The following is a 54,655-nucleotide window of genomic DNA, read 5'->3' as shown; positions in this document are numbered from 1 at the left end:
CTGATGCGGCGCGACGACCCCGCGCCGATCCGCCAGGCCGTGGCCGACATGCAGCTCGGTCGCGCGCAAGACTCGCTCTCGCTGCACCAGGCCGAACGTTGGCGCGCCGAATTGATCGCCGAAGACGACGCCGCCACGCGCTGGGCCGCCGAGCACCCGCAGACCGACCTGCAGCAGCTTCGCAGCCTGATCCGCGCGGCCCGAAAAGACGCCTCGCTCGTGCCTGAAAAACGCAGCGGTCGGGCCTATCGCGAGCTGTTCCAGTTCATCAAACAACACCTGGGCGCCGAACCGGCGGCAGCAGCATGAGCAGCTTCGACACCATTCGCATCGGCCTCGTTTCGGTGAGCGACCGCGCCTCGCAGGGTGTGTACGAAGACCTCGGCATTCCGGCGCTGCAAACGTGGCTGTCGTCGGCGCTGCGCAACCCGATCGAATGGGAAACGCGCCTGATCCCCGACGAGCAGGCAGCGATCAGCGCGGCCCTGATCGAGCTCGTCGACGGCGTGGCTTGCGACCTGGTGCTCACCACCGGCGGCACCGGCCCGGCGCTGCGCGACGTGACACCCGAAGCCACGCTCGCCGTGGCGCACAAGCTCATGCCCGGCTTCGGCGAGCAGATGCGCCAGATCAGCCTGAACTTCGTGGCCACGGCCATCCTGTCGCGCCAGGTCGCGGTGACGCGCGGCAAGGCGCTCATCATCAATCTGCCCGGCCAACCGAAGTCGATCGCCGAAACGCTCGCCGGCCTGCCCGCACGCGACCCGCCGGTGCACGGCATCTTCGCGGCCGTGCCTTATTGCATCGACCTGATGGGCGGGCCCTACATCGAAACCGATGCCGCGGTCTGCAAGGCCTTTCGCCCTAAGTCGGCCCAGCGGCCGCTGCCATCCGCGTGAGCCAGCCGCTCGCTCGCGCCGTGGGTCGCGTCGCGGCCGGGTGGGCTGTGGTGGCGCTGCTGTCGCTTGCGCACGCCCAGGAGGCGATGGTCGAATTCACCGTCACGCGCGCCGACACCATGATCGGCCTGTCGCGCCAGGTGCTCGTGAGCCCGCAGGCCTGGCGAGAAGTGGCCACGCTGAACAAGTTGCGCGACCCCAACCGCATCAACCCCGGCCAGGTGTTGCGCATTCCGCAGCGGCTGATGCGCTCTTCGGCCACGCCCACGCAGGTCACGAGTGTCGTCGGCGACGTGCGCATCGACGGTGCCGCGGCAGCCTTGGGCAGCACGCTCGGCGAAGGCCAGAAGGTTCAGACTGCCGACGGCGCGTCGGCGGTGCTCACCATGGCCGACGGCTCGCGCCTGCGCGTGCCGCCTTCGAGCCTGGCCGAGGTGGCCACCAGCAGAACCTACGGCGGCCGAAGCACCGACGCAGGCACGAGCGACGGCTGGTTCGCCGGCGCGCTGCGGGTTCTGCGTGGTTCGGTCGAGGTGTTCGCCACCAAGGTGCTGCGCGCCAAGCCGCTCGAAGTGAGCACACCGACCGCCGTGGTCGGCGTGCGTGGCACGCAGTTCCGCGTGAGCTTCGACGAATCGGCGAACGCGAGCACACGGTCTGAAGTGGTCGAAGGTGTCGTGCGCCTCGAGGCCGGCCCGCAGAACGCCGGTGTCGACCTGCGTGCGGGCTTCGGCGCCGTGAGCGACGCCACCGGCGCGGCGCCGCGCGTCGCACCGCTGCTGCCCGCCCCCGACCTCGGCAGCGTGCCCGAGTTGTTCGAACGCCCGCTGGTTCGATTCAAGTCGATCGCGCCCACCGAGGTGCTGCGCGTGCAGGTGGCCGAAGACAGCGCCTTCGACCGCATCGTCAGCGACCAGCGTGTGCCGGCCGGCACCGACGTACGCATCGCCGGCCTCGACGATGCACGCTGGTTTCTGCGCGCGCGCCGCGTCGACACGCAAGGCATCGAAGGTTTCGACGCGACACGGGTCTTCGTGCTCGCCGCCCGCCCCGAGCCGCCCGCCTACCGCGCGCCACGGGCCGACGCCAAACAGTCGGTCGGTGCGGTCGATTTCGCCTGGGCTTCGAACGTGGCCGCGCCACGGGCGCGCCTGCAGGTGGCGCGTGATGCGTCGTTCGGCACCGTGCTGCTGGAGCGGGACAACCTGGCCGATGCGAAACTGAGCGCATCCTTCGACGCGGCGGGTGTGTACCACTGGCGGCTGGCGAGCCTCAAGCCCAACGGCGAACGCGGGCCTTATGGCGACGCCCAGCGTTTCGAGTTGCGGCCGCTGCCCGAGCCACCGAAAGGCGGCCCGGCCGCCGATGGCAAGAGCCTCGTCTTCAACTGGAGCGGCCGGCCCGAAGACCGCCAGCAGGTGCAACTCTCACGCGACGAGAATTTCACAGAGATCGTGGCTCAGGACGAGCTGAAGTCGGCCGAGTGGGTGCTGCCCACGCCGGGCCGCGGCGGAAAGTACTTCTTCCGCTACCGCAGCGTCGAGCCTGATGGTTTCACGAGCCCGTACAGCAGCACGCTGAGCATCGAGGTGCCGCGTGACTGGACGCCCTTCATGCTGCTGTTGCCACTGCTGTTCGCGCTGTAGCGCGAGCCGCGCGCAGCCTTACTTGACGAGCCGGCTGAGTCGTTCGCCGTCGAAGCTCTCGGTCGTCTGCGCGTCTTGAGGCACGCAGTCGGTCGACGGCAATTCGCGCGAACGGGCCGAGAGCTTTTCGATCGCCTGCCACAACAACGCGATCTGATGTTCGTGCCCTGAGGCGTTGTCGATCAGGCCTTTCATCGCGTGCGACAACGGGTCGTCGCCCTGCGTGATGCCGTAGGCCGAGAAGCCCATCTTCGCGGCGGCTTCCTCGCGCGCGCCATCGGCTTTCTTGAGCAGCACGCGCGCCGGGTTGCCGACCGCTGTTGCGCCAGCAGGCACTTCTTTCAGCACCACGGCGCTGGCACCGATGCGCGCGCCGTCACCGATCGTGAAGCCGCCCACCACCTGGGCATTGGCACTCACGATCACGCCGCGGCCCAGCGTCGGGTGGCGTTTCGCCCCCTTGGTGAGCGACGTGCCGCCCAGCGTCACGCCCTGGTAGATCGTGCACTCGTCGCCGATCACCGCGGTTTCGCCCACGACCACGCCCATGCCGTGATCGATGAAGACACGCCGGCCGATCGTGGCGCCGGGGTGGATCTCGATGCCGGTCAGGAAGCGGCCGACATGCGAAGTGAATCGCGCCAGCCAGTGCAGCCCATGGGCACGAAACCAGGCCGCGCGCCGGTGCAGCACCAGGGCGTGCAGGCCCGGGTAACACGTCAGCACCTCCCAGGTGCTGCGGGCAGCAGGGTCACGCTCGAGGATGCAGGCGATGTCTTCGCGGAGGCGCTGGAACATGGGAATCACGGAAGTGACGTGATTTTCAGTTTAGCCGTTGCGACCCGTTTGCGCTGGCGGCGGCGCTGGCGGGGTCAGCGTCTCGCCTTGTCGACCGCGCGTGCCACGCCGCGCAGGATGTGCACCTCTTCGGTGGTGAGCTGAGCGCGGTTGAGCAGTTGCTGCAGGCGGGGCATCAGCTTGCGGGGCACCTCGGGGTCGAGAAAGTCGATGTCGACCAGCGTCTGCTGCCAGTGATCGAGCACGCCCTGCACCGCCACGCCGTCGGCACGCGTGGCGTCGACCGTGCGCGCCTGCACCGGGAACCCGCCAAGGGCCTGGCGCCAGTCGTAGGCCAGCAGTTGCACCGCCTGGGCGAGATTGAGCGAACCGTAGTCGGGCGCGGTCGGGATGCTCACGCACACGTGGCAGCGGTACACGTCGTCGTTGCTCAGGCCGAAACGTTCCGAGCCGAACACGAAAGCGACCCGCTGCGTGCCGCCGGCCAACTCGGCGAAGAGCTCGCGCGGCGCGCGCGTGGGCGGGCCGAAGTCGCGCGGCGTCATCGCGGTGGCACAGGCGAAGCTGATGCCGGCCAGCGCTTCCACCAGCGTGGGCACGATGCGCGCATTGGCCAGCACGTCGGTCGCGCTGCTCGCCATGGCGAGCGCCTCGGGTTGCTGCAGCACGTCGGGCAGGCGCGGCGCCACCAGCACCAGGTCGGTGAAGCCCATGACCTTCATCGCGCGAGCCGCCGCCCCCACGTTGCCGGGGTGGCTGGTGCCGATCAGGATGAAGCGGGTCGTGTCGGGGCCAAGCATGGGGCAGCAGGTAAAATGCCGATTATCCGCACCGGGCGCCACGCGCCTGTCTTCAAGGTGCACCGCTCTTTCTTCCTGCCAGCCCCTTTGCCCTCGCCCAGATCGGTCGCACCATGTCCCAAGCGCTTCACCCCATGCTCAACACCGCCATCAAGGCGGCCCGCAGCGCCGGGGGCATCATCAACCGGGCTTCTCTCGACCTCGACCTGCTGAAGGTCAACACCAAGTCGCCGAACGACTTCGTGACCGAGGTCGACCACAAGGCCGAAGCCATCATCATCGAGACGCTGCTCGGGGCCTATCCCGGCCACGGCATCCTGGCCGAAGAATCGGGGCGCACGCACGGGGCCAAAGACAGCGAGTTCGTGTGGATCATCGACCCGCTCGACGGCACCACCAACTTCATCCACGGCTTTCCGGTCTATTCGGTCTCGATCGCGCTCGCGTTCCGCGGCCAGGTGCAACAGGCGGTCGTGTACGACCCGACGCGAAACGACTTGTTCTACGCATCGAAGGGGCGCGGCGCGTTCCTGAACGACAAGCGGCTGCGCGTTTCCAAACGCATTCGGCTGGCCGATTGCCTGGTCAGCACCGGCTTTCCGTTCCGCAAGGGTGACAACTTCAAGCGCTACATGCAGATGCTCGAAGCGGTGATGCCTGCGTGCGCGGGGCTGCGCCGCCCGGGCTCGGCCGCACTCGACCTGTGCTACGTGGCGGCCGGCTACACCGACGGCTTCTTCGAGACCGGCCTGAGCCCCTGGGACATCGCCGCCGGCTCGCTGATGGTCACCGAAGCCGGCGGGCTGATCGGCAACTTCACCGGCGAAGCCGATTACCTGTACCAGCGTGAAGTGCTGGCCGGCAACCCGAAGGTGTATGCACAGTTGGTGCCCTTGCTCGCACCCTTCAGCCACGTCATCACCGATGGCCCGTCGGAAGCGGCAGCCGCCGTGCCGGCCCCCGCCACGGCCGACGCGACAGATGCATTCGTGGCCAGCGCCGCCGCGGCACCCGTGGCCGCACCGCGCAAGGCCGCGGTGCGCATCCGAAAGCAGGACATCGCGCGCTGATTCTTCCGAGCCGCGCATGACCGAGCTCGCCGCTCACACTCCGATGATGCAGCAGTACCTGCGCATCAAGGCCGACTTTCCCGACACGCTCGTGCTCTACCGCATGGGCGACTTCTACGAGCTGTTCTTCGACGACGCGCGCAAGGCGAATCGCCTGCTCGACATCACGCTCACACGGCGCGGCCAGAGCGCTGGCGAGCCGGTCGTGATGGCCGGCGTGCCGGTGCACTCGATCGAGAGCTACCTGGCCAAGCTGATCAAGCTGGGCGAGGCGGTCGCGCTGTGCGAACAGGTCGGCGACGTGGCCACGGCCAAGGGGCCGGTCGAACGCAAGGTGGTGCGCGTGGTCACGCCAGGCACCGTGACCGACACCGAACTGCTGGCCGACAAGAGCGACGCGCTGCTGCTCGCGGTCGCCAAACAGGGCAAGCAGTTCGGGCTGGCCTGGCTGGCGCTGACGAGCGGCGAACTGGGCCTGACCGAATGTGGCGAAGCCGAGCTCGACGCCTGGCTGGCACGCCTCGCGCCGGCCGAAGTGCTGGTGGATCGTGATCACGTTCCGCCGGCCTTGCAGCGCGCCGCGGTCACGCTGACGAACCGGCCGGTCTGGCAATTCGACACCACGCTCGGCGTGCGCAAGCTCTGCGAACAACTCAAGGTCGCCAGCCTCGCCGGTTTCAACGCACAGGATCTGCGCTCTGCGCAGGCCGCCGCGGCCGCGCTGCTCGCGTATGCAGAGCACACCCAAGGCCAGGCGCTGGCCCACGTGCGCACGCTGCTCGTTCAACGCGCGAGCGACCTGCTCGACCTGCCACCGGCCACGCACCGCAACCTCGAGCTCACGCAGACGCTTCGTGGCGAAGACGCGCCCACGTTGCTGTCGCTGATCGACACCTGCCGCACCGGCATGGGCAGCCGCGCCTTGCGCCACTGGCTCACGCACCCTTGGCGCGAACGCCGGGTTGCCGCGCAGCGGCACGATGCCATCGACGCGCTGCAAACAGCCGGCATCGACGGGCTGCGCGACAGCTTGCGGGGCATCAGCGACGTCGAGCGCATCACCGCCCGCCTGGCCTTGCGCCAGGTGCGGCCGCGCGAATTGACCGGCCTGCGCGCCACGCTGCAGTCGCTTCCGCAGCTGCGCCAGCACGTGCCCGTGGGCGAGGCCGCCTTGCTCGACATGCTCGGTGACACGCTCACACCACCGAACGAGATCCACCGCTTGCTCGCCGCCGCCATCGCCGACGAACCGGCCGTTCTTCTGCGCGACGGCGGCGTGATCGCCACCGGCTTCGACGCCACGCTCGACGAGTTGCGCGGCATCAGCGAAAACTGCGACGCCTTCCTGCTCGCGCTCGAAGCCCGCGAGCGCGAGCGCACCGCCATCCCCAACCTGCGGGTGCAGTTCAACAAGGTGCACGGCTTCTACATCGAGGTCACGCAGGGCCAGGCGAGCAAGGTGCCGGCCGACTACCAGCGCCGCCAGACGCTGAAGAACGCCGAACGTTTCATCACACCCGAGCTGAAGGCTTTCGAAGACAAGGCGCTGTCGGCCCAAGATCGTGCGCTGGCACGCGAGAAGCTGCTGTTCGATCAGCTTCTCGACCAGTTGCAGGCGTTCATCGAACCGCTCTCGGCACTGGCCCGCGCGCTGGCCAGCCTCGACGCGCTGGCCGCGCTGGCCGAACGAGCCAACACGCTGAACTGGTGCCGCCCCGAGTTCGTGCGCGAGCCCTGCATCCAGATCGAAGCCGGACGCCACCCGGTCGTCGAAGCGCGTCTGCTCGAAACCGGCCACGGCAGCTTCATGGCCAACGACTGCCGGCTCGACGCGGCGCAGAAGATGCTCGTGATCACCGGCCCGAACATGGGCGGCAAGAGCACCTTCATGCGCCAGGTGGCTTTGATCACGCTGCTGGCGGCGATGGGTTCGTACGTGCCCGCCCGCGCCTGCCGGCTCGGGCCGATGGACGCGATCCACACCCGCATCGGTGCGGCCGACGACCTGGCGAACGCGCAGTCGACCTTCATGCTCGAGATGACCGAAGCGGCGGCCATACTGCACAGCGCCACCGACCAGTCCTTGGTGCTGATGGACGAGATCGGCCGCGGCACGTCCACCTTCGACGGGCTGGCCCTGGCCGGTGCGATCGCCAGCCACCTGGTCGAGCGCACACGCGCTTTCACGCTCTTCGCCACGCACTACTTCGAGTTGACCGAGTTGCCGGTGAAGCACGAGCGCGCGGCCAACCTGCACGTGTCGGCGGTCGAAAGCGGCGACGACATCGTGTTCCTGCACGAGTTGCAGCCGGGCCCGGCGAGCCGCAGCTACGGCGTGCAGGTCGCACGCCTGGCCGGCATGCCCGCCAGCCTGCTGCGCCATGCGCGCGCCTCGCTCGAAGCGCTGGAAGCGCAGAAACACGCGGCCGACGCGCAGATCGACCTGTTCGCCGCGCCGCCCGCGGCGCCCGTGGCCGAACCGTCGCCAGTCGACGCGGCCGTGGCCAGACTCGACCCCGATATGCTGTCACCCAAAGAAGCGCTCGCCGCGCTCTACGAACTCAAAGCCCTTCAAGGAAAACCACAATGACCTACTGCGTAGGCATCAAGCTCGACGCCGGCCTGGTGTTCATGTCGGACTCGCGCACCAACGCCGGGCTCGACCAGATCAGCACCTACCGCAAGATGATCGTCTACGAAAAGCCGGGCGACCGCTTCATGGTGATGCTCTCGGCCGGCAACCTGTCGATCAGCCAGTCGGTGCGCGAGATATTGCAGGTCGAAAAGCTCGACAACGGCGACCAACCGCCGATCACGATCTGGAACGCGAAGAGCATGTTCGACGCCGTGCGCGTGCTCGGCGCCGCCGTGCGCCGCGTGCACGACCAGGACGGCGCGGCGCTCGCTGCGTCGGGCATCGACTTCAACGCCACCATGATCTTCGGTGGCCAGATCGGCAACGAGGCGATGCGCCTCTTTCTCGTCTATTCGGCCGGCAACTTCATCGAAGCGACACGCGAGACCTGCTACTTCCAGGTCGGCGAATCGAAGTACGGCAAACCGGTGCTCGACCGCATGATCACACCCGGCACGCCGCTCGACGAAGCCGCCAAGTGCGCGCTGGTCTCGATGGACTCGACACTGAAGTCGAACCTTTCGGTTGGCCTGCCACTCGACCTGCTGGTGTATGAGGCGGGCAAGCTGCAGACGCAGCAGATCGTCTGCGTCGACGAGCACAACCCGTACTTCCAGATGATTCGCGGCAGCTGGGGCCAGAAGCTGCGCCAGGTGTTCGAGTCGATCGAAGATCCGCAGTGGACCGGCGGCGCCACCAGCGTGCCGCTGTGTGTCACATCGCAGCGCTACGAGCCGATGAAGAAGATCACCCACCCGGGCGAGAAGATCGTCTGATGGGCACGGGAACAGATTCGCCGACCATCGTCTTCTCGCACGCCAACGGGTTCCCTTCGGGGACCTACCGCATCCTGTTCGAACAGTGGCGTGCCGCCGGCTTTGCGGTGCACGCGATCGAGAAGTTCGGCCACGACCCGCGCTTTCCGGTCACGAGCAACTGGCCGCACTTGCGCGAGCAACTGGTCGAATTCATCCGCAACGAAGCCGGGGGCCCGGTGTACCTGGTCGGGCACTCGCTGGGTGGCTACCTGAGCCTGATGGCCGCCTCGCGCCGGCCCGACCTGGTGCTGGGCCTCGTGTTGCTCGACTCACCGCTCATCTCGGGCTGGAAGGCGCGCGCCTTGCAGGTCGTGAAAGTGGCGGGCCTGGGCGACCGCGTCACGCCCGCCAAGGTGTCGGTGCGCCGGCGCGAGCACTGGCCCAGCAGCAGCGAGGCCTTCGAGCACTTTGCTTCCAAACCGGCGTTCGCGCGCTGGGCGCCGGGCGTGCTGGCCGACTACATCAAGAGCGGCACCGAGCCGCAGGGCAAGGGACGTGGCCTGGCCTTCGACCGGGCGATCGAAACCGCGATCTACACGAGCCTGCCGCACCACCTGGCGCGTGTGCTGCGCACCCACCCGCTGCAGTGCCCGCTGGCCTTCGTGCGCGGCACCGAATCGGAAGAAGTCAAACGGGTCGGCATGGCCGCCACCACCCGCCTGGCGCACGGCCGGGTGTCGAGCATCGCGGGCAGCCACCTCTACCCGTTCGAGCACCCCCACGAAACGGCCGCAGAAGTGCTGCGCTGGATCGGAGAGATGCAGACCCCACGCCTATAATCGCGCTTTACCACCCCAGCATTTGCGTCAAGCAGGTGCTGCACACAATGACCAAGTTTGTCTTTGTCACCGGCGGTGTGGTGTCCTCGCTGGGCAAGGGCATCGCTTCTGCATCGTTGGGCGCGATCCTCGAGTCGCGCGGCCTCAAGGTCACCCTCATCAAGCTCGACCCGTACCTGAACGTCGACCCGGGCACGATGTCGCCGTTCCAGCACGGCGAGGTCTTCGTCACCGACGACGGCGCCGAGACCGACCTCGACCTCGGCCACTACGAGCGTTTCATCAGCACGCGCATGAAGCGCAGCAACAATTTCACCACCGGCCAGATCTACAAGTCGGTGCTCGAGAAAGAACGCCGGGGCGACTACCTCGGCAAGACGGTCCAGGTGATCCCGCACGTCACCAACGAGATCCAGGACTTCGTCAAGCGCGGCGCGGCCGATGTCGACGTGGCCATTGTCGAGATCGGTGGCACGGTCGGCGACATCGAGTCGCTGCCCTTCCTCGAGGCGGTGCGCCAGATGGCCTTGCGCGCCGGCCCGAACAACGCGGCCTTCGTGCACCTGACCTACGTGCCCTGGATCGCCGCCGCGGGCGAACTCAAGACCAAGCCCACCCAGCACACGGTGCAGAAGATGCGCGAGATCGGCATCCAGCCCGACGCGCTGCTGTGCCGCGCCGACCGCGAGATCCCCGACGACGAGCGCGACAAGATCTCGCTGTTCACCAACGTCGGCCTGCAAGGCGTCATCTCGATGTGGGACGTCGACACCATCTACAAGGTGCCGCGCATGCTGCACGAGCAGCGGCTCGACGAGCTCATCTGCATGAAGCTGCAGCTGCTCACCAAGTCGGCCGACCTGCGCCGCTGGGACAAGCTGGTGCAGGAGGTCACGCACCCGAAGTTCGAGGTGAAGATCGCCATGTGCGGCAAGTACACCGACCTGTCGGACTCCTACAAGTCGCTGAACGAAGCGCTGCGCCATGCCGGCATCCACAACCACGCGCGCGTGGTGATCGACTATGTCGACTCCGAAACGCTGAGCGCCGAGAACGTCGGCCAGCTCGCGCAGTTCGACGCGATCCTTGTGCCGGGCGGCTTCGGCAAGCGCGGCGTCGAAGGCAAGATCCTCGCGGCGCGTTATGCGCGCGAACACAAGATCCCCTACCTCGGCATCTGCCTGGGCATGCAGGTCGCCACCATCGAGGTCGCGCGGCATCTCGCCGGGCTCGAGGGGGCCAACAGCACCGAGTTCGACCCCGCCACGCCGCACCCGGTGATCGCCTTGATCGACGAATGGCAAGACGCCGACGGCTCGATCCAGAAGCGCGACGCCCACTCCGACCTCGGCGGCACCATGCGCCTGGGCGCGCAGAGCTCCGACGTGACGGCGGGCACGCTGGCTCATCAGATCTACGGCAAGGTCGTGACCGAGCGCCACCGCCACCGCTATGAGGCCAACGAACATTACCTCGACCGGCTGCGCGCCGCCGGCCTCGTGATCTCGGCGATCACGCAGCGCGAGAAGCTGACCGAGATCGTCGAGTTGCCGCAGGCGCAGCACCCGTGGTTCGTGGGCGTGCAGTTCCACCCCGAATTCAAGAGCACGCCCTGGGACGGGCACCCGCTGTTCATCAGCTACGTGAAAGCGGCGCTCGATCATCAATCGCGCCGCCTCGCCGCGCCGGCCGAGAAGGTCGCAGCATGAAGCTCTGCGGTTTCGACGTCGGCATCGACAAGCCCTTCTTCCTGATCGCCGGCCCGTGCGTGATCGAATCGGAACAGTTGCAGATGGACGTGGCGGGCAAGCTGAAGGAGATCACTTCGGCGCTCGGCATCCACTTCATCTTCAAGTCGAGTTACGACAAGGCCAATCGCTCCAGCGGCAGCACCTTTCGTGGCCCCGGCATGGACAAGGGCCTGGAGATCCTGGCCAAGGTGCGGCGTGAGCTGAAGGTGCCCGTCATCACCGACGTGCACAGCGAAGACCAGATCGAACAGGTGGCATCGATGGTCGACGTGCTGCAGACGCCCGCCTTCCTGTGCCGCCAGACGGACTTCATCCGCGCCGTGGCGCAGTGTGGCAAGCCGGTGAACATCAAGAAGGGCCAGTTCCTCGCGCCGCACGACATGAAAAACGTGATCGACAAGGCCCGTGCCGCCGCGCGCGAGAAGGGCCTGCCCGAAGACAACTTCATGGCCTGCGAACGTGGCGCCAGCTTCGGCTACAACAACCTCGTCTCCGACATGCGCAGCCTCGCGATCATGCGCGAGACCGGCGCGCCGGTCGTGTTCGACGCCACCCACTCGGTGCAGTTGCCCGGTGGCCAGGGCACGAGCAGCGGCGGCCAGCGCGAGTTCGTGCCGGTGCTGGCGCGCGCCGCCATCGCCGTCGGCGTGGCGGGCGTGTTCATGGAAACCCACCCCGATCCGGCCAACGCCATGAGCGACGGCCCGAACGCGGTGCCGCTCAAGCACATGAAAGCGCTGCTCGAACAACTCGTCGCACTCGACCGCGTGATCAAGACGCAGCCGCTGCTCGAGAACGACTTTTCCTGCTGAAGAACAAAACCTGAACTCCCGGAGAGAACCTGCATGAGCGCCATTGTTGACATCGTCGGCCGCGAAATTCTCGACAGCCGCGGCAACCCCACCGTCGAGTGCGACGTGCTGCTGGAATCGGGCACCATGGGTCGCGCTGCCGTTCCTTCGGGCGCGTCCACCGGCTCGCGCGAGGCGATCGAGCTGCGCGACGGCGACAAGGCCCGCTACCTCGGCAAGGGCGTGCTCAAGGCCGTGGAACACGTCAACACCGAGATCAGCGAAGCGGTGCTCGGCCTCGACGCGAGCGAGCAGGCCTTTCTCGACCGCACGCTGGTCGACCTCGACGGCACCGAGAACAAGAGCCGCCTCGGCGCGAACGCGACCCTCGCCGTGAGCATGGCGGTGGCACGCGCAGCGGCCGAAGAATCGGGCCTGCCGCTCTACCGCTACTTCGGTGGCTCGGGCGCGATGCAGATGCCGGTGCCGATGATGAACGTCATCAACGGCGGCGCGCACGCCAACAACAACCTCGACCTGCAAGAGCTGATGATCATTCCGGTCGGCGCACCGAGCTTCCGCGAAGCCGTGCGTTACGGCGCCGAGGTGTTCCACGCGCTGAAGAAAATCCTGCACGACAAGGGCATCAGCACGGCGGTGGGCGACGAAGGCGGTTTCGCCCCCAGCGTGGCGAGCCACGAAGCGGCGATTCAGATGATCCTCGAAGCGATCGACAAGGCCGGCTACACGGCAGGCTCGCAGATCGCGATCGGCCTCGACTGCGCCGCCAGCGAGTTCTACAAGGACGGCAAGTACCACCTCGAGGGCGAAGGCCTCACCCTCACCGCGCCCGAGTGGACCGACATCCTCGCCACCTGGGTCGACAAGTACCCGATCATCAGCATCGAAGACGGCATGCACGAAGGCGACTGGGACGGCTGGAAGCACCTGAACGAACGCCTCGGCTCGAAAGTGCAGCTGGTGGGCGACGACCTGTTCGTCACGAACACCAAGATCCTGAAAGAGGGCATCGACAAACGCGTCGCCAATTCGATCCTGATCAAGATCAACCAGATCGGCACGCTGACCGAGACCTTCGCCGCCATCGAGATGGCCAAGCGCGCCGGCTGGACGGCCGTGATCAGCCACCGCTCGGGCGAGACCGAAGACTCGACCATCGCCGACATCGCCGTCGGCACCAACGCCGGCCAGATCAAGACCGGCTCGATGAGCCGCAGCGACCGCATCGCCAAGTACAACCAGCTGCTGCGCATCGAAGAAGACCTCGGTGACGTGGCCAGCTACCCCGGCCGCGGCGCGTTCTACAACCTGCGCTGACCCGAGCAGAGGCCGAGCCGCCCATGCGCTACATCACCCTCGCACTCGCCGCCTTGCTGCTGCTGGTGCACGCCGAACTCTGGTTCGGCAAGGGTGGTGTGCCGCGCACGCTCGACCTGAACACGAAGCTGCAGTTGCAGAAGGCCGCGAACGACGCAGCTCGCGCGCGCAACACGCAGATGGACGCCGAAGTGCGCGACCTGAAAGAAGGCCTCGAGATGGTCGAAGAGAAGGCGCGCTTCGAGCTCGGCATGATCCGGCCCGACGAGATCTACGTGCAGGTCTCCACGCCGAAGCGTTAGCCGTTCCGCGCAGGCCCTGTCGTGACCGCCTTGCTGCACTGGCTGCAGCCTCTGTTCGATCCTGCCTTCACGCTGTGGGCAGCGACCTTCACCTGGCTCGAGCTTGTGGCCTTCGTGCTGGCGATCGTGATGGTCGTGTTCAACATGCGCGTCAACCCGCTCGGCTGGCCGCTGGCGATCGTGAGTTCGCTGCTCTACTTTCTGCTGTTCTGGAACAGCAGGTTGTACGGCGACGCGAGCCTGCAGATCTTCTTCGTGGTGATCGCGTTCTGGGGCTGGTGGCAATGGCTGCGCGGCACCACCGGCGACGGCGTTGCGTTGCAGGTGCGCCAGCTCGGTGCCGCGGCACGCTGGAAGCTGCTGGCCGCACTGGCTCTGGCCTGGCCCGCGACCGGCCTGTTCCTGAAAACCTTCACCGACACCGACGTGCCCTGGTGGGACGCCTTCCCCACCGCCGCCAGCGTGATCGGCCAGTGGCTGCTCGGCCGCAAGTACGTCGAGAACTGGCTGGCCTGGGTCGTCGTCAACATCGTCAGCGTCGCGCTGTTCGCCTACAAGGGGCTGTGGCTCACGGTGGTCCTGTACGCCGTCTTCGTCGTGATGTCGGTGTTCGGCTGGCGCGCCTGGCGGCGCCTGCAGCGAGGCGCCTGAGGCGATGAGCCGCGCCTTCGTGATCGCCCTGCTCGGTGCCGAAAGCACCGGCAAGACCATGCTCGCCGGCGCGCTCGCCAGCGCCCTGGCCACGCCGGAACGGCGCGTGGCCGTGGTGCCCGAATACCTGCGCGAGTTCTGCGACCAGCACGCCCGCACGCCGCGCACCGACGAGCAGGCCCGCATCGCGGCCGAGCAGACGCGCCGCATCGAAGCCGCGGCGCAAGGCCACGACATCGTCGTCGCCGACACCAGCGCGCTGATGATCGCCGTGTACAGCGAGCACGTGTTCGGTGACACCGGCCTGTACGCGAGCGCCCTCGCCGATCACGCGCGTTGTGACCTCACCCTGCTGACCGCCCTCGACCTGCCCTGGCAAGCCGACGGCCTGCAACGCGACGGCCCGCACGTGCGCGAACCGGTGGACGCGGCCGTGCGCAGCGCGCTGATGCGCGCGAACATGGCCTATTCGGTCGTTTCGGGCAGCGGCAGCGCACGGCTCGAATCGGCCCTGGCCTGTGTGCGGCGTGCGCTGGCACCACCCGCAGAAGACGGGTCACGCACGCGCTGGCAGTGGCACTGCGAGCGCTGCGGCGACACCGCCTGCGAACGCCACGCGCTGCTGCCCAAAGCCTGAGCCTTCGGGCCGCAGCCCTACTTCTTCGCGGCCGATCGTTTGTTGCGCCGCGCGAGCAGCCATTCGCCCTCGGCGCGCTTGGCCTTGGTGGCTGCGCGCTGGTAGGCGGCTTCGGCCTTCTCGCGCATCAGGATCGCCTTGGCAAGCGCGGCCTGGTACTTCTCGACCGTGTAGGTGTTCTCGGTGCCGATGTAGACACTGCTGCGCTTGGGCGTTTGCCCGAAGCGCGGCAACGAGACCGAGAGGCTGCAGTCATGCACCTTGGCGCCGGCGCGCAAACGCACGATCGGACCTGAGATGCCCACCGGCAGGTCGCTGGTCTTGTTCTCGTTCGGCCCGCGCTGCAGTTTCGAAGGTGCCGGCAGCTTGGCGATGCGCGCCAGCAGTTCCTTCGTGGCCTCGACCAGCGCCGGCCCGGCGCCCTTTCCATCGCTGGTGTGGTCGGAAAAGAGCTTGGTGCCGCCGTAGCGGAGTTGCCAGCCGTGCGTGGCCTTGTGATCGATGCGCTGGATGCACTGCGGCACCTCGAATCGTTTGCCCGTGAAGATGACGACGTCTCTGACTTTCATGAAATACCCCGGTACCGCGCAATGACGCTCCCTGTGCCTGTTATGTTTTGAGTCCGCTGCACAGCGTGTTGCAGGCGCCACTGTACCGCGCTGCGTTTGCGGTCTTCGGCAATCGCGGTTATCGTGATTTTTTGTGTCTGCCGCACCAGCGCCAGCGCATCACCCAGAGGAGAACGAGCCGATGTCCAAGGGCTGCTCGAAGTGCGGAACCCAGAACGATGACGCGGCCGTGTTCTGCCGCGCTTGTGGCACCCCTTTTTCGGCCCCTGCGCCCGAGCCGAGCCCCGGGATCGACTGCTCGGTCTGCGGCCACGGCAACCGCATCAGCGCCACGTTCTGCGCCAAGTGTGGCAACGACCTGTCGGAACAGACCATCATCCGGCCGCGGCAGAAGCCGCCTGCACCCGCCGCGGCGCCGCCGATGGCCGCGACACCCGGTGTCGTGCCACCGCCGCCACCACCACCACCGGCGCCACCACCTCGCGCTCAAGACACGAGCGACACCACGCTGCCCGGCCCGCTGGCCGAGGTGGCGCCCGCTGCAGCTGCGGCGCCCAAACGAAGCATGGTGCTCATTGCGGCCGCGGCCGTCACGGCGACCGTGCTGGCCGGTGGCGCGTGGTGGATGAGTTCACGCGGCAGCCCACCTCCGCCGCCTCCGCCGCCGCCGGCGCAGGTGGCGCCCGCGCCGCCACCGTCAGCAGCGCCCGTGGTGGCGCCACCGGTGCCCGAGCCGCCGGTGGTGGCTGCACCGCCGGTCGTCACGGCGCCGGTCGAGGCGCCGCCGCCGGCCAGCGCGCCGCCAGCCGCCGCCGTGCCACCACCGGTCGACGCGGCCGAGGCGCAGCGGCTTGCCGACGAAAAAGCGGCGCGCGACGCCGCACGCGAAGCACGTGCCAAAGCGCAGCGCGAGCAGCGTGAAGCGAACGCGCTGGCCCAGCGGCAGCGTGCCGAAGAAGCCCGCGCCCGTGCGGCTTCTGCGGCCGCAGCGCAGGCGCCACGCGCCGCCCCCGCCCCTGTGCCCGCGCCGGCCGCACAGCCGGCGCCCGCCCCTGCACCTGCGCCGGCACAGCCGCGCACGGCACGCGAGATCTGCGCTGGCGGCAACGTCATCACCCGCTCGGTGTGCGAATCGCGCGAGTGCGGCCGGGCCGAACACGCCAACGAACCGGCCTGCAAGCAGATCAACGCCGCCGAGGAGCGGCGCCGCCAGTCGCAGAACTAGGGCGATGGAACGAGGCCCGGCGCACAGACCGGGCCCGCTCGAACCATTCGACACGAGGGAGGATCCATGAGCGCACATTCCACCGACAGCGCCGGCCCCATCGGCGGCCTGTCGACCGATGCTTTTTCGAGCATGTTCCAGGCCATCAGCGGCCTGCGAAACCGACGTGCGTTGCTGGCGATGCTGGGCTGCCTGTTCGCCGGCATTCTGGTCGCCGGCCTGTTGTCGTTCATGGCTGCGCGGATGGGGTTTTTCTTCGCTTTCCTGGGCGGCCTGCTGATGTTCGTGGCCAGCGCCACCGGCGTGAACGCGGCCGGCCTGTTGCTGATGGACCAGGCCAAGGGCGTGCCCGCGCGCAGCCTGCCCGACGCGGTGATGGGCGGCCTGCTGTGCATCCCGAAGTTCATCGCGCTCGGCCTGGCCTTGCTGCTGGTCACGTTCGCGGTGTTCCTGGCGGTTGCGCTGGTGTACCTGGTCTGCAAGATTCCTTTTCTCGGGCCGATGCTGTTCGTGGTGGTCTTTCCGCTGTCGGTCGTGGTGCTCGGGCTCACGCTGTGCGGCCTGTTCCAGTGCCTGTTCCTCGCGCTGCCCGCGATCTGGGAAGGCTCGTCGATCACGCACGCCATCGCCAAGGCCTTGTCGATCGTGCGCAGCCGGCTGGTCGAGTCGATGCTGTTGCTGACGGTCGTCGGCTTCCTGTCGATGATGGTCGGCTTCATCGTGTTCGGGGTGTTGGTCACCGGGCTGATCCCTTCCGCGGGCCTGATGGCCGGCATCCTCGGCGGCGACGGCTTGAGTTCGTTGTTCGCCATGGTGCTCGGCATGGACGCCGGCGGTTACGGCGGTGGCGGCGGGCGTGGCCCCCGCGGTGTGGGCCATCTGGCCGCGGCCGGCATCGGCGGCGGCCTGCTGTGGGCGCTCGCGGTGTCGCTGGTCGCGCAGGTCTACCTGCTCGGCCTGAACCTTGTCTACCTGCGTGTCACCGAAGGCCTCGACGTGGGTGCCACCGAAGCCGCGATGCAAGCCGGCTTCGACGACGCGAAACGGCGTGCTGCCGAACTCAGCCAGAAGGCCCGCGACGCGGCCGAGCGGGCACGCGAGCAGGCCCGCCAGTCGGCCGCCGCTGCACAGGCCGGCGCGGCCGCAGCGTCAGCCGCCACCCCCGCGGCGCCGCCGGCCTACAGCGCGCCGCGGGTCGTGGCCCCCGCCGCCACCACGCTGTGCCCCAAGTGCACCGCCCCGGTCGGCGCCGACGACCTGTTCTGCGGCGTCTGCGGCTTCAGGCTGAAGTAGCGCAGCCACCCGGGTTCAGTTGATGGCCGTCGAGCCCGGCGGCTGGTCTTGGCGCGGCGTGAAGAGCTCGCCCACGTCGACCGGGTCGAAGTGGTACTTGATGCCGCAGAAGTCACAGCCGATCTCGACCCGGCCCTGCTCGAGCACGATGCTGTCGATCTCTTCGCGGCCCAGGCCCTTGAGCATGCCGCCGACACGCTGGCGCGAACACGAACACACGAAGCGTGGTGCTGCATCGCCCTTGAGCCACTCGAAGCGGCGCAGCGGTTCTTCCCAGAACAGTCGCCGCAGCACGGTGTCGGCGTCGAGCGTGAGCAATTCTTCTTTGGTCAGCGTGGCGGCCAGCATCGCGATGCGGTTGTAGGCCTCGTTCACGCCGATCTCATCTTCGTTGCGCGCAGAGCCGGCGAGGTTGCCGGCGCCTTCGACTGGCAGGCGCTGGATCAACAGGCCCGCGGCCACCTCGTCATCGGCCGCGAGGATCAGCTTCGTGTCGAGTTGCTCCGACTGCAGCATGTAGTGCTCGAGCACCTCGCTCAGTGCCTGCAGCGGCTCGCGCCGGTCACCGTGCAGGGCCACCACGCCCTGGTAGGGCTGCTGGCCGTTGCGGGTGTCGGCCGGCGCCAGCGTGATCGCACAGCGGCCCTGGCCGCGCACGTTCACCATCGCCTCGAGGCGTGCGCCCTCGGGCACCTCGCCCACCACCTTGGCGGTCACGCGGAAGGCCAGGTCGGGCTGCACTTCGGCCACCGCGAGCTTGACCGGCCCGTCGCCGAACACCTGCAGGATCAGCGCGCCGTTGAACTTAATGTTCGCCTGCATCAGCAGACCGGCCGCCGCCATCTCGCCGATCAACGCGCGCACCGGCGGAGGGAATTCGTCGTTCGCTGCTGTGCGCCGCGCGAGCACGTCTTTCCAGCCATCGGTCAGGCGCACCAGCATGCCGCGCACCGGCAGGCCGTCGAAGATGAACTTGTGGAGTTCGCTCACAGGCGCTCAGCCGATCTTCTTCAGGCCGGCCTTGAACCGCGCGGCGTTGTCGACGTAGTGTTTCGCCACGCGCCCCAGCCCGGCGATTTGCTCGGGCGAAAGCTGGCGCACCACCTTGGCGGGCGAGCCGAGGATCATCGAACCGTCGGGAAACTCCTTGCCTTCGGTGACCAGCGAGCCGGCGCCCACGAGGCAGTTCTTGCCGATCTTCGCGCCGTTGAGCACCACCGACTGGATGCCGATCAGCGAGCCTTCTCCGACCGTGCAGCCGTGCAGCATCACCTGGTGACCGATCGAGACGTTGTCGCCGAGCGTGACCGGAAAACCCGGGTCGGCGTGCACGATGCTGCCGTCCTGCACGTTGCAGTTGCGGCCGATGCTGAGCAACTCGCCGTCACCGCGCAATACACAACCGAACCAGACACTCGAACCTTCGGCCATCGAAACGTTGCCGATCACCTGGGCACTGTCGGCCACCCACGCGCTGTCGGAGAGGCGGGGCGAGATGTCGTCGAGCTGGTAGAGAGCCATGCGGGTTGCCGGTGAGTCGAAGCCCATAATTCTAGGTTGAGCCCACAGAAGGACCCGATCTTGCGTTTCAAGCCAGCAGCCCTTGCCCTGACATTCGCCGCCTTGCTGGCGGCCTGCTCAACGCCCGCACCGCTCACGCCACCGGCCGCCACACCCGCCTACTTCACGTCGCCGACCGGCTGCGCCATCGTCGCGGGCGGCGGCATCGGCAGCCAGTTCGCCGACCAGCAGGTCACGGCCATGTGGGACAAGGTGAACGCGGCCATCACCACGGAGTTGCACGACCGCCTGGTACAGAACCGCTACAAGGTGATCAAGTTCGTGGTGCCGACCGAGCGAACGCAGAAGGCCGAAGACCTGGTGATCGCCAACACGGCTACGAACCGCTGCAACCGCTTGCTGCAGGTGTCGCACAAGATCGACGAAGACGGCTCGGGCAAATACTTTCGCTTCGACATCACGCTGTTCCGGCTCGACCCGAAGGATGAAAACCGTCCCGCAACCCAGGCCCTGACCGTGCGCGCGAACAGCGAGTTCCAGCGCGGCTACCGTTACCCGCGCACGCAGGAAAGCCTCGACAGTTTCTACACCGGCACTTTCGCCGACACGGTGCTGGCCGATCTCACCAAGAGCGGGTCGCTGGCGCCGCTGCGCTGAGCAGCACCATGAACGGCAAAGACCCTTCGGCGACCGCCATGGCGTTGCCCGCAGTCCCACGCATGGCGAAGCCCTGAAGCGATGACGGCCCGCCAGCGCGCGCTCGAGATCCTGTGCCTGAGCGACCCGCTCGCCAAGGCGGCGCAGACGCGGGTGCTGTTCGCGAGCCTCGACGCCGCCGCGATCGACACGTCGGCACAGCCTGATGCACCCGCCGCCCTGCCCGGCCGCCCCGCGTTGCCCACGCTCGTGTCGCCGAACGCCGTGCCGCGCCGATCGCCGGCCACCCCCGAAGGGCGCGCAGCCTTGCTGCATGCCGTCACGCACATCGAGTTCAACGCCATCAACCTGGCGCTCGACGCCGTCTGGCGCTTCGCCGGCATGCCGGTGAAGTACTACGTCGACTGGCTCGGCGTGGCGAGCGAAGAAGCGCTGCACTTCACGCTGCTCCGCGAGCACCTCGTGGCACTGGGCTTCGACTACGGCAGCTTCGACGCGCACGACGGCCTGTGGGCCATGACGCAACGCACCGCGCACGACATCACCGCCCGCATGGCGTTGGTGCCACGCACGCTCGAAGCGCGCGGGCTCGACGCCACGCCACCGATGCAGGCGCGCTTGCGCCAGGCCGGCGACGAGCGCGCGGCGCAGATCCTGGGCGTGATCCTGCGCGACGAAGTCGGCCACGTGGCGATCGGCAACCACTGGTACCGCTGGCTGTGCGAACGCGACGGGCACGACCCGGTTCTGCACTACACGGAGCTGGCGCAGCGGCACCACGCGCCGCGCCTGCACCCGCCCTTCAACCTCGAAGCCCGCCGCGCGGCGGGTTTCACCGAAGCCGAACTGGATCTGCTCACATGAATGTCTTCGTCGCCGGTTTCCACCACGAGACCAACACCTTCGCGCCCTCTGTCGCCGACTGGGCCGCTTTCGAATGCGGTGCCGGTTACCCGGCGTATTCACGCGGCGCCGCCATGCTGCAGAAGATGCGCGGCACCAGCACCTCGCTCGGCGGGTTTGCGCAGGCCGCCACCGAACGCGGCTGGACGCTGCAGCCTTCGGTGTGGGCCGGCGCAATTCCGTCGAACCGCGTCACGGCCCAGGCCTTCGCACGCATCGCGGACGAGATCGTGGCCGACCTGCAGGCCGGCGGTTTCGACGCCATCTACCTCGACCTGCACGGCGCCGCCGTGGCCGAAGGTGCCGACGACGCCGAAGGCGCGCTGCTCGAACGCATCCGCGCCGTGGTCGGCCCGCAGATGCCCATCGTCGCCAGCCTCGACCTGCACGCCAACGTGACCGAACGCATGCTGGCAATCAGCGACGCGATGACGGCGTTCCGCACCTACCCGCACGTCGACATGCGCGAGACCGGCGCGCGCGCGGCGCAGATGCTCGCGCGCCGCGCCGGCGCTGCGGCGCGCCACCGGCATGCGGAGCGTGTACCGTTCCTGCTGCCGCTGAACGCGCAGTGCACGCTGATGCAGCCGGCCGCGTCGGTCATCGCACTCATCGAACGGCTCGAAGCCGAACACGATGTGGAGCTCAACTTCTCGATGGGCTTTTCGGCCGCCGACTTCATTGAATGCGGGCCGGTCCTTTTCGGCTATGGCAGCAGCGCTGCGCAGGTGCGTGAAGCCGTGCAGCGGCTGCACGCCGAGGTCGTGTCGCGCCGTGCGGAATGGTCGCTCGACCTGCTGTCGCCGGCGGCGGCCATCGAGCGTGCGATCGAACTCGCCGCGAGCGCCACGGCACCGGTCGTCATCGCCGACACACAAGACAACCCGGGCGCGGGCGGTGACTCCAACACCACCGGGCTGTTGCACGCGCTGATCGCGGCGCGCGCTGGCGAGCGCCTCGGCGGCCGGGTGGCGCTCGGCCTGCTGTTCGACCCGGCCTCGGCACGGGCTGCCAACGCGGCGGGTGTCGGCGCCACCTTGCCTCTCCACCTGGGCGCGGCCGTACCCACCTGGAGCGGAGCGCTCACCGAACCCGCGGTCGCGGCACAGGCGAAAGTGCTGGCCGTCAGCGACGGTGTGGTGCCGCTGTTCGGCCCCATGACCGCCGGCGCCACGGCGCGGCTCGGGGCCTGCGCGTGCGTCGAGGTCGAAGGCATCCGCGTACTGCTGTCGAGCGCCAAGGCGCAGATGCTCGACCTCGACCTGTACCGCTTTCTCGGTGTCGAGCCCGGGCAGATGAAGCTGCTCGTCAACAAGAGCTCGGTCCACTTTCGCGCCGCGTTCGCGCCGATCGCGTCAACCATCCTCGTCGCCAAGTCGCCCGGGCCGATGGCCGCCGACCCGGGTGACCTGCCGTGGACGAAGCTGCCGGCAGGGATGGCACCGCGGCCTTGAGGGTCGCTCAGAAGCTGTAGCGCCCCATCAGGTCGAAGCGCGACATGGTGCCCGTCTCGGGCGTGAAGGTCTTGCGCTTGCCGTGGATGTACTCGGCGCCGAGTTCCACGTTCTTGATCGGCGAATAGATCATGCTGATGAAGAGCTGCTGCAGCGTGCGGTTGTCGGCCGCCTGCGCGGTCTTGCCGCGGTTCATGCCGTACGAGACCACGCCGCGCAACTGGTCGCTGAAGGTCTTGGCGTAGCCCACCACCAGGCCCTGGTTCTTGTCGAAGGTGATCGCGCCGGTGGTGGCGTCGATCGCATAGCCGTTGCTGCCGTAGAGCTGGTCGACGTCGCCGTCGACGCGTGTGTACTGGCCCATCAGCAGGTCCTTGTCGGTGATCTTGTAGCTGCCGCCCACACCGAAACCGAAACCACGCTTGGTGTCGGCGAACGAGCGCTTCTCGTGGGCCAGCACGCGCACGTTGACGGCGCCCCAGTCGAAGCTCTTGTCGCCGCGCAGCACGATCTGCGGCATCTTCTCGTTGGCGCTGCCGCCACCGAACTGGTCTTCCGGGTCTTCGAGCGCGGCGGTCAGCTTGTAGCCGGCCTTCGCGTCGCCGTAGGTGTAGCGGATCATCGTGCGGCGCGAGAACGGCGCACCGATCGGGCCGTTGAAGTCGACGGTCTCGGGCAGGTCGTCGAGGTCCATGAACGTCGACCAGGTCTGGCCGACCAGGAAGCCGGCGTATTCGCCATACGCATGGCGCAGACGCAGCCGGTTGCGGTTGCCACTGCCGTACGAGTAGAAGTCCATCTCGACCTTGGTGTTGAAGGCGCCCAGCTCGGTGGGCGTGGACGACTCGAAGCCGAAACGCGAGGTCTGCGCCGTGAACTTGGTCTTGCCCTTCTGCGCGCCGGAGTTGTCGAGCGGCTGGAACATCAGGTCGGTGAAGGTGTCGGACGGGCCCGGCGCCTTCAGGTCGTGGATGGCATGCGCTTCGGCGTAGCCGTAGAAGCGCAGCGAGGTTTCCGAGCCGGGCAGGCGGAAGCTGCCGCCGATGTCGCCCTTCACCACCGCGTCGCCGCTCTTGACTTCGAGCGCCTCGATGCGGTCGCCCCAGCCGGTGCTGGCAGCCGCCGGCGCGGCGGCCGCAGGCGCGTCTTTTTTCAGCGCGTCGACTTCGGCGCGCAGGCGCTTGATCTCGGCACGCATCTCCTCGAAGTCCTTCGCCGATTGCGCGTGGGCGGGCGCCGCGCTCATGAACGCGGCGGCAATGGCGGCACCGATCACGGTCTTGTTCAACATCATGGTTCTCTCCTCGTTGTGTGCGTCGGGTTCAATGGGCGATCTGCCCCAGGAAAGCGCGGATGCGCTCGTTGCGCTGGGCGCCGAAAAATTCTTCGGGCGGGGCGTCTTGCGCCACCCGGCCCTGGTCGATGAAGAGCACGCGGTCGCTGACCTCGCGCGCGAAACCCATCTCGTGCGTGACGACGATCATCGTCATGCCGCTCGCGGCGAGTTGTTTCATCACGTCGAGCACTTCTTTCACCATCTCGGGGTCGAGCGCCGAGGTCGGCTCGTCGAACAGCATCACGCGCGGCGCCATCGCGAGCGAACGGGCGATGGCCACACGCTGCTGCTGCCCGCCCGACAGCGCGAACGGGTGCTTGTGCGCGTGTGCTTTCAGGCCGACCCGGTCGAGCAGTTCGAGCGCTTTCACGTCGGCCTCTTCGCGCGGTGTCTTGCGCACGCGGCGCGGCGCGAGCGTCACGTTCTCGAGCACCGTGAGGTGCGGGAACAGGTTGAACTGCTGGAACACCATGCCGACTTCGCTGCGCAGCGCGTCGAGCTCCTTGAGTTCGTCGCAGACTTCGATGCCGTCGACCACGATGCGCCCGCTGTCGTGCTTCTCGAGCCGGTTCAGCGTGCGCAGCAAGGTGCTCTTGCCCGAACCCGAAGCGCCGATGATCACCGCCACCTCGCCGGCGTTGAAATGGGTGCACACGTCGCGCAGCACGTGGGCCGCACCGAAGTGCTTGTTGACGTTCTCGACCGTGATCAATGGTCCGGTCTTGTCGGGCGTGGCGAGTGTGTTCATGCCACACGCCCCTCCACGTCGAAGCGCCGCTCCACCGCGTTCGAGATCTGCGTCATCACGGTCGTGAGCAGCAGGTAGATCGAGGCCGAGGTCAGCAGGATCGGCAGCGGCTGGAAAGTGGCCGCCTGGATGCGGTTGCCCACGTTGGTGAGCTCGACCACGCCGATCGCATAGGCGAGCGACGAGTCCTTCAGCAAGGCGACGACGTTGTTCACGAGCGGCGGCAGCGAGATCTTGAAAGCCTGCGGGAAAGTCACGTCGATGAAGGTGAACCAGGGAGACAGGCCGAGCGAGCGCGCTGCCTCGACCTGGCCGCGCGGCACGGCCAGCAGGCCAGAACGAATGGCCTCGGCGTTGTAGGCGCCGACGTTCAGGCTCAGCGCCACGCAAGCCGAGGTGAAGTCGCTGAGCTGCAGCGCCGGGATCATCACCGGCAGCGCGAAGTACACGAACAGCACCTGCACCAGCAAGGGCGTTCCGCGGATCACCCAGATGTACGCGCTGGCCAGCCAGCGCAAAGGCGGCCACTTCGAGGTCTTGCCCAGCGCCGCGAGCACGCCGATCAAGACGCCGGCCACGCCAGCCACCGCCGTGAGCAGAACCGTCACGCGGGTGCCTTCGGCGAAATACTGCGCGTTGTTGCCGATCGGTTCGGGCGCCCACGACAGCGGGATCGCCATCAGCCACAGCAGCAGAACGAGCACCACGCCGGCCGCGGCCATGGTGGCCGAGCTGCGTTGCTGGCGGCCCCAACGGGCGGGCCACACACGAAAGGTTGCCTGGCTCACGGCGCGCTCGTGCCCGGTGGTTCAGCGCTCGCGCGTCACTTGCAGCGAATGTCTTCTTCGAACCACTTCTTCGAGATGGCAGCGTAACTGCCGTCGGCCTGGATCGCCGCGAGCGCCTTGTTGATCTCGCCGGCGAGCGAGCTGTTGCCCTTGCTCACGGCCGAAGCGATGCGCTCGACGAACAGAAAGTCGCCCATCTTCATGCCGGCACCCGGGCTCGCGGCGAGCGAAGCCTTGGCGACGAACTTGTCGGTGACCCACGCGTCGACGCGGCCGGTGATGAGTGCGGCGCGGGCGTCGGTGTCCTGCGGGAAGTTCTTCATCTCCTTCACGCCGGCGAGCTTCTTCACGTTGTCAAGGTAAGTGGTGCCGGTCTGCACCGCCACGGTCTTGCCGTTCAGGTCGGCGGCGGTCTTGATGGCGTCGCTCTTGCTGATGATCACGCCGCCCGAGCAGTAGTGCGGCTCGGTGAACGTGACCGCCTTGGCACGCTCTTCGGTGATGCCGTGCGAGGCGATCACCATGTCCCAGCGGTCTTGCCGCAGCCCGGCGAGCAGCGCGTCGAAGCCGAGCGCCTTCCATTCGATCTTCAAGCCCATCTTGGCGACCATCGCTTCGGCCACTTCGACTTCGAAGCCGGTGAGCTTCGCACCCTGGAAGTAGTTGAACGGCGCGAACTGGCCTTCGGTGGCGACGATGATCTTGCCGTCTTTCTTGATGTCTTCGAAGCTGCGCGCCTGGGCGCTTGCCGACACCAGCGACAAGGTCACGGCCAGCGCCGACACCAGGCCACGAGCGGCCGCGTTGATCAGGTTCATGGGAGTTCGCCTTTCACGGCAGGTGGGGTTGATGTTCTTGGGCATACCGGTGCAACCGGCTTGCAGGCGCAACGATCTTAGGGTGGGCGTCGTGCAGATGGCTGCACGTGTTTGCCAGACTTGCAAAGCGAACGGGCGTTGTGAGAAGCGCCGCCACTGGCCAGCCCGGAATGCAACCGACCGCATGCAAGCTCCTTGCCAACCCTCTTGCGCGCCGCCGCCCCGGCGCTTCAGCCTGACGCCATGAAGTATTGCTTCAGGCCGGCCAGGATCATTTCGACGGCAATGGCCGTCAGCACCAGCCCCATCAGTTTTTCGAGCGCCGACACGACCGAGTCGCCCAGCAGCCGGCGGATGCGTTCGCACAACAACAACACCGCGCCCGAGACCGCCATCGCGCAGGTCAGCGCGCCGGCCCAGGCCATCACCCGGTCGGGCTGGCGCGACGCCAGCAGCAGCACCGTGGCCATGGCCGAGGGGCCTGCCAGCAGGGGCACGGCCAGCGGAAAGATGAACGGCTCCTTGCCTTCGGGCGTGCCATAAACGCCGCCCTCGTGGCTGAAGATCATGCGGATCGCCACCATCAGCAGGATCACGCCGCCGGCCACTTCGAGCGAACGCTCCGACAGGCGCATCACGCGCAGGAAGGCTTCGCCCAGGAACATGAACGCGAACAGCACGCCGAACGCGATCGCCACTTCGCGCAGCGCCACGAGCGTGCGGCGCTCGGGCGGCACGTCGCGCATGATCGGGATGAACACCGGCAGGCTGCCGAGCGGGTCGAGCACCAGCAGCAGCAGGATGACGGCGGAAAGAAAGCTGTGGTCCATGGTGACTACCTTCGGTTCGTGCCGGGCTCGGCGCAGCTGGCGTCGGAGCCGAAGGGGGCGTGTTCCAGCATGCGGTTCCAGAGGCGCCGCCACTCGGGCCAGTCGTGGCCCCCGGGGGTCGTGAACACCTTGTCGGCCGGCAGGCTGGCGGCCAGCAGCCGGTTGGCCGGGGCCAGGCGGTCGCCGAGCGCGTAGCCCAGGTAGAGCGGCGGGCGCTCGCCGGGGCTGGTCGCGTAGGCCTGCAGCCACTGCCACAGGCGCAGGTCCAGATCGTTCGGCACCGGCTCGGGCACCGCACCGCGCCACGCCTTCAGCCCGCCGTCGGCCTGCACCGCGTCGGTGACCCGGGGTTCGCCCAGGTAGGGCGCGAGCAGCATCAGGCCGTCGGTGTCGGCCGGCTGCGCCCGGGCCTGGATCAAGGCGCCGAGCCCGCCGAGCGACACCCCCACGATCCAGAGCTGGCGGTAGCCCTTGGCGCGCGCCGGCGCGATCACGTCGGCCTGCAGGCGTTCGAGAATCGTTCTGTCTTTGTAGTAGCCGGGATGTGCATCGACCAGCACCACGTCGACGGCCAGGCGCCGTTCGCGCAGCGCCCGAACGAAACCTTCTCGCACGAACTCTTCGGGCAGGGAAGAGGCGCCGGGCAGCATCACGAGCAAGGTCTGCGGCCGTGACGCGCAGGCCGCATCGTCGTGCAACACGCGCAAGGGCACGGTGCTTTCGCGCGGCAAGAGGCCACAGCCGGCGAGCAGCGCCAGCAACGCGAGCAGCAGGGTCGTGGTCGGCCGGCAGGTTCTCAGGCGGTTCGTTTCAGGCATGCCACGATGATGGCGCAGATATGGCGTGGGCGTGCCCGCGCCGCCCCGGGGGCGGCGTTGCTGAATCACAATCGCTGTCAGGCCCACCTGCACACACCGATGCGACAGCAATCAGACCCCGGCATCCAGACTGGCGACGCCGCGCCGCAAGAACGAGCCGACTGGACCGTGGACCAGGGTTGGGAGCGCTACACCACCACCGAGCACGGCGTCTGGAAAACGCTGTTCGAACGCCAGACCCGTTTGCTCGCCGGCCGCGCCTGCGACGAATTCGTGCAAGGCATGCACGACCTGCCGATCGGGCCGGAGCAGATCCCCGATTTCAGGCGCATGTCCGACGTGCTGCAACGGCGCACCGGCTGGCAGGTGGTGGCGGTGCCCGGCCTCGTGCCCGACGAGGTGTTCTTCGAGCACCTGGCGAACCGTCGCTTCCCGGCCGGCCAGTTCATCCGAAAGCCGCACGAACTCGACTACCTCGAAGAGCCCGATGTCTTTCACGACGTGTTCGGTCATGTGCCGATGCTGATGAACCCGGCGATCGCCGACTACATCCAGGCCTACGGCGTCGGCGGCCTGCGGGCGAAGCGACTCGGCAAGCTCGCCAACCTGGCGCGGGTCTACTGGTACACGGTCGAATTCGGCCTGGTCCAGCAGAAAGACGGCGTGCGCCTCTACGGCGCCGGCATCGCCTCGTCGTTCACCGAGAGTGTGTTCGCACTCGACAGCGCTTCGCCGAACCGCATCGGCTTCGACCTGGCGCGTGTGATGCGCACGAGCTACCGCATCGACGACTTTCAAGAGAGCTACTTCGTGATCCGCAGTCTCGACGAGTTGCTCGCGCTGGCGCACATCGATTTCGGGCCGCTGTACGACGGCCTGAACGACGGCACCGAACACCAACCCGGTGACGTGCTGCCCGCCGACCGCGTGCTCACGCGCGGCGACGGCAGCTACCACGCGGCCAAACGCGCGCTGCTCAGTAAGTGATGCCGTAGCGGTAGCCCTTGTAGTCGAGCACCGCCGACTTGAGCCTGATCTGCTCGAGCGACAGGTTCGGCGCGAGCTTGTCGCCTTCGTGGAAGGTCTGGCCGTTGACGATCAGCATCCGGTTGGCCGGGTTCTGCGAGTACATCGCTCCGCCGATCGCGAGGGCCGGCAGCTCGCGGCGGATCTCGTCGGGCAATTCGCTCAACTGGTAGATGCGCGGTTCGGTGGCAGCGGGCGCCGAGGCCGGGCGGCGCGGCTCCGAAGCGCGCGGCGTGGCCGCTGCCGGTGCTGCGGCAGGCACCGGTGCCGGGGGCACCGCGGCCACGAGCGGTGTCGCTGCGACGGTTGCCTGCACGCTCGCCGGCGCCGGCGCCGGAGTCAGCGGTACCGGCGCGGGCGCCGGGCTGAGCGGAATGGGCGCTGCCGGCGTCACCGCCACCGGTACCGGCGGCTGCGCCGACGGCAGGCCGGCGATCGGCGGTGCATCGCGGCCCAGCAGCCACCAAGCGGCCGCCGCCAAAAGCGCCAGCACCAGCACGGCCGCCACCACCCAACGCAGCCCGGCCCGGCCGGCGCGGGGCGCTTCGGCGTCGGCTTCTCCCAGCATCGCCGGTTGCGCGTGGATGCCGGGCACCGAACCCCGCTCGCGCTCGGCGTCGGCTCGTCTCAGGGCGTCGAGGACGTAGGACATGTCAATTGGCCCCCGGTTCGGTCAGCAGGCGCGGTTCGTCCACACCACTGGCGCGGTTGAGCTGCATGAAGGTCGTGGGGCCGGCCACGCCGTCGGGGCGCAGGCCCTGGGCGAGCTGGAAGGCGAACACCTTGCCGCGCAGCGCAGCGTCGAAGCGTTGGCCGGCTGCCGGCGGCGCTTCGCCGCGAAGCCGCGCCAGATCGGCCGCGAGCCGCTCGACGACCGGGCCACCGCTGCCGTCGGCCACGGCGTTGCGGTAACCCTGGGGGGCACGCCAGAAGGTCGCGAAGTCACCACGCCACCACTGGGCCAAGGCCACCAGCGGCAGGGTGCGCAGCACGCCGCCCATGCGCAGCGTGGCGGCCTGATCGGTCAGGCCGACGAGCACGGCGTACACGGGTTTGTCGTCGCCGCTCTGCAGCGTCAGGATGCCGGGCCGCCCGAGCTGGCGGATCTGCGCCAGGGTGCTGGAGCTTCTGAAACACGGCACCTGCTGGCGCTGTGCCGCCGCGCACGGGTCGCCTTCATTCAGCTCGAGCTTCCAGGCCGGTGCGAGTTCGCGCCACGCTTCTTTTTCGTCGGGGGTCAAGGCACGAATGGCCGCTCTCAGATCGGCCGCCGACAGCACCGCAGCCGCGGCAGACGAAGCCGGCCCCGCTGCCGCCGACGCCGAAGAAGCCGGCGCCGCCGCGGTCAGCGCGCTCGACGCTGCTGCCGACGCCACCGGCAGAGCCGCACTCGCAGCGCTCAATGCGGCTGACGGCGCCGTGGCCGAACCGCCGAAATGCCAGGCCACCGCCGCGAACAGCGCCCCACCCAGCGCCACCCCGCCCAGGCCGACGGCGGCCAGCGCGAGGCGCCTGCGCGGCACCAGCGCGAGCTTGGGTTTGCCGAACACCTCGGCCGCCGCCTTGTCGACGATCTCGGTGTCGACACGGGCCTTGCCTTCGGCATACGCCCCCAGCAGCGCGCGGTCGCACAGCAGGTTGATGCGCCGGGGCACGCCGCGCGCCAGCTCGTGCACCCGCTTGCGCGCCGGGCGGTCGAACGGCAGCGGCCGGTTCAGGCCGGCCACGGTGAGGCGGTGGCGAATGTAGTGCGCCGTTTCCGATTCGGTGAGCGCGCCCAGGTGAAAGCGCGCGATCACCCGCTGCGCCAGTTGCTCCAGTTCGGGCCGGGCCAGCATGTCGCGCAGTTCCGGTTGGCCGATCAGCACGATCTGCAGCAGCTTGCGCTCGCTGGTTTCCAGGTTGGTCAACAGGCGCAGCTGCTCCAGCACGTCGGCCGAGAGGTTCTGTGCCTCGTCGATGATGAGAACGTTGTTCTGGCCGACGGCGTGGGTGCGCAGCAGAAAAGCGTTCAGCGGGTCGAGATAGTCCTTCACCGTGGGCGTGCCGGGCGCGTGCTCGGGCAGCGGGATGTGGAACTCGTCGCACACCGACCTCAGCAGCTCGGGCACGGTGAGCTTGGGGTTGAAGATGTAGGCGACGTTGCAGCGCTTCGGGATCTGCTCGAGGAAGGCGCGGCACACCGTCGTCTTGCCGGCGCCGATTTCACCGGTCAGCAGCACGAAGCCGCCACCGCCACCCACGCCGTAGAGCAGGTGCGCCAGCGCTTCGCGGTGGCGCTCGCTCATGAAGAGGTAGCGCGGGTCGGGAGCGATCGAGAACGGCTCCTGCTTCAGCCCGAAGAATTGCGCGTACATGGGCAGAGGATAGCGGTGTGGCCTTCAGGCCCGCCGCGCGCGCATCAGGCCGACATCGCTTCACCCAGGCGCACGGGGCGCTCGGGTGCCCAGGCCGGGTTGAACCGGCAAGCGCCCTTGGGGAACAGCAACACCACCGTGGAGCCGAGCAGGAAGCGGCCCATCTCGTCGCCCTTCTTCAGGGCGATCGGCTGGTCGGCATAGCGCCACTCGCGCACTTTCTTCGCGCGCGGCGGGTTGACGACGCCGTGCCACACCGTCGCCATGCTGCCGACGATCGTCGCGCCGACCAGCGTGAGCACGAACGTGCCGAGCGCCGAGTCGAACAGGCACACCACACGCTCGTTGCGCGCGAACAGTCCGGGCACGCCACGCGCCGTGGTCGGGTTCACCGAGAACAGGTCGCCCGGCACGTGGATCATGCGCAGCAAGCGGCCGTCACAGGGCATGTGGATGCGGTGGTAGTCCTTCGGGCTGAGGTAGATCGTGGCGAAGCTGCCGTCTTGGAACTGCGCCGCCAGTTCGGCGTCGCCGCCGACCAGCGCCGTCGTCGAATAGTGGTGGCCCTTGGCCTGGAAGATCTGGTCGCGCTCGATCGCCCCGAACTGGCTGATCGCACCGTCGACCGGGCAGACCAGCGTGCTGTTCGCCAGCGGCCGAATGCCCGGCTTGAGCGCGCGGGTGAAGAACTCGTTGAAGGTGGCGTAGTGCGTGATGTCGGCGTCGAGCGCTTCCGACATGTCGACGCCGTAGCGGCCGATGAACCAGCGAATGATGCGCGTGGTGAGCTCGCCACCGCGGTGGTTGGCCACGAGGCCGCCGAACGCTGTCATGGCCTGCTTCGGCATCAGGTACTGCGGCAGGACGTCGAGGCGGTCGGACACGGAGGGCGGTTTGGGGGGCGGTGACGGCAGCGGATTGTATCGACGGTGCCCAGGCGCGCCGATCAGGCCACGAACCAGGGCCGCAGTTGGCGCGGATCGCAGGGAGCCGCCTGCTCGGCGTCGATGCCAAAAAGAGACCGCCCTAAAGAGCCCCAGTCAAAGGTGCCGCAAGAGCCATGGCTCCACGAAACAGGGCCACTGGCTCCTTTGACGGATGCGGCGCGAGGCCGCGATTTCCAGAATTCACCCCAGTCGTTTTTCAGACCCGGTGAACGACGCCCTCCTCCTCCGACACCGGGTTCGCCACCCCCACCGAAAGCACACGAACCATGAAATTGCAAAGCTCCCTTCGAAGGTCGATGCTCGGCGCCACGCTGGCGCTGATGAGCCTGCTCGCCGCCTGCGGCGGCGGCGGATCGAGCGACACCCCGTCGACCCCCACAGACACGACACCCCCGCCCGCCACCGCGAACTTCACGCTCGCGCTGTCGGCACCCAAAGCACCGATCCTGCAAGGCTCGAGCGTCACGCTCGACGCCACCGTCACGCGCAGTGCCGGCTTCACCGGCGACGTGGCCCTGGCCGTGACCGGCCTGCCCGCCGGCGTGAGCGCGACCGCGGTCACGATCGAAAGTGGCGTCACGACGAAGCAGATCACGCTGAGCGCCGCCGCCACCGCGCCGCACTCGCTGCCGACCGAAGCGACCGTGAAGGGCAGCTCTGGCAACGCCTCGGCCCAGCAGGCCATCACGGTCACCGTGCGCGGCGTAGCGGGCTCGCTCGACACCAGCTTCGCCGCCGGCGGCATGCAGATCACCCCGGTCGGCGCTTCCGACGAGTACGCCCACGCCATGGCGATCCAACCCGACGGCCGCATCCTCGTCGGCGGTTATGCGAACGGCGCCAGCACCGACTTCGCGCTGGTGCGTCACCTCCGCGACGGCGGCCTGGACCCGAGCTTCGGCACGGCCGGCAAGGTCACGACCGACATCGCCGGCAACAGCGACGTGGCCAACGCGATCGCCCTGCAGACCGACGGAAAGATTCTGCTCGCCGGCTCGACCGACGTGCCGGCCAGCGGCAAGCGTTTTGCGCTCGTGCGCTACAACGCCGACGGCAGCCTCGACGCCGGTTTCGGCAGCGGCGGCAAGGTGATCACGTCGTTCGGCAGCCAGTCCGACGAAGCCTTCGCGATGGTCGTGCAGCCCGACGGCAAGATCGTGGTGGGCGGGCACACCGCGGGCTTTGGCCGAGGCGTGGACTTCGCGCTCGCCCGCTACAACAGCGATGGCAGCCTCGACGCCACGTTCGGCAACGCCGGCAAGGTCGTGACCGCGATCGTCGGGCTCGACGGGCGCGATTCGATCTACGCACTCGCGCTGCAGACGATCGGCGGCCAGACCCACATCGTGGCCGCTGGCGGCGAAGGCGACTTCATCGTCACGCGCTACAAGCCCAACGGCGACGTCGACCCGACCTTCGGCATCGGCGCGCGGCTTGACGGCGTGTTCGGCTCGATCATCGGCGCGGCGCGCGCGGTGATGGTCACGCCCGACAACCGGATCGTGATCGCCGGGCACACGATGCACGACCACGCGGTACTGCAGCTGACCGAATCGGGACAACGTGACCCGTCGTTCGGCGGCGGCACCGGCATCGTCATCACGCGCGTCAGCACCATCAACTGGAACGAGGCCACCGCCGTCACGCAGCAGGCCGACGGCAAGCTCGTGATCGGCGGCTGGGTCTACGCCGGCAACGGTTCGAGCGGCGATTTCGTGCTGATGCGCCTGGGCAGCGACGGCGTGCTGGACGCCGGCTTCGGCAACGGCGGGATCGTCATCACCGCCGTGGCACCGGGCCTGAAGGACGACGGCGCCCGGGCCGTGGCGCTGCAGGTCGACGACCGCATTGCGACCGTTCGCAGCGTCCTGGCCGGCTCGACCAACGACGCCAACTACGACTTCGCATTGACGCGCTACTGGCACTGAGCCGAAGCGATTTCAAGCACCCACCTCTTCCATTCATCCAAAGGAACAAGATCATGCAGACCACCCTCACCGCACCACAAACCGCCGGCGCCACCGTCACCCCCGAGCGCTTCAATTTCTACACCACGATTCACAAGGCCTTGCGCAGCTTCATGTGCGACACCTTGTGCCGCGTTGGCCGCCTCGACGTCGACGACGCCGACGAGATGAAGGCCACGCTGGGCCAGCTCGACACCCTGCTGTCGCTCTGCACCGATCACATCGAGCACGAGAACAGGTTCGTGCACACGGCGATCGAAGCGCGCCTGCCGGCAGGCGCGGCCCGCACTGGTGCCGACCACGCCGAGCACGCCGACAGTATCGAAGCACTGCGCTGCGAAGCGACCGCGCTTGCCGCTGCGCCAGCCGTCGAACGCATGCGACTGGCCCTGCGCCTCTACCGGCACCTGGCGCTGTTCGTGGCCGAGAACTTCCATCACATGCACATCGAGGAAACGGCCAACGCCGCGGCGCTTTGGGCGCACTACAGCGACGCCGAGCTGCACGCCGTCCACGACCGCCTGCTGGCCTCGATTCCGCCCCAAGGCCACCTGCTGGTGGCACGCTGGATGGTGCCCGCGTGCAGCCCGGCCGAGCGAGCCGGCATGCTCAACGGCATGAAGCTCCAGACCCCACCCGAGGCCTTTCTGGGCGTGCTCGAACACGTGCGTCCGCACGTCGACACCCCCGGCTGGGTCAAGCTGACCCGCGCCGTCGGTGTGGCTCAGGTGCCCGGTTTGGTGAACATGGCATGAACAAGCCCCAGGCCCCGGCCTGCGCCGCGACCGTGACGGTGAAGCTGCTGGCCCTTGCGGCCTTCTGCTGCATCGTCGCCACCGGGCCGCTGCCCTCTTCAGGCAGCGCACCCACGACCCCGGCGCTTGCCGGTCCGGGCGCGGGCACGACTCACATCACAGGAGAACCGAAATGAACAAATGGCTCAAACGCTCGGGCCTCGGCGTGCTCGCGCTGGCCGGTCTCGGCGTCACGGCGCTGGTGATCGGCGCGCAGCTCGGTGAACGCAAGATGCAGCGCCGGATCGACGTGAAAGTGTCTCCGGTCGCGCTGCGGGACGACGCGGCCAGCGTCGAGCGCGGTCGCTACCTCTTCATGTCGCGCGGGTGCACCGAATGCCACGCCGCCGACGGCGCAGGCAAGGACGTGATCAACGACGGCAAGGGCTTTGTCGTCCACGCACCGAACATCACGCCGGCGGCGGGCAGCGTGGTCGCCGCCTACAGCGCGAGCGACTGGGTCCGCACGATCCGCCATGGTGTGAAGCCCGACGGCCGCCCGGCCATCGTGATGCCGAGCGAAGAGTACGCACGATTCACCGACGCCGACCTCGCTGCGCTGGTGGCCTTCCTGCGGCAGATGCCGGCCGTGGCCGGGGGTGGCGCGAAGATCGAGTTCCCGCTGCCGGTGAAGGCCTTCTACGCCGCCGGACTGGTGCAGGACGCGGCCGAGAAGATCGACCACACCTTGCCGGCCTCGACACCGGTGCCCGAGGCTGTCACCGCCGAACACGGTGCCTACGTGGCGAACAGCTGCATCGGCTGCCACGGCGCCGGCCTGTCGGGCGGCAAGGTGCCGGGCGGCCCGCCCGAGTGGCCGGCCGCGGCGAACCTGACCACCGGCGCGGGCTCGGCGCTGACGCGCTACCCCACGGCCGACAGCTTCGTCGCCATGCTGCGCAGCGGCAAGCGCCCCGACGGCAGCGCCATCAGCCCGGTGATGCCCTTCGCGGCATTGAAGGCGTTGAGCGACACCGACGCGAAGGCGATCTACCTTCACCTGAAGGCGATGCCGCCGCGTGCAGCGGGGCAACATTGAGCCCTCGCGTCAGGCGTCGGGCGGCGGCTTGCCGCCCGGGCTTTCTGCAGGCGGAAAGCCATGCAGCACACGCTGCGGGAACGGGATCTCCACGCCCTCGGCGTCGAGCAGGTCGAGCACCGCGAGGTTGACGTCGGAGCGCACGTTGCCCTGGCCGTTTTCCGGGTCGGCCACCCAGAAACCGATGTTCAGGTTGATGCCGTCGGCGGCGAACTCGGCGAGCTGGCAGTTCGGCGCCGGGTCGGCGAGCACACGGGGCACCTTGGCGACCGCGGCTTCGAGCTTGGCCTTGAGCGAGCGCACATCGGTGCCGTAAGCCACCTGCACAGCGGTGCCGAGCGAGACCTTCGGGTCGGCGAGCGACGAGTTCTCGACCCGCTGCGTGATCAGCATCTCGTTCGGCACGATCGATTCGCGCCCATTGAGCGCGCGGATCACGGTGTAGCGCGTGCGAATGTCGCTGATGCGGCCTTCGAAGCCGTCGACCTTGACCATGTCGCCGATGCGCAGCGAGCGCTCGGCCAGCACCACGAAGCCGCTGATGTAGTTGGCGGCGATCTTCTGCAGGCCGAAGCCCAGGCCCACGCCGATCGCACCGCCCAGCACCGACAAGGCCGTCAGGTCGATGCCCACCGCCGACAGCGCCAGCAGCAGGCCGACGAACAACAGCAGCGCGCGCACGATGTTGGCCGCCATCTTGCGGATCGACAGCGTGCTGCCGGCGCCGTGCAGCAGCTTCTTCTCGATCGCCGCCGACAGCCACAGCGCCAGCACCATCACGAGCCCGGCGGTCAGCGTGCCTTCGACGACGTTGCGCAGCGAGATGCTCGCGCTGCCGACCTTCCACTTCAGCTCGTCCATCGCGTCGAGCAGCAAGGGCAGCAGCCCGGTGACCCACAACACCACCGCGATCCAGGCCAGCCACGAGATGCTGCGTTCGATCACCCGCACCCAGCGCAGGCCGGGAAAGGTGACACCGAGCACCCGAACGCTCAGGCGGATGACGACGAGCGAGACCAGGATCGGCACCGCCAGCTTGAACACCGCCGCCCGCACCGTGCCGGCCAGCGCGAGCTTGGCGGCGAAGGCCAGCGCGAGCGCGAGCACCGGGAACAGCACGCCGTCGAAGATGCGCCGGCCGAAGACGATCGAAGCTTCGGGCACGGTCGGCCCGCGGATCAGGCGGACGATGCACCAGGCCAGCGCGAGGCAGCCCGCCAGCACCGCCAGTTCGGTCAGCGCGCCGGGCTGCGCCAGCGAGCCGAGCAGGTCATTGAGTTCTCCGGCGTTCAGCTGGCGCATCGTGGGCAGTCGCTATTCTTCATTGGCGTTATCCGCGGGGTGGCACTAAAGTTTAACGACGCCCTCTGGCGCCCACCGGGAAGGGAGTCCACATGCTTGTCAACGCCGCTGTCACGACCATGCTGCCCGTCATCGACATGGCGCGCGCCCGCGAGTTCTACGAGCGCCGGCTGGGCTTCAAGCCGGGTGGGCTCAAGCCCGACGGCAAGTTCGTCTATGCGGTCGACGGCACCACGCTCGCGCTGTTCCCCAAGCCTGAAGGCACGAAGGCCGACCACACCGCCGTGAGCTTCCAGGTGCCCGACATCGCGCAGAGCATCAGCGAGCTCAAGCGCAGCGGCGTGGTCTTCGAGGACTACGACTTCCCGGGGCTGAAGACCGTGGAGCACGTCTGCGTGCTCGGCGCCGAGAAGGCGGCCTGGTTCAAGGACACCGAAGGCAACTACCTCTGCCTGCACGAAGACCTGGCGGCCGGCTGAAGCAGCGGCTCAGACGCCAGCCAGCACGCGCACGTGCGCGGCCACGCTGCGCGCCAACGCGCCGAGGTTGTAGCCGCCTTCCAGGCACGAGACGATGCGTCCCTTGGCGTGGCGGTCGGCCACGCCCTTGATGCGCCGCGTCATCCATTCGTAGTCGGCCTCGACCAGACCGAGCTGGCCGAGCTCGTCTTCACGGTGGGCGTCGAACCCGGCCGAGATGAAGATCATCTGCGGCCGGAAGGCTTCGAGGCGTGGCATCCAGTTGGCTTCGATCATCTCGCGCACTTCAGGGCCGCGGGTGTAGGCCGGCACCGGCACGTTGACCATGTTCGTGCCCTTGGGCACGCCGCCGCTGAAGGGGTAGAGCCGGTCCTGGAAGATGCTGACCATCAGCACGCGCTCGTCGCCGGCGATGATGTCTTCGGTGCCGTTGCCGTGGTGCACGTCGAAGTCGATGATGGCCACCCGCTCCAGGCCACGCACGTCGAGCGCATGGCGCGCGGCGATCGCCACGTTGTTGAAGAAGCAGAAGCCCATGGTCTCGTCGCGCGTGGCGTGGTGGCCGGGCGGGCGAACCGAGCAGAAGGCGTTCTCGACGGCGCCGTCGAGCACGGCGTCGGTCGCCGCCACCGCGGCCCCTGCGGCGCGCTGCACGGCCCGCCAGGTGCCGGGGCTGGCGGCGGTGTCGGGGTCGAGCGAACGCAGGCGGCCGACGGTTTCGACGTCGACCAGCACCTCGCGCAGTTCATCGACGTAACCGCTGCTGTGCGCGTGGGCCAGGTCGGAGGCCTGCACCAGCGGCGCCTCGCGGCGCTCGAGCGCCACCTCGAGCCCGCTGGCGAGCAGGTAGTCGTTGATCGCGTCGAGCCGCTGCGGGCACTCGGGGTGGCCGTGGCCCATGTCGTGGCCGTGGCAGTCGGGGTGGCTGTAGAAAGCTGTGGTCATGTGCCTGATTCGACGTTCTGAAAATGGGTTTTCGGGTAAGGTGGCTGCATGGACAAACGTGCAGACAAACCCCTCGCCACACAGCTCACCGAACTCGTCAACCAGATTAGCACGATCATCGTGGGCAAGAAGTCGCAGATCGAAGACTGCGTGGCCTGTGTATTGGCCGGCGGCCACCTGTTGATCGAAGACGTGCCCGGGGTCGGCAAGACCACGCTGGCGCAGACGCTCGCTGTCTCGCTCGGGCTGCGCTTTTCGCGCACCCAGTTCACCGCCGACCTGATGCCTTCCGACCTGATCGGCGTCAGTGTCTACGAACGCAGCAAGGAAGCCTTTGTGTTCCATCAAGGGCCGGTGTTCGCGCAGGTGCTGCTGGCCGACGAGATCAACCGCGCCGGGCCGAAGACGCAGAGCGCGTTGCTCGAGGCGATGGAAGAACACCAGGTCACGATCGACGGCGAAACCCGCGCGCTGCCCGAGCCGTTCTTCGTGATCGCCACGCAGAACCCAAGCGACCAGCTCGGCACCTACCCGCTGCCCGAATCGCAGCTCGACCGCTTCCTCATGTGCATCACGCTCGGTTACCCCGACCAGGCCAGCGAACGGGCGTTGCTCGCCGGGCACGACCGGCGCGAAGCGATCCACGGCCTGCGCGCGGTCATGTCGCCCGAGCAGTTGCTGGCGGCGCAGAAAGCCGTGCACGCGGTGCACGCGTCCGACGCCCTGCTCGACTACCTGCAGGCGCTGATCGCAGCCACACGCTCCGGCCGCTGGTTCGTCGAGGGCCTGAGCCCGCGTGCCGGCATCGCGGTGCTGCGCGCCGCCCGCGCCCGCGCCCTGCTCGGCCAGCGTGACTACGTGGCCCCCGACGACCTGCAATACGTGTTGCCGCAGACCGTGGCGCACCGCCTGGTGCCGGTGGCCGGCGCCGGCCGGGGCCGCGTCGAACAGGTGCGCGCGATGGTCGAGGCGGTGCCGCTGCCTTGAGCCCCGCCAGTCACCCGGCGCTGGCCGGCATTCAGGTGTTCGAGCGCGGCTGGCTGTCGTCGAACAACGTGCTGCTGCCCGACGAGGCCGGCGCCACACTGATCGACACCGGCCACCTCAACCATGCCGAACAGACGCTTGCGCTGGTGCGGCATGCACTCGCTGGCCAGCCGCTCGCACGCATCGTCAACACCCACCTGCACTCTGACCACTGCGGCGGCAATGCCACGCTGCAACGCGCGTTCGGTGCCGAGGTGTTCGTGCCCGAGGCGTCGGCGGCGGCGGTGCGTGCGTGGAGCAGCGCTGGCCTGACCTTCGACCCTTCGGGCCAGCGCTGCGAACGTTTCACGCTGCAAGGCACGACCCGCGCAGGCGACGTGATCGAGGCGGGTGGCCGCCGTTTCGAGGTGATCGAAGCACCCGGCCACGACCCGCAGTCGACGATCCTCTTCGATGCGCAGCACGGCCTGCTGCTGTCGGCCGACGCGCTCTGGGAAAACGGCTTCGGCGTCGTCTTTCCCGAGCTCGAAGGCGAGCCGGGTTTCGACGACGTGGGCGCGGTGCTCGACAAGATCGAGCGCCTGCCGGTGCAACTGGTCGTGCCGGGCCATGGCGCGCCTTTCAGCGACGTGGGCGCCGCGCTCGCCAGGTCGCGTGCGCGGCTCGCTGCCTTCGTGGCCGAGCCGCGCCGCCATGCGCGCCACGGCGCCAAGGTGCTGATGAAGTACCACCTGATGGAAGTGCGCGAGCAGCCCCTGGCGCTGCTGCGTGACTGGGCCGCGAACACCCCGCTGTTCTGCTCGGTGTGGGCCGCCCACGGGCTCAGCGAGGCCGACAGCGCCGGCGAATGGTCCGAACGGCTGGTCGACGAACTGGTGGCAAGCGCCGCGCTGCGCCGGCTCGACGCCCGCGTGCTGGATGTCTGACGCTCAGGTGGGCGTCGGCGTGCCGGCCATGCGGTCGTACTTCAGGAAGAACTCGCGCGCAAGGGCCAGCAACTGTTTCTCCGACACATGGTCGAGCGTTTCATAGGCCACGATGCGCTTCGCCGTCTCGGGCCGGTGCTTGTCGGCGTAGTGCTTGAAGTCGGCCAGCGCCACCTTCGGCCCGGTGACCAGCACCTCCGCGATCCCGGCCAGCGCATCACACACATGCCCGAAGAATTCGTGCTCGCTGCGCACCTCGCTGCCGTGCTGGCGGGTGTAGTGCACGTGCGCCTTGACCTTGTCCGAGGTGACGTGCACCGCGTCGAATTGCAGCACTTGCGCGTTGTGGTGGTCGAGCCAGCTCACCGCGTGAATCGTTGTCATCGTCCGTTTCCTTTCGGGGCAGGGGGCGGCAGACGCGTGCGACGGCAAGGTCTTGCATCACGGCCCTTCACGAGAATCATGACGGCGCCAGCGGCCACCGGCCTTGCGATGGGTCAAGCGTCACGCCGACACGCCCCCAGGCCCGCGGCGTCGACAGATTCACCTTAGGATCCCGCCATGTCGAGCGCTTCCGCCCTGCCCCGCCGGCCTGCACTGCACATTGCCGCCCGGCTGCGCGCGCGCTTCCGGCGCTGGCTCGAAGGCCGCCTCGCGCGCACCGACACACTGCTGCTGACGCAGCGCAACGTGTACATCCTGCCGACGCGTGCCGGGCTGATGTTCGGCCTGACGCTGATCGTGCTGCTGCTCGCGTCGATCAACTACCAGCTCAACCTCGGCTACGTGCTGACCTTCCTGCTGGCTGGCAGCGGCGTCGTGTCGATGCACCTCACGCACGCCACGCTGCGTGGCCTCACCCTGCACCTGAAGCCCGTCACACCCGGCTTCGCCGGCGACCCGGCCGGGCTCGACATCGTGCTCACGAGCCCCGACAGCGCGCGCTTCGGCATCGGCCTGAAGGTCTCGGGCGCCGCCGACTCCACGCTGGTGTGGATCGACGTGCCGGCCGGCGGCCAAGCCACGGCGCAGGTGAGCTTCGTGCCGGCCGCGCGCGGGCTGCACGACACGCCCGCACTCAGCGCCGAAACGCGCTTTCCGCTCGGCCTGTTCCGCACCTGGGCGGTGTGGCGGCCGGCCACGCAGTTGCTGGTCTACCCGAAGCCGGAACAGCCGCCCGCGCCCTTGCCTGCGGCACGTGCCGTGCCGGGCGGCAAGGGCCAGTCGCGCAGCGCCGACGGCGGCGAGGTTGAAGGCGTTCGTGCTTACCGGCGCGGTGACCCGCTCAAGCTCGTGGCCTGGAAAAAGGCGGCCCGCACGATGGAAAGCGGTGGCGAGCTCGTGAGCCGCGACACCAGCGCCTCGGCCCACCAGGAGCTCTGGCTCGACTGGCAGGCCTGCGCATCGCTGGCGCCCGAGGCGCGCTTGTCGCGCCTGGCGGCCTGGGCGATGCTGGCGCAGCGCGCCGGCGTCGAGTTCGGCCTGCGCCTGCCGGGTGTCGACATCGCACCCGACCACGGTGACGCGCAGAAGCGCCGCTGCCTCGAAGCGCTGGCGCTGTGGCGATGAGCGGCAGCCTCGTGAAGATCGCCCTGCCGCAGTGGCCGGGCTGGAGCCACCTGCCGCGTGAAGCGCGCGACACGCTGTTTCTGCTCGGCGTGATCGCGTGGACGGTGCTGCCGCACGCCTCGCACCTGCCGCTGTGGTGCACGCTGCTCACGCTCGTGGTGTTGTTGTGGCGGGTTCGGCTCGCGCTCAACAACGCCGCCCTGCCCGGGCGCTGGGTGCTGGTGGGCGTGCTGGTGCTCGCCGCCGCGCTGACCTTCTGGTCGTTCCGCACGCTGCTCGGCAAGGAGCCCGGCGTCACGCTCACGGTGGTGCTGATGGCACTGAAGACGCTCGAACTGCGCGCACGGCGCGACGCCTTCGTGGTGTTCTTCCTCGGCTTCTTCCTGATCCTCACCCACTTCCTGTATTCGCAGTCGCTGCTCGTGGCCGGGGCGATGCTGGTGTCGGTGTGGGGTTTGCTCACGGCGCTGGTGCTCGCGCACATGCCGGTCGGCCAGCCCAGCCTGCGCCAGGCCGGGCGGCTGGCGGCCCGCACCGCGCTGCTGGGCGCACCCATCATGGCGCTGATGTTCGTGCTGTTCCCGCGGGTCGGGCCGCTGTGGGGTGTGCCGCAAGACGGCCTGTCGAGCACCGGCCTGTCGAACAGCATGCGCATGGGCTCGATGAGCAAGGTCGCGCTCGACGACGGCATTGCGTTGCGCCTGCGCTTCGAGGGCACGCCGCCCAAACCCGACGCCATGTACTTCCGCGGGCCGGTGCTGTCGCGTTTCGACGGCGCCGAATGGCGCCCGGCGATCCCGTCGCTGATGCTGCCGCAGCAACGCCGCCGCAACCTGCGCGTCGAAGGTGAGCCGGTGCGCTACGAGATGACGCTCGAGCCGATGCGGCTGGCGAGCCTGCCCTTGCTCGAAGCCACCATCAACGCGCCGCAGATCGACGGCATGGCCGTCTTCGGCATGGCCGATCTGCAATGGCTGGCCGAGCGGCCGCTGTTCGAGCGCGTTCGCTTCAGCGCCGAGGCCCACACCCGGTTTCAGCACGGGCCGGTCGCGTCCACTCTGGCGCTGCAGGAGATGCTCGACCTGCCGCCCGGCTACAACCCGCGCACGCTGGCCTGGGCCGCAGCGATGCGGCGCGACCCCCGTTATGCCCAGGCCGACGGGCGCACGCTGGCACAAGCGCTGATGCAGCACATCCGCACCGCCGGCTTCAGCTACACGCTGGCCGCCGACCCCTACGGGCGCGACGCGATCGACGAGTTCTGGCTCGACCGGCGCGAAGGCTTCTGCGAGCACTTCGCCGCCGCGTTCGTGGTCGTGATGCGCGCGCTCGACGTGCCGGCGCGTGTGGTCACCGGCTACCAGGGCACCGACCCCTTGCCGGTCGACGGCTATTACCTCGTGCGCCAGAGTTCGGCCCACGCCTGGGCCGAGTACTGGCAAGAAGGCGTGGGCTGGGTTCGCGCCGACCCCACCGCTGCGGTGGCCCCCGACCGCATCAACCGCAGCGCCAACCTGGTGGCGTCGCCCGGCTTCGTGGCCGGCGCGCTCGGCAACGTCAACCCGGCCCTGCTGGCGCAACTGCGGCAAGGCTGGGAGCTCGTCAACAACCGCTGGAACCAGTGGGTCATGAACTACTCGCGCGGCCAGCAGCTCGACGTGCTGAAGAACCTCGGGTTCAGTTCACCGAGTTGGCAGGACCTGGCGATCTTGCTGGCCGGTGCCTTGAGCTCGCTGGCCCTGGTGGGCGCCGGCTGGGCCTGGTGGGACCAGCACCGTGTCGACCCCTGGGTGCGGCAGATGCAGCGGCTGCGCAAGGCCTTGAACACGCTCGGCATGGCAACGTCGGACCACGAACCACCGCGGGCGCTGGCAGCCCGTGTGCGAGGGCTCTTCGGTGCCCACGGCGAAGCCTTGGCGAGCCTGCTCGACGCGCTCGACCGGCAACGCTACGGCCGCGACAACGCCACGCGGCCCGACCGCCAACTCACCAGCCGCTTCGTCGCCCTGGCGCGGCAACTGCGATTGCACCCTCGCGGATAATCGGGCGTTTCAGCGCCCGACCGATGCCCTTTTCCTCTTTTCCCCGCGCGCTCGCACTGAGCCTCCTGGCCGGCAGCCTTTGCGCTGCACTGGCGGCGACCCCGAAGGCGAAGACCCGCAGCGCCGAAGCCGTCGCCGACGGAACCCCCGACATCGTGACCTACGGCCGGCGTGACGACGTGATGCAGTTCGGCGCTGAAATCGCCGAACGCCGCGGCCTCGACGCCGCCTGGGTGCAGGCCGCCCTGCAGCGCTCCCGCTACGTGCCGAACGTGGCGAAGTTCATCATGCCCCCGCCGGCAGGCACCGCGAAGAACTGGGCCGCCTACCGGGCCCGCTTCGTCGAGCCGATCCGCGTGCGCGCCGGCCTGGCCTTCTGGCGCGCGAACCAGAAGTGGCTCACCCTGGCCGAAGAACTCTACGGCGTGCCTCCGGAGATCGTGGTCGGCATCATCGGCGTCGAGACGATCTACGGCCGGCACATGGGCAACTTCCGCGTGATCGATGCGCTGGCCACGCTGGCCTTCGACTTCCCCAGCGGCCGCAAGGACCGCAGCCCGTTCTTCCGCGAAGAGCTCGAAAACTTCTTCGTGCTGTGCCGAAGCGAAGGCGTGGAGCCGCTCGAGCTGAAAGGCAGTTACGCGGGCGCGATCGGCATGCCGCAGTTCATGCCGTCGAGCTTCAACAAGTATGCGGTCGACCTCGACAGCGACGGTCACGTCGACCTGCACACCAACGCTGCCGACGTGATCGGCAGCGTGGCGCACTACCTGGCCGAGTTCGGCTGGCAGCGTGGCCAGCCCACGCGCTTCGACGTGGCGCCGCCGGTCGATGCGAGCGAACGCGCGCTGCTGCTCGGGCCCGACATCCTGCCGAGCTTCAGCGCGCAGGACTTCGTGGCGCGCGGCGCCCAACTGGGCGGTGCCGCTCTCGCGCACGAAGGCAAGCTCGCGCTCGTCGAGCTGCAGAACGGCGACGCGGCGCCGAGCTACGTGGCCGGCACCGCGAACTTCTATGCCGTGACACGCTACAACTGGTCGAGCTACTACGCGCTGGCGGTGATCGAGCTCGGCGAAGCGGTGGCGCGCGAAGTGGCGCGTGAAGACGCCCGCGTCGTTCGTTGACGTCGTTCGTTGACGTCGTTCGTTGACCGCGCCTACTGGCGCGCCGCCAGCACCACCCGCGCCCAGCGGGCGATCTGGCGTGGCATCGCGGTGAAGTGCGTGCCGTAGAGCGGCGCGCCATAGCGCAGCATCATCAGCACCAGCCTCGCGGCCAGCGCGTCGCCGGTGTCGGCGAGCCGCTGCAGCATCTCGAACGCAGCCTCCCACTCGCCACGCTCGTAAAGCGCGATGGCCGCATCGAAGCTCGCACTCGGCACCAGCCGGCCGGCAGCGTGGCGTGAGGCCTGCGACGACACGCCGCCGACCAGCGCCGCACTGAGGACCATCGAAGCCCCCTGCCGGGGGTTGGCGCCGTGCACCCAGCGGTGCTGGGCGGGTGAGTCGGTGGTGGTGGCGTTCATCGGGCAGCTCCGTGGTTCGTGGCGATGGTGAAGATGGCGGCCGCCACGGGCTCGGCGGCGCTGCGGGCAACCGGCTCGCTGTCGAAGCTCATCGGGAACAGCCAGGGCAGCGTGGCCAGAACGGCCGCGATCGCCAGGAACAGGTTGGTCAGGTCGAAGCCACGCGCGCGGCGCGGCTTGCGGGTCGATCGACGACGGCGAGCTTGGGTCATGGAAGCAGCTCCGGTGGTGGCGGGCAGCGCCGGGTCATGGGCGCACTCACCAATCCATACGGGGCCAAGCCGCCGAACCGGACGACGAAGAATCAACTGCTCACAAAACCGCCAGACAGCGCCGCGAGTGCCAGCGGCACCAGCGGTGCGACCAGCATCGCCGTGAGGGCGAATGCGACACCGCCGATGATCCACATCAGCGGTGCCCAAGCACGCTCGGGCGAGTGCCAGGCGGCACCGAGATCGAAGTCTGGTGTGTCGTTCATGTGCGTTCTCCCTGGTCTGCGCCAGCATCGAGGCTGCGAAACACGCGCAGTCTGCGAACCGAAACAGGTCTTTGGGAGATACGCGAAGGCGGCACGGAACCGGACACCAAGGCCGCCCTGGGCCGAGCGTGTTACTGCTTCTTGTTGCCGAAGGCGCGTGCGACCACCACGCCCACCACCACACCCAGGATGAACGCACCGGCGATCAGCATGGTCGGGTCGCCGGGTGGCGTGACGGCCGTCGAGGTGGGCGGGCACGACGCGCACGCGTTCACCGGCGAGGCCTTGAGTGCGGACGCTTCCTGCGCCATGGCCGGCAGGCCGGAAAGAAGCAGTACCGCACCGGTCGCGCTCTTGATTCTGGTTTGCATGATGTTCTCTCCGAGTGGTCAACTGAAGTAGCCGGGCACGGCCGCGGCGGGGTTCGGCCCACGCTGAAGCCGCGTCGGCATGGTATCCGCCGCCGCGCCGGTTCCGGCGCTCGCTTCCAGCCGCTGCAGCAGCGCGAGCACGCCCTGGTAGGTCGGAGAGTCTGCGCCCAGCGCGCTGCGCAGGATCGGCTCGGCCTGCTTGACCACAGCCAGGGCTTCGGGGCTACGCTGCAGCGCCGCCAGCGCCAGCGCGGTGTTCAACGCATAGAGCTTGGTGGTCGGGTGGTCGGTGCCGAGCACGCGGGCGCAATCAGCCACCGAACCGGTCAGCAACTCCAGTGCCCTCGCAGGTTGGCCGGCCTGCATCAGGGCCACGCCGGTCAGCATGCGCCCGTTGGCGGCGATCCTGAGCGCACCGCCTTGCAATGGCGCGTCGCCCAGAACGGCCAGGCCCCGCTCTGCCCAAGCACGCGCCTCGGACGAGTCGCCGCTCCTCAGCCTGTGGTCGGCCAAGGCGAACAGCGCTGCGGCCTTGAAGGTGGGCTTCATCGCGATCTCTTCGCCCGATTGCCCGAAAGCTCGCACACGCTCGAACAGCGCCGGCACGTCGGCGGCGTCGGGCGAGAGCGAGCGCAGGCGGAACTCCAGCAGCAACGCTTCGATCTGCAGGAAAGGCAGGCTCGCGTCGTTGGCCATCGACTGCAGTCGGGGCAGTTCCTGCAGAGCCGCGTCGAGCCGCCCCAGCCGCACCAGAAGTTGCACCCGCTTGAGGAACAGGAACCGGCAGCTCTGCTCCTGTGGGCCCAGGGCTTCGGCGCAGCGCGGCAGCGCCACGTCGACCATCGCGAAAGCCTGCGCGAAGCGCCCGGCGCCGAACAGCAGATTGACGTGCTCCCAATCCATGTTGCCGACCTCGCCCGGTTCGAGGCCTTGAACCCGGCTGGCGGACTGGCGCAACTCGGCCTGCAAAGCGAGCGCGGTGTCGAAATGGCTCAGGTCGCGCTCGGCACGGAACAGCGCCTGCCCGAGCCTGAACGTTCGCAGATGATCGGCACCGAGCGCTTGAATCGCCGCTTCTCGCGAAACGGCCAGCAGCTCACGCGCCCGCGGCAGATCGCCCGCGTTGAGCGCGATCCACCCTGCCGCTTCGGCGAGTCGCGCGTTGAGTTCGGCATCGGAAGTCGGGCGCCCCGGGACCGTCTCCGCACCCTGCAGCAAGCGGGCCGCCAGCACGAGGTTGTTCATGCGCACGGCGTTGTAGGCGTGGTCGGCGCGCGCCATAGCTTCTTCGCGCGGCTGCTTCAGCTCGCCGTGGATGCGCACCAGCTCGGCATAGGTGCTGTCGGCCGTGACGTACTCGCCCATCGACTCCTGGATCTTCGCTATCCCCCGCAGCAACTCCGCCTGCAGCCGCGGCTGCCCGGCCAGCCGCGTGAGCACGTCCTTGCGGCCCGTCTCCAGCAAATCACGCGCCGTGATGTCGGCACCGCGCGACTTTTCCTGGTCGGCGCGCTGGAAGATGTTCAGCATGAAGTCGCGCGCCGCCACCGCACGGGCCGATTCTTCGCGGGCCTGCAGGCCCAGCACCACCGCCACCGCCGCCACGCCGATCAACGACAGCACGGCGGCCGCGCCCAGCCCCACGCCCAGACGATGCCGCAACGCGAACTTGCCGAGCCGGTACGCGGTGCCCGGTGGCGTGGCCTGCACCGGCTCGCCGGCGAGCCAGCGGTCGAGGTCGGCGCGCAGCGCTTCGACCGACGCGTAGCGCCGCTCGGGTTGTTTGGCGAGCGCCCGCAGCGTGATCGCGTCCAGGTCGCCGGCCAAGCGCTTCTGCAGCGCCTTCGGCGTGCTGTCGCGTGCCGCCGCCGCGGCATCGCCCAGCGTGCGCCGGCTCGGCGCGCGCGGGTCGAGGTCGACGATCGCCTGTTCGAGCTGTGCCGCCGATTCCATCTTCAACTCGTAAGGCCGCTGGCCGCACAAGAGCTCGTAGAGCACCACGCCGAGCGAGTACACGTCGCTCGCCGTCGTGAGCGCTTCGCCGAGCAGTTGTTCGGGGCTCGCGTACTGTGGTGTGAGCGGCCGGCCTGCCACCCGCGTGAGCTCGGTCTCGTCGCGAGTCGTGCCTTCGGCCTCCACCAGCTTCGCGATGCCGAAGTCGAGCAAACGCACTTCGCCCTGCGCCGTGACGAGGATGTTGCCGGGCTTCAGGTCGCGGTGGATCACGAGGTTGGCATGCGCGTGCTGCACCGCCAGCAGCACCTGCCGGAACAGGCGTACCCGGCCTTCGATGCCGAGCGCGGCCTTGTCGCACCAGAGCGTGAGCGCCTCGCCTTCCACGTATTCGAGCGCGAGCCAGGGTTGCCCGGCGGGCGTGACGCCGGCGTCGTGCAGGCCGGCGATGTGCGGGTGGTTGAGTGACGCGAGGATGTCGCGCTCGCGCGCGAAGCGCTGCGCGAAGCTGTCGCGCTGCGTGCTGCTCGCCGTGCGGAACAGCAGCTTGATCGCTACCTGGCGGCGAAAGGCACCGTCGTCGCGCTGCGCCAGCCAGACTTCGGCCATGCCGCCCTGCCCCACATGGCGGATCAGCCGGTAGGGCCCGACGCGGCTGCCCGGAGCCCATTCGTGCACCAGCGGTTCGGGTTCTACGGGCAGCGCCGGCAGCGTGGCCAGAAAGCCGTTGCCACGCACCTTGGAACAGGCCGAAAGCATCTGCTGCAGTTGCCCGAGCAAGGGGTGCGCGCGGGCCTGCAGGCCGGCGAGCCAGCCGTCGAGCGCGGCGCCATCGAGCGCATCGGCCGTTTCGTAGAGCGCCGAGAGTTCCTGCCAGTCTGCTACCGGGTGCCGCTGCATGGGGCTTGCCTCTGATCGTTTCGGGGGAGCATAGGGTCGGCACCGCCCTGCCGCAATCCGGCAAGCTTGGGGCTCGACACCAACCCTTCTCATACGGATCAGGGCGCTCGGACCGGACGCCCATCTGGACGCCGCCACGAGCAGGCTGCTACGCTCGCCGCATGAGCCCCGACGAGCCCCATGCTCCGCCCCCCGAACCCGCCCTGGCCGACCCGCCGATCACGCAGTTGTTGCACCTGGCCGCCAGCGGCGACCGTGCCGCCCTCGACCAAGTCTACGAATCGCTCTACCCCGAGCTGAAACGTGTGGCACGCGCCCGGCTGCGCGGCCAGGGCCGGGCTGACAGCATGGACACGACGGTGCTGGTGCACGAGAGCTTCCTGCGGCTCGTGAACGCGCGCGGCTTGCGGCTCGAAGACCGGCGCCACTTCTTCGGCTACGCCGCGAAGACGATGCGCAACATCATCATCGACAGCGCGCGCGAGCGGCTTGCCGAGCGCCGCGGTGCCGGCGCAGAGCACGTGACGCTGGGCGCCGACGACGCGCTGGCGGTGGCCGAGACGCAGGCGAGCGAAGAGCTGATCCAGGTCAGCGACGCCTTGCAGGAACTGGCGACCGTCGACCCGGAACTGGCCGAGCTCGTCGAGATGCGCTACTTCGGCGGCTACAGTGAAGCCGAAATCGCCGAGCTGCAAGGCGTGACCGAGCGCACCGTGCGGCGGCGCTGGGACAAGGCTCGGGCCTGGTTGTACCTCGCACTCGGCAAGGCCTGAAGCTGCCCTGCTTCACCGGGCAAGGCAGAGCCTGACCCATTCGTGCAAGGCCGCATCGCCGGGCGCGCTTTCGGTGACCTCGAGGCCACGCACCAGCTCGCGGCTCGAATCGAACCAGCCCGGGCCGCCGGATGGCTCGGCCATGTCGTCTTCTCGCGCCATCGCCGACAGTGCCTCGGCGGCCAGCTGCGCACTGTCGCGGGCCAGGGCGGTGGGCAGGTTGCAGTTGAATCGGGCCATGTCTACTCTCCTTCATTGACCGTTGTCGATGAAAGAGAGTCTCGGGTTCACAGGGCAGCCCGAACATCCCCGCGAAGGCGGAACGGCCGGCCCCTGGACGGGTCTCCCCACGACGGGGGCACCCGCGCCATCGTCAGTCGGGAATGACACTCACTTCGACGCTCATGCGCTGGTCGCCACCACCGAAGATCACGCCGCGCAGCGGCACCACGTCGGCGAAATCGGCACCCCAGGTGAGCGTGATGTAACGCTGGTCGGCGAGCTGGTCGTTGGTGGGGTCGAACTCGACCCAGCCGTGCAGCGGCGAGTAGGCGGCCACCCAGGCGTGCGACGCGTCCACGCCCATCAGCCGCTCTTCGCCGGGCGGCGGGTCGGTGAGCAGGTAGCCCGAGACGTAGCGCGCCGGCAGGCCCATGCCACGCAGGCAAGCGAGCATGAGGTGTGCGAAGTCCTGGCACACGCCGCTGCGCTGGTACAGAACCTCGTCGACCGAGGTGCTGACGGTGGTGGCGCCGGGTTCGAATTCGAAGTCGGCGTGAATGCGCTGCATGAGGTCGAAGACCGCACCGAACCAGGAGCGCCCACGCGCGAACGACGCAGCAGCGTAGGCACAGGCAGCGTCGGAGAGTGGCACCAGCGGTGTGGGCTCGCTCATGCTCGCCGGTTCCAGGTCGCCGAGCGGCGGCTCGCGGCGCACGGTGTCGCGCACCGCTTCCCAGGTGAGCTCGGCACCCACCGGCACCTCGGGGCGCGGCCCGACTTCGACGCGGCAATTCATGCGCACGCTCAACACGCGGTGCGCGCCGTGCAGTCCGAAGTGCGTGACCATGTTGCCGAAGCTGTCGCGCTCGTCGCGGCGCTCGTCGGCTCGGGGTTCGATCTGGAGTTCGTGCGAGACCAGCGTCTGCCAGGGCAGCGCCCGCGGCGTGAGGCGCGCCAGCTGCCACGACTGCGACACCGGCGCGGTGTACGCGTAGCGGGTTTCGTGCTCGACGCTGTAGCGCTTCACCGTCACGTCAGGCCACCAGCGACAGCACGCTGCGCGAGGCCGCGTGCGAGAAGAATTTGAGCGCGAGTTCGTCGGACACCGAGCCCGCTGTCTTGCGCAGCAGGTCGAGCAGTTCGGCCACGGCCTCGCTTTCGGGGTGCAGGTCGTGCGGCGTCAGGTTCGCCAGCGCGGTCTGTGCCGGCGCGAGCACATCGCTCGCAAAGCGGCCATGGCTGAGTTCGAGCTTGTGGATGTATTCGGCGATCCCCTTGAGCTGGAAGGCCACCGAACGTGGGTTGCTCTCGTCGCGCAGCAGCAGGTCGAGCACCGGCAGCCACTCGGGCGCCACGAGGTAGCGCGAGCGGTAGGTGCCGGTCGAATCGGTCAGGTCGAGCAACCAGTCCAGGCCATGCGCGCGACCTTCGACGGTGGCCACTTGCAGCGCCACGCACAGCGCGCTCATGCGCTCGATGCGCCGGCCGAGCGAAAGAAAGCGCCAGCCGATGTTGCGTGTCATGCCGTCGAGCACGAAGCCCGAGAGCGTCATCATCGACGAGACCGCGCGGTCGAGCCAGGCGAGCGCCAGTGGCAGCGCGGCGCCGCGCTGGAACACCGGGTCGGCGGTGAGGCTGTTGAGCGTGCGCCAGTTGTCGGCCGACATGCGGTCGCGCAGGTTGAAGGCCACGCGCGAAAGCTGCCGCAGGCGCTGGCTCAGCGCTTCTTCGGGGTGGGTGGCGGCGCGCAGCAGTTCGACGCTGGCGTCGTCTTCTCCGTCGATCAGGCCCAGGCGCTGGACCAGCACCAGCGACGGCGCGGCGCCCTCGCCCGCTTCGGCCGTGTGGTCGAGCACGCCGGCGATCGCCACGCGCAGGGCGCGCGCTGCGCTGTCGCAGCGCTCGCCATAGCGGCCGTACCAGAACAGGTTTTCGGCGGCGCGCGACGGCAGGTTGGCGCGCGCACCGACCAGGTCTTCGGGCTTCACGGTGGTCGAGAGCAGGGAGAACGACGCGTTCACGGGCGCGCCGGAAAGCACCCACGTGTCTTTGGACCGGCCACCGCGCTGCATCGCGATCACGCGCGAATCGCCACCGACCGCCACACGCGTCAGGCCACCCGGCATCACGCGGTAACCGCTCGGTGTGGCCACCGCGAACACCCGCAGCCCGACCGTGCGTGCGGTCAGCCCGTCGCGCCGCGCTCCCTGCATCTGCATCTGCATCTGCGCGCCTCGCAGGTTGGCACGCATCGGCTCATCTGGCATGCGCTCGAGCACCGGCGCCTGCGAGACATGCACCCATTCCTGCGCCACATAACGCTGCGGATGTGCGGCGACCTTGGCCCGCAGCAGGATGCGTTCGTCGGCCGACAGGTCGGCGCCGAACAATGCCGGCTCGCGCACCGAACGCTCCAGCGGTTTGATGATCAGCTTGTCGAGCCGCTTCCAGGCGTCGTCGAAGGCCGCCGGCTCGCCGAGCCACCAGGTGGCGACCGACGGCATCTTCAGCGGTTCGCCGAGCAACTCGCGGCTGAGCTCGGGCAGGTAGCCGAGCAGCGCGCCCGATTCGAGCACGCCCGAGCCGAGCGCGTTGCCGAGCAACACGCTGCCGCGGCGCGCGCAGTCGGTGAGGCCGGCCACGCCGAGGGCGGAATCGGAGCGCAGTTCCAGCGGGTCGCAGTAGTCGTCGTCCTGGCGCCGCAGGATCGCATGCACGCGCTTCAGGCCGTCGACGGTTTTCATCCACACGCAGCCGTTGCGCACCGTGAGGTCGCTGCCTTCGACGAGCGGAAAGCCGAGGTAACGCGCGAGCAGCGCGTGTTCGAAGTAGGTTTCGTTGTACGGCCCGGGCGTGAGCAGCACGACCAGCGGCGGCCCGTCACCCTTCGGCGCCCAGCGCAGCAGCGAGTCGCGCAGCGCGGCGAAGAACGAGGCCAGATGCTGCACGTTCAGGTCGCGGAACATCTGCGGGAACACGCGCGACACGACCAGCCTGTTCTCAAGCGCATAACCCGCCCCCGAAGGCGCCTGCGTGCGGTCGTTGACGACCCACCAGTGGCCGTCGGGCGAGCGCGCCAGGTCGGCGGCGTACTGGAACAAGTGCATGCCGCCCGGCGGATGCACGCCCTGCACCGGGTGCAGAAAGCCGCTGTGGCCGAAGATGACCGACGGTGGAATGGCGCCCGAGCGCAACAGCGTCTGCGGGCCGTAGATGTCGCCGAGCACGCGGTTCAGCAGGTCGGCGCGCTGGGCGATGCCGGTTTCGATCTCTTCCCATTCGGCGGCCGAGAGCAGCAGCGGCAGCGGGTCGACTTCCCAGGGCCGGTCGGCACCTTTCGGGTCGGCGTAGACGTTGTAGGTGATGCCGTTCTCGCGGATCTCGCGTTCCATCAGCGACAGCGTGTCACCGACCTGCGGGCCCTCGCGGTCGGCCAGCGAACGCAGAAAGGCCTCCCAGTGCGGACGCGGCGTTCCAGGCGCGGCGAGCAATTCGTCGTAGCGCCCTTCGAGCGCTGAATAGCCTGACAGCAGGGATCGGAACATGGGAGGCCGCGTGTTGGAGCAGCGAGTTTGTCACAGCAGGCAGTGCTGCGCGCTCGCCCTCTTCAGCGCGCCTGGCGCTGGCTCGCCAGCGCGCTCGCCACACCGAGCGCGATGAGGCCCAGGCCACTGGCCCAGCGCCCCCAGGCTGGCGCGCCGGCCACGCGCTGCAGGCGCGGTGCGAACCAGGCCGCGAGAAGCACATAGAGCAGGTCGGTGCAGGCGGCGATGCCGACGAACATCGCGCCGAGCACGATCGCTTGCCACAAGGCTGGCGCTTCGCCGTGCATGAACTGCGGCAGGAAGGCGGCGAAGAACAGCGTCGTCTTCGGGTTCAGCAGCGCCACCAGCAGGCCTTCGCGGAACAGGCGTGGCACCGACGCCGGCGCCGGTGCCACGCCCCGCCGCTCAGGTGCAGCAGGCGCCCGCAGCATGCGCACACCCAGCCACACCAGATACGCCGCGCCGGCGAACTTGACCAGCGTAAAGGCGAACGACGACAGCGCGAACAGCGCCGCCAGCCCGACCGCTGCGCCGACCGCGTTGAGAAAGTTGCCGCAGGCCACACCGGCCACCGAGCCGATGCCGGCCGCCCGCCCTTGCGCGAGCGTGCGCGTGACGATGTAGAGCACGCCG

Annotated in this window: 56 protein-coding genes (2 of these 56 cut by a window edge); 30 read left to right on the top strand and 26 right to left on the bottom strand. The window is 68.6% G+C overall.

Annotated features, from left to right (window positions below):
- The 3 genes in view from yjgA to AC30PD_RS09355 are tightly spaced (each overlapping or abutting the next) and all read left to right on the top strand, a layout consistent with a single transcriptional unit that may run on beyond the window.
- Window positions 1-309, top strand: the 3' portion of a protein-coding gene (yjgA, locus tag AC30PD_RS09365; RefSeq protein WP_489535386.1) for a ribosome biogenesis factor YjgA. Its footprint begins 261 nt before the window's first position; the window shows 309 of its 570 coding nt (coding positions 262-570); its start codon lies beyond the left edge, outside the window; it ends in the stop codon at window positions 307-309.
- Window positions 306-899, top strand: a complete 594-nt coding sequence (mog, locus tag AC30PD_RS09360; RefSeq protein ID WP_489535385.1) for a molybdopterin adenylyltransferase — start codon at window positions 306-308, stop codon at window positions 897-899. The genes yjgA and mog overlap by 4 nt, the downstream gene beginning before the upstream one ends.
- A complete protein-coding gene (locus AC30PD_RS09355; protein WP_489535384.1) occupies window positions 896-2,545 on the top strand; it encodes a FecR family protein in 1,650 nt (549 codons plus the stop codon). Before mog ends, AC30PD_RS09355 begins: the two co-directional genes overlap by 4 nt.
- 18 nt (window positions 2,546-2,563) lie before the next feature.
- Here AC30PD_RS09355 and cysE read toward each other — a convergent pair whose 3' ends face one another.
- A complete protein-coding gene (gene cysE / locus AC30PD_RS09350) occupies window positions 2,564-3,343 on the bottom strand; it encodes a serine O-acetyltransferase (RefSeq protein ID WP_489535383.1) in 780 nt (259 codons plus the stop codon).
- A gap of 74 nt (window positions 3,344-3,417) precedes the next feature.
- The gene (locus tag AC30PD_RS09345) at window positions 3,418-4,143 is read right to left on the bottom strand and encodes an RNA methyltransferase (RefSeq protein ID WP_489535382.1); all 726 of its coding nucleotides are present in this window, start codon (window positions 4,141-4,143) and stop codon (window positions 3,418-3,420) included.
- Window positions 4,144-4,256: 113 nt separating this feature from the next.
- Between AC30PD_RS09345 and AC30PD_RS09340 the strand changes: the two genes are divergently transcribed.
- The 10 genes from AC30PD_RS09340 to AC30PD_RS09295 are packed head-to-tail and all read left to right on the top strand — an operon-like array spanning window position 4,257 to window position 14,915.
- Window positions 4,257-5,213, top strand: coding sequence for an inositol monophosphatase family protein (locus AC30PD_RS09340; RefSeq protein ID WP_489535381.1), 957 nt, complete (start codon window positions 4,257-4,259; stop codon window positions 5,211-5,213).
- Window positions 5,214-5,229: 16 nt separating this feature from the next.
- Window positions 5,230-7,803 (top strand): DNA mismatch repair protein MutS, encoded by a 2,574-nt coding sequence (gene mutS, locus AC30PD_RS09335; RefSeq protein ID WP_489535380.1) that lies wholly within the window; start codon window positions 5,230-5,232, stop codon window positions 7,801-7,803.
- Window positions 7,800-8,624, top strand: a complete 825-nt coding sequence (locus AC30PD_RS09330) for a proteasome-type protease (protein WP_489535379.1) — start codon at window positions 7,800-7,802, stop codon at window positions 8,622-8,624. The genes mutS and AC30PD_RS09330 overlap by 4 nt, the downstream gene beginning before the upstream one ends.
- Complete coding sequence (locus AC30PD_RS09325; protein WP_489535378.1) at window positions 8,624-9,445, top strand: alpha/beta fold hydrolase; 822 nt, start codon at window positions 8,624-8,626, stop codon at window positions 9,443-9,445. Before AC30PD_RS09330 ends, AC30PD_RS09325 begins: the two co-directional genes overlap by 1 nt.
- Window positions 9,446-9,492: 47 nt before the next feature.
- Window positions 9,493-11,154 (top strand): CTP synthase, encoded by a 1,662-nt coding sequence (gene pyrG, locus AC30PD_RS09320; protein ID WP_489535377.1) that lies wholly within the window; start codon window positions 9,493-9,495, stop codon window positions 11,152-11,154.
- Window positions 11,151-12,008 (top strand): 3-deoxy-8-phosphooctulonate synthase, encoded by an 858-nt coding sequence (kdsA, locus tag AC30PD_RS09315; RefSeq protein WP_489535376.1) that lies wholly within the window; start codon window positions 11,151-11,153, stop codon window positions 12,006-12,008. The genes pyrG and kdsA overlap by 4 nt, the downstream gene beginning before the upstream one ends.
- Before the next feature lie 33 nt (window positions 12,009-12,041).
- Window positions 12,042-13,325 carry a phosphopyruvate hydratase gene (gene eno / locus AC30PD_RS09310; protein WP_489535375.1) on the top strand — a complete coding sequence of 428 codons (1,284 nt, stop codon included), beginning with the start codon at window positions 12,042-12,044 and terminating at the stop codon, window positions 13,323-13,325.
- A 23-nt stretch (window positions 13,326-13,348) separates the two neighbouring features.
- Window positions 13,349-13,627 (top strand): cell division protein FtsB, encoded by a 279-nt coding sequence (gene ftsB, locus AC30PD_RS09305; protein ID WP_489535374.1) that lies wholly within the window; start codon window positions 13,349-13,351, stop codon window positions 13,625-13,627.
- 21 nt (window positions 13,628-13,648) lie between these two features.
- Window positions 13,649-14,278, top strand: a complete 630-nt coding sequence (gene pnuC / locus AC30PD_RS09300) for a nicotinamide riboside transporter PnuC (RefSeq protein WP_489535373.1) — start codon at window positions 13,649-13,651, stop codon at window positions 14,276-14,278.
- 4 nt (window positions 14,279-14,282) lie between these two features.
- On the top strand, window positions 14,283-14,915 hold the full coding sequence (locus AC30PD_RS09295) for an AAA family ATPase (RefSeq protein ID WP_489535372.1): 633 nt from the start codon (window positions 14,283-14,285) through the stop codon (window positions 14,913-14,915).
- A gap of 17 nt (window positions 14,916-14,932) precedes the next feature.
- On the opposite strand, the gene AC30PD_RS09290 is transcribed toward AC30PD_RS09295, so the two are convergent.
- Window positions 14,933-15,484, bottom strand: a complete 552-nt coding sequence (locus AC30PD_RS09290; protein ID WP_489535371.1) for a hypothetical protein — start codon at window positions 15,482-15,484, stop codon at window positions 14,933-14,935.
- Between the two features lie 181 nt (window positions 15,485-15,665).
- On the opposite strand from AC30PD_RS09290, the gene AC30PD_RS09285 reads away from it, so the two are divergent.
- Window positions 15,666-16,709 (top strand): zinc ribbon domain-containing protein, encoded by a 1,044-nt coding sequence (locus AC30PD_RS09285; protein ID WP_489535370.1) that lies wholly within the window; start codon window positions 15,666-15,668, stop codon window positions 16,707-16,709.
- A gap of 66 nt (window positions 16,710-16,775) precedes the next feature.
- A complete protein-coding gene (locus AC30PD_RS09280; RefSeq protein WP_489535369.1) occupies window positions 16,776-18,002 on the top strand; it encodes a hypothetical protein in 1,227 nt (408 codons plus the stop codon).
- Window positions 18,003-18,017: 15 nt separating this feature from the next.
- Here the strand turns inward: AC30PD_RS09280 and hslO are convergent, their stop codons facing one another.
- Window positions 18,018-18,992 carry an Hsp33 family molecular chaperone HslO gene (gene hslO, locus AC30PD_RS09275; RefSeq protein ID WP_489535368.1) on the bottom strand — a complete coding sequence of 325 codons (975 nt, stop codon included), beginning with the start codon at window positions 18,990-18,992 and terminating at the stop codon, window positions 18,018-18,020.
- 6 nt (window positions 18,993-18,998) lie between these two features.
- Window positions 18,999-19,523: a gamma carbonic anhydrase family protein gene (locus tag AC30PD_RS09270; RefSeq protein ID WP_489535367.1), complete on the bottom strand. Its 525-nt coding sequence runs from the start codon at window positions 19,521-19,523 to the stop codon at window positions 18,999-19,001.
- 36 nt (window positions 19,524-19,559) lie between these two features.
- Between AC30PD_RS09270 and AC30PD_RS09265 the strand changes: the two genes are divergently transcribed.
- The 3 genes from AC30PD_RS09265 to AC30PD_RS09255 all read left to right on the top strand — a co-directional run bounded on the left by AC30PD_RS09265 (window position 19,560) and on the right by AC30PD_RS09255 (window position 22,537).
- Window positions 19,560-20,180, top strand: coding sequence for a hypothetical protein (locus tag AC30PD_RS09265; RefSeq protein WP_489535366.1), 621 nt, complete (start codon window positions 19,560-19,562; stop codon window positions 20,178-20,180).
- A gap of 81 nt (window positions 20,181-20,261) precedes the next feature.
- Complete coding sequence (locus tag AC30PD_RS09260) at window positions 20,262-21,044, top strand: ferritin-like domain-containing protein (protein WP_489535365.1); 783 nt, start codon at window positions 20,262-20,264, stop codon at window positions 21,042-21,044.
- Window positions 21,041-22,537, top strand: a complete 1,497-nt coding sequence (locus AC30PD_RS09255; protein WP_489535364.1) for a M81 family metallopeptidase — start codon at window positions 21,041-21,043, stop codon at window positions 22,535-22,537. Before AC30PD_RS09260 ends, AC30PD_RS09255 begins: the two co-directional genes overlap by 4 nt.
- 7 nt (window positions 22,538-22,544) lie before the next feature.
- Here the strand turns inward: AC30PD_RS09255 and AC30PD_RS09250 are convergent, their stop codons facing one another.
- From AC30PD_RS09250 to AC30PD_RS09225, 6 genes are all read right to left on the bottom strand, one after another.
- Window positions 22,545-23,831 (bottom strand): DcaP family trimeric outer membrane transporter, encoded by a 1,287-nt coding sequence (locus tag AC30PD_RS09250; protein ID WP_489535363.1) that lies wholly within the window; start codon window positions 23,829-23,831, stop codon window positions 22,545-22,547.
- A gap of 28 nt (window positions 23,832-23,859) precedes the next feature.
- Window positions 23,860-24,621 (bottom strand): amino acid ABC transporter ATP-binding protein, encoded by a 762-nt coding sequence (locus AC30PD_RS09245; RefSeq protein ID WP_489535362.1) that lies wholly within the window; start codon window positions 24,619-24,621, stop codon window positions 23,860-23,862.
- Complete coding sequence (locus tag AC30PD_RS09240) at window positions 24,618-25,343, bottom strand: amino acid ABC transporter permease (protein ID WP_489535436.1); 726 nt, start codon at window positions 25,341-25,343, stop codon at window positions 24,618-24,620. The genes AC30PD_RS09245 and AC30PD_RS09240 overlap by 4 nt, the downstream gene beginning before the upstream one ends.
- Before the next feature lie 101 nt (window positions 25,344-25,444).
- A complete protein-coding gene (locus AC30PD_RS09235; RefSeq protein ID WP_489535361.1) occupies window positions 25,445-26,227 on the bottom strand; it encodes an ABC transporter substrate-binding protein in 783 nt (260 codons plus the stop codon).
- A gap of 230 nt (window positions 26,228-26,457) precedes the next feature.
- Window positions 26,458-27,057 (bottom strand): MarC family protein, encoded by a 600-nt coding sequence (locus AC30PD_RS09230; RefSeq protein WP_489535360.1) that lies wholly within the window; start codon window positions 27,055-27,057, stop codon window positions 26,458-26,460.
- Window positions 27,058-27,062: 5 nt separating this feature from the next.
- Complete coding sequence (locus AC30PD_RS09225) at window positions 27,063-27,875, bottom strand: alpha/beta fold hydrolase (protein ID WP_489535359.1); 813 nt, start codon at window positions 27,873-27,875, stop codon at window positions 27,063-27,065.
- Between the two features lie 99 nt (window positions 27,876-27,974).
- Here AC30PD_RS09225 and phhA point away from each other — a divergent pair, with 99 nt between their 5' ends.
- Window positions 27,975-28,862: a phenylalanine 4-monooxygenase gene (gene phhA / locus AC30PD_RS09220; protein ID WP_489535358.1), complete on the top strand. Its 888-nt coding sequence runs from the start codon at window positions 27,975-27,977 to the stop codon at window positions 28,860-28,862.
- Here phhA and AC30PD_RS09215 read toward each other — a convergent pair.
- From AC30PD_RS09215 to asd, 3 genes are read right to left on the bottom strand one after another with little or no spacing between them, the layout of a single operon-like run.
- A complete protein-coding gene (locus tag AC30PD_RS09215) occupies window positions 28,852-29,553 on the bottom strand; it encodes a general secretion pathway protein GspB (protein WP_489535357.1) in 702 nt (233 codons plus the stop codon). The two genes, phhA and AC30PD_RS09215, sit on opposite strands and share 11 nt — an antisense overlap.
- Window position 29,554: 1 nt before the next feature.
- The gene (locus AC30PD_RS09210; protein WP_489535356.1) at window positions 29,555-31,258 is read right to left on the bottom strand and encodes an ExeA family protein; all 1,704 of its coding nucleotides are present in this window, start codon (window positions 31,256-31,258) and stop codon (window positions 29,555-29,557) included.
- 44 nt (window positions 31,259-31,302) lie between these two features.
- Window positions 31,303-32,142, bottom strand: coding sequence for an archaetidylserine decarboxylase (gene asd / locus AC30PD_RS09205; RefSeq protein ID WP_489535355.1), 840 nt, complete (start codon window positions 32,140-32,142; stop codon window positions 31,303-31,305).
- A gap of 329 nt (window positions 32,143-32,471) precedes the next feature.
- On the opposite strand from asd, the gene AC30PD_RS09200 reads away from it, so the two are divergent.
- Genes AC30PD_RS09200 through AC30PD_RS09185 form a run of 4 tightly spaced genes read left to right on the top strand, consistent with a single transcriptional unit; the run spans window position 32,472 to window position 36,005 of the window.
- On the top strand, window positions 32,472-34,133 hold the full coding sequence (locus AC30PD_RS09200) for a hypothetical protein (RefSeq protein WP_489535354.1): 1,662 nt from the start codon (window positions 32,472-32,474) through the stop codon (window positions 34,131-34,133).
- A gap of 53 nt (window positions 34,134-34,186) precedes the next feature.
- Window positions 34,187-34,927: a hemerythrin domain-containing protein gene (locus AC30PD_RS09195; RefSeq protein WP_489535353.1), complete on the top strand. Its 741-nt coding sequence runs from the start codon at window positions 34,187-34,189 to the stop codon at window positions 34,925-34,927.
- Complete coding sequence (locus AC30PD_RS09190) at window positions 34,924-35,103, top strand: hypothetical protein (RefSeq protein WP_489535352.1); 180 nt, start codon at window positions 34,924-34,926, stop codon at window positions 35,101-35,103. The genes AC30PD_RS09195 and AC30PD_RS09190 overlap by 4 nt, the downstream gene beginning before the upstream one ends.
- Entirely contained in the window at window positions 35,100-36,005 is a 906-nt protein-coding gene (locus tag AC30PD_RS09185; protein ID WP_489535351.1) for a c-type cytochrome, read from the top strand. The genes AC30PD_RS09190 and AC30PD_RS09185 overlap by 4 nt, the downstream gene beginning before the upstream one ends.
- Before the next feature lie 9 nt (window positions 36,006-36,014).
- Here AC30PD_RS09185 and AC30PD_RS09180 read toward each other — a convergent pair whose 3' ends face one another.
- A complete protein-coding gene (locus tag AC30PD_RS09180) occupies window positions 36,015-37,307 on the bottom strand; it encodes a mechanosensitive ion channel family protein (RefSeq protein WP_489535350.1) in 1,293 nt (430 codons plus the stop codon).
- 92 nt (window positions 37,308-37,399) lie between these two features.
- Between AC30PD_RS09180 and AC30PD_RS09175 the strand changes: the two genes are divergently transcribed.
- Window positions 37,400-37,786 carry a VOC family protein gene (locus tag AC30PD_RS09175; protein WP_489535349.1) on the top strand — a complete coding sequence of 129 codons (387 nt, stop codon included), beginning with the start codon at window positions 37,400-37,402 and terminating at the stop codon, window positions 37,784-37,786.
- 9 nt (window positions 37,787-37,795) lie between these two features.
- On the opposite strand, the gene AC30PD_RS09170 is transcribed toward AC30PD_RS09175, so the two are convergent.
- Window positions 37,796-38,731, bottom strand: a complete 936-nt coding sequence (locus AC30PD_RS09170) for a histone deacetylase family protein (protein ID WP_489535348.1) — start codon at window positions 38,729-38,731, stop codon at window positions 37,796-37,798.
- A gap of 48 nt (window positions 38,732-38,779) precedes the next feature.
- On the opposite strand from AC30PD_RS09170, the gene AC30PD_RS09165 reads away from it, so the two are divergent.
- On the top strand, window positions 38,780-39,718 hold the full coding sequence (locus AC30PD_RS09165) for an AAA family ATPase (RefSeq protein WP_489535347.1): 939 nt from the start codon (window positions 38,780-38,782) through the stop codon (window positions 39,716-39,718).
- Window positions 39,715-40,644, top strand: a complete 930-nt coding sequence (locus AC30PD_RS09160) for an MBL fold metallo-hydrolase (RefSeq protein ID WP_489535346.1) — start codon at window positions 39,715-39,717, stop codon at window positions 40,642-40,644. Before AC30PD_RS09165 ends, AC30PD_RS09160 begins: the two co-directional genes overlap by 4 nt.
- 3 nt (window positions 40,645-40,647) lie before the next feature.
- Here the strand turns inward: AC30PD_RS09160 and AC30PD_RS09155 are convergent, their stop codons facing one another.
- Complete coding sequence (locus AC30PD_RS09155; RefSeq protein ID WP_489535345.1) at window positions 40,648-41,028, bottom strand: hypothetical protein; 381 nt, start codon at window positions 41,026-41,028, stop codon at window positions 40,648-40,650.
- Window positions 41,029-41,205: 177 nt separating this feature from the next.
- Here AC30PD_RS09155 and AC30PD_RS09150 point away from each other — a divergent pair, with 177 nt between their 5' ends.
- The 3 genes from AC30PD_RS09150 to mltB are packed head-to-tail and all read left to right on the top strand — an operon-like array spanning window position 41,206 to window position 45,379.
- Window positions 41,206-42,213 (top strand): DUF58 domain-containing protein, encoded by a 1,008-nt coding sequence (locus AC30PD_RS09150; protein ID WP_489535344.1) that lies wholly within the window; start codon window positions 41,206-41,208, stop codon window positions 42,211-42,213.
- Window positions 42,210-44,255, top strand: coding sequence for a transglutaminase TgpA family protein (locus tag AC30PD_RS09145; protein WP_489535343.1), 2,046 nt, complete (start codon window positions 42,210-42,212; stop codon window positions 44,253-44,255). Before AC30PD_RS09150 ends, AC30PD_RS09145 begins: the two co-directional genes overlap by 4 nt.
- 23 nt (window positions 44,256-44,278) lie before the next feature.
- Window positions 44,279-45,379 (top strand): lytic murein transglycosylase B, encoded by a 1,101-nt coding sequence (gene mltB, locus AC30PD_RS09140; RefSeq protein WP_489535342.1) that lies wholly within the window; start codon window positions 44,279-44,281, stop codon window positions 45,377-45,379.
- A gap of 32 nt (window positions 45,380-45,411) precedes the next feature.
- Here the strand turns inward: mltB and AC30PD_RS09135 are convergent, their stop codons facing one another.
- From AC30PD_RS09135 to AC30PD_RS09115, 5 genes are all read right to left on the bottom strand, one after another.
- Complete coding sequence (locus AC30PD_RS09135) at window positions 45,412-45,780, bottom strand: hypothetical protein (RefSeq protein ID WP_489535341.1); 369 nt, start codon at window positions 45,778-45,780, stop codon at window positions 45,412-45,414.
- Window positions 45,777-45,992 carry a hypothetical protein gene (locus tag AC30PD_RS09130; RefSeq protein ID WP_489535340.1) on the bottom strand — a complete coding sequence of 72 codons (216 nt, stop codon included), beginning with the start codon at window positions 45,990-45,992 and terminating at the stop codon, window positions 45,777-45,779. Before AC30PD_RS09130 ends, AC30PD_RS09135 begins: the two co-directional genes overlap by 4 nt.
- A gap of 92 nt (window positions 45,993-46,084) precedes the next feature.
- Window positions 46,085-46,258, bottom strand: a complete 174-nt coding sequence (locus AC30PD_RS09125) for a hypothetical protein (RefSeq protein ID WP_489535339.1) — start codon at window positions 46,256-46,258, stop codon at window positions 46,085-46,087.
- Window positions 46,259-46,389: 131 nt separating this feature from the next.
- A complete protein-coding gene (locus AC30PD_RS09120; protein ID WP_489535338.1) occupies window positions 46,390-46,629 on the bottom strand; it encodes a hypothetical protein in 240 nt (79 codons plus the stop codon).
- 18 nt (window positions 46,630-46,647) lie between these two features.
- Window positions 46,648-49,482 (bottom strand): serine/threonine-protein kinase, encoded by a 2,835-nt coding sequence (locus AC30PD_RS09115; RefSeq protein ID WP_489535337.1) that lies wholly within the window; start codon window positions 49,480-49,482, stop codon window positions 46,648-46,650.
- Window positions 49,483-49,643: 161 nt separating this feature from the next.
- On the opposite strand from AC30PD_RS09115, the gene AC30PD_RS09110 reads away from it, so the two are divergent.
- Window positions 49,644-50,255, top strand: a complete 612-nt coding sequence (locus tag AC30PD_RS09110) for an ECF-type sigma factor (RefSeq protein WP_489535336.1) — start codon at window positions 49,644-49,646, stop codon at window positions 50,253-50,255.
- Between the two features lie 12 nt (window positions 50,256-50,267).
- On the opposite strand, the gene AC30PD_RS09105 is transcribed toward AC30PD_RS09110, so the two are convergent.
- From AC30PD_RS09105 to AC30PD_RS09090, 4 genes are all read right to left on the bottom strand, one after another.
- Entirely contained in the window at window positions 50,268-50,495 is a 228-nt protein-coding gene (locus tag AC30PD_RS09105; protein ID WP_489535335.1) for a hypothetical protein, read from the bottom strand.
- A 133-nt stretch (window positions 50,496-50,628) separates the two neighbouring features.
- Window positions 50,629-51,510, bottom strand: a complete 882-nt coding sequence (locus tag AC30PD_RS09100; protein WP_489535334.1) for a transglutaminase family protein — start codon at window positions 51,508-51,510, stop codon at window positions 50,629-50,631.
- Between the two features lies 1 nt (window position 51,511).
- Window positions 51,512-54,022, bottom strand: coding sequence for a circularly permuted type 2 ATP-grasp protein (locus AC30PD_RS09095; RefSeq protein ID WP_489535333.1), 2,511 nt, complete (start codon window positions 54,020-54,022; stop codon window positions 51,512-51,514).
- A gap of 62 nt (window positions 54,023-54,084) precedes the next feature.
- On the bottom strand, window positions 54,085-54,655 hold the 3' portion of the coding sequence (locus AC30PD_RS09090) for a LysE family translocator (protein ID WP_489535332.1). The gene runs 65 nt beyond the window's last position; the window shows 571 of its 636 coding nt (coding positions 66-636); its start codon lies off the right edge, out of view; its stop codon occupies window positions 54,085-54,087.

The organism is Rhizobacter sp. (assembly GCF_032229685.1).
Taxonomy (GTDB): domain Bacteria; phylum Pseudomonadota; class Gammaproteobacteria; order Burkholderiales; family Burkholderiaceae_C; genus LMDS01.
The sequence above is the reverse complement of the archived record's forward strand: the minus strand, read 5'-3'. Positions and strand labels throughout refer to the sequence as shown.

Excerpts from the sequence above, each read along its gene's own strand:
- mog (WP_489535385.1), top strand. The coding sequence starts at position 306 with ATGAGCAGCTTCGACACCATTCGCATCGGCCTCGTTTCGGTGAGCGAC.
- cysE (WP_489535383.1), bottom strand. The coding sequence starts at position 3,343 with ATGTTCCAGCGCCTCCGCGAAGACATCGCCTGCATCCTCGAGCGTGAC.
- AC30PD_RS09345 (WP_489535382.1), bottom strand. The coding sequence starts at position 4,143 with ATGCTTGGCCCCGACACGACCCGCTTCATCCTGATCGGCACCAGCCAC.
- AC30PD_RS09340 (WP_489535381.1), top strand. The coding sequence starts at position 4,257 with ATGTCCCAAGCGCTTCACCCCATGCTCAACACCGCCATCAAGGCGGCC.
- mutS (WP_489535380.1), top strand. The coding sequence starts at position 5,230 with ATGACCGAGCTCGCCGCTCACACTCCGATGATGCAGCAGTACCTGCGC.
- AC30PD_RS09330 (WP_489535379.1), top strand. The coding sequence starts at position 7,800 with ATGACCTACTGCGTAGGCATCAAGCTCGACGCCGGCCTGGTGTTCATG.
- AC30PD_RS09325 (WP_489535378.1), top strand. The coding sequence starts at position 8,624 with ATGGGCACGGGAACAGATTCGCCGACCATCGTCTTCTCGCACGCCAAC.
- pyrG (WP_489535377.1), top strand. The coding sequence starts at position 9,493 with ATGACCAAGTTTGTCTTTGTCACCGGCGGTGTGGTGTCCTCGCTGGGC.
- kdsA (WP_489535376.1), top strand. The coding sequence starts at position 11,151 with ATGAAGCTCTGCGGTTTCGACGTCGGCATCGACAAGCCCTTCTTCCTG.
- eno (WP_489535375.1), top strand. The coding sequence starts at position 12,042 with ATGAGCGCCATTGTTGACATCGTCGGCCGCGAAATTCTCGACAGCCGC.
- ftsB (WP_489535374.1), top strand. The coding sequence starts at position 13,349 with ATGCGCTACATCACCCTCGCACTCGCCGCCTTGCTGCTGCTGGTGCAC.
- AC30PD_RS09295 (WP_489535372.1), top strand. The coding sequence starts at position 14,283 with ATGAGCCGCGCCTTCGTGATCGCCCTGCTCGGTGCCGAAAGCACCGGC.
- AC30PD_RS09290 (WP_489535371.1), bottom strand. The coding sequence starts at position 15,484 with ATGAAAGTCAGAGACGTCGTCATCTTCACGGGCAAACGATTCGAGGTG.
- AC30PD_RS09285 (WP_489535370.1), top strand. The coding sequence starts at position 15,666 with ATGTCCAAGGGCTGCTCGAAGTGCGGAACCCAGAACGATGACGCGGCC.
- AC30PD_RS09280 (WP_489535369.1), top strand. The coding sequence starts at position 16,776 with ATGAGCGCACATTCCACCGACAGCGCCGGCCCCATCGGCGGCCTGTCG.
- AC30PD_RS09270 (WP_489535367.1), bottom strand. The coding sequence starts at position 19,523 with ATGGCTCTCTACCAGCTCGACGACATCTCGCCCCGCCTCTCCGACAGC.
- AC30PD_RS09260 (WP_489535365.1), top strand. The coding sequence starts at position 20,262 with ATGACGGCCCGCCAGCGCGCGCTCGAGATCCTGTGCCTGAGCGACCCG.
- AC30PD_RS09255 (WP_489535364.1), top strand. The coding sequence starts at position 21,041 with ATGAATGTCTTCGTCGCCGGTTTCCACCACGAGACCAACACCTTCGCG.
- AC30PD_RS09250 (WP_489535363.1), bottom strand. The coding sequence starts at position 23,831 with ATGATGTTGAACAAGACCGTGATCGGTGCCGCCATTGCCGCCGCGTTC.
- AC30PD_RS09245 (WP_489535362.1), bottom strand. The coding sequence starts at position 24,621 with ATGAACACACTCGCCACGCCCGACAAGACCGGACCATTGATCACGGTC.
- AC30PD_RS09240 (WP_489535436.1), bottom strand. The coding sequence starts at position 25,343 with ATGGCCGCGGCCGGCGTGGTGCTCGTTCTGCTGCTGTGGCTGATGGCG.
- AC30PD_RS09235 (WP_489535361.1), bottom strand. The coding sequence starts at position 26,227 with ATGAACCTGATCAACGCGGCCGCTCGTGGCCTGGTGTCGGCGCTGGCC.
- AC30PD_RS09230 (WP_489535360.1), bottom strand. The coding sequence starts at position 27,057 with ATGGACCACAGCTTTCTTTCCGCCGTCATCCTGCTGCTGCTGGTGCTC.
- AC30PD_RS09225 (WP_489535359.1), bottom strand. The coding sequence starts at position 27,875 with ATGCCTGAAACGAACCGCCTGAGAACCTGCCGGCCGACCACGACCCTG.
- phhA (WP_489535358.1), top strand. The coding sequence starts at position 27,975 with ATGCGACAGCAATCAGACCCCGGCATCCAGACTGGCGACGCCGCGCCG.
- AC30PD_RS09215 (WP_489535357.1), bottom strand. The coding sequence starts at position 29,553 with ATGTCCTACGTCCTCGACGCCCTGAGACGAGCCGACGCCGAGCGCGAG.
- AC30PD_RS09210 (WP_489535356.1), bottom strand. The coding sequence starts at position 31,258 with ATGTACGCGCAATTCTTCGGGCTGAAGCAGGAGCCGTTCTCGATCGCT.
- AC30PD_RS09200 (WP_489535354.1), top strand. The coding sequence starts at position 32,472 with ATGAAATTGCAAAGCTCCCTTCGAAGGTCGATGCTCGGCGCCACGCTG.
- AC30PD_RS09195 (WP_489535353.1), top strand. The coding sequence starts at position 34,187 with ATGCAGACCACCCTCACCGCACCACAAACCGCCGGCGCCACCGTCACC.
- AC30PD_RS09190 (WP_489535352.1), top strand. The coding sequence starts at position 34,924 with ATGAACAAGCCCCAGGCCCCGGCCTGCGCCGCGACCGTGACGGTGAAG.
- AC30PD_RS09185 (WP_489535351.1), top strand. The coding sequence starts at position 35,100 with ATGAACAAATGGCTCAAACGCTCGGGCCTCGGCGTGCTCGCGCTGGCC.
- AC30PD_RS09180 (WP_489535350.1), bottom strand. The coding sequence starts at position 37,307 with ATGCGCCAGCTGAACGCCGGAGAACTCAATGACCTGCTCGGCTCGCTG.
- AC30PD_RS09175 (WP_489535349.1), top strand. The coding sequence starts at position 37,400 with ATGCTTGTCAACGCCGCTGTCACGACCATGCTGCCCGTCATCGACATG.
- AC30PD_RS09170 (WP_489535348.1), bottom strand. The coding sequence starts at position 38,731 with ATGACCACAGCTTTCTACAGCCACCCCGACTGCCACGGCCACGACATG.
- AC30PD_RS09165 (WP_489535347.1), top strand. The coding sequence starts at position 38,780 with ATGGACAAACGTGCAGACAAACCCCTCGCCACACAGCTCACCGAACTC.
- AC30PD_RS09155 (WP_489535345.1), bottom strand. The coding sequence starts at position 41,028 with ATGACAACGATTCACGCGGTGAGCTGGCTCGACCACCACAACGCGCAA.
- AC30PD_RS09150 (WP_489535344.1), top strand. The coding sequence starts at position 41,206 with ATGTCGAGCGCTTCCGCCCTGCCCCGCCGGCCTGCACTGCACATTGCC.
- AC30PD_RS09145 (WP_489535343.1), top strand. The coding sequence starts at position 42,210 with ATGAGCGGCAGCCTCGTGAAGATCGCCCTGCCGCAGTGGCCGGGCTGG.
- mltB (WP_489535342.1), top strand. The coding sequence starts at position 44,279 with ATGCCCTTTTCCTCTTTTCCCCGCGCGCTCGCACTGAGCCTCCTGGCC.
- AC30PD_RS09135 (WP_489535341.1), bottom strand. The coding sequence starts at position 45,780 with ATGAACGCCACCACCACCGACTCACCCGCCCAGCACCGCTGGGTGCAC.
- AC30PD_RS09130 (WP_489535340.1), bottom strand. The coding sequence starts at position 45,992 with ATGACCCAAGCTCGCCGTCGTCGATCGACCCGCAAGCCGCGCCGCGCG.
- AC30PD_RS09125 (WP_489535339.1), bottom strand. The coding sequence starts at position 46,258 with ATGAACGACACACCAGACTTCGATCTCGGTGCCGCCTGGCACTCGCCC.
- AC30PD_RS09120 (WP_489535338.1), bottom strand. The coding sequence starts at position 46,629 with ATGCAAACCAGAATCAAGAGCGCGACCGGTGCGGTACTGCTTCTTTCC.
- AC30PD_RS09115 (WP_489535337.1), bottom strand. The coding sequence starts at position 49,482 with ATGCAGCGGCACCCGGTAGCAGACTGGCAGGAACTCTCGGCGCTCTAC.
- AC30PD_RS09110 (WP_489535336.1), top strand. The coding sequence starts at position 49,644 with ATGAGCCCCGACGAGCCCCATGCTCCGCCCCCCGAACCCGCCCTGGCC.
- AC30PD_RS09105 (WP_489535335.1), bottom strand. The coding sequence starts at position 50,495 with ATGGCCCGATTCAACTGCAACCTGCCCACCGCCCTGGCCCGCGACAGT.
- AC30PD_RS09095 (WP_489535333.1), bottom strand. The coding sequence starts at position 54,022 with ATGTTCCGATCCCTGCTGTCAGGCTATTCAGCGCTCGAAGGGCGCTAC.